Origin of the sequence: Sphingopyxis sp. 2PD (assembly GCF_005503695.1) — a bacterium.
Lineage (GTDB): Bacteria > Pseudomonadota > Alphaproteobacteria > Sphingomonadales > Sphingomonadaceae > Sphingopyxis.
The window spans coordinates 1-55,441 of the sequence record NZ_SCMU01000009.1 but is presented as its reverse complement, the minus strand read 5'-3'; the positions used below and the strand labels follow the sequence as shown (position 1 = coordinate 55,441).

General features: G+C 65.6%; 57 protein-coding genes (1 of these 57 cut by a window edge). 31 read left to right on the top strand and 26 right to left on the bottom strand.

The window, feature by feature from the left end; genetic code table 11:
• From FFS18_RS09075 to FFS18_RS09060, 4 genes are all read left to right on the top strand, one after another.
• A protein-coding gene (locus FFS18_RS09075) for a MiaB/RimO family radical SAM methylthiotransferase (protein WP_137870534.1) crosses the window boundary here: on the top strand, positions 1-1,318 show its 3' portion. Its footprint begins 20 nt before the window's first position; the window shows 1,318 of its 1,338 coding nt (coding positions 21-1,338); the start codon falls outside the window, past its left edge; its stop codon occupies positions 1,316-1,318.
• Positions 1,315-2,241 carry a signal recognition particle-docking protein FtsY gene (gene ftsY / locus FFS18_RS09070; protein WP_137870533.1) on the top strand — a complete coding sequence of 309 codons (927 nt, stop codon included), beginning with the start codon at positions 1,315-1,317 and terminating at the stop codon, positions 2,239-2,241. Before FFS18_RS09075 ends, ftsY begins: the two co-directional genes overlap by 4 nt.
• Entirely contained in the window at positions 2,238-2,918 is a 681-nt protein-coding gene (locus FFS18_RS09065) for an inner membrane-spanning protein YciB (protein WP_137870532.1), read from the top strand. The genes ftsY and FFS18_RS09065 overlap by 4 nt, the downstream gene beginning before the upstream one ends.
• 294 nt (positions 2,919-3,212) lie before the next feature.
• Positions 3,213-3,785 (top strand): urate hydroxylase PuuD, encoded by a 573-nt coding sequence (locus FFS18_RS09060; RefSeq protein WP_137870531.1) that lies wholly within the window; start codon positions 3,213-3,215, stop codon positions 3,783-3,785.
• A 159-nt stretch (positions 3,786-3,944) separates the two neighbouring features.
• On the opposite strand, the gene FFS18_RS09055 is transcribed toward FFS18_RS09060, so the two are convergent.
• From FFS18_RS09055 to FFS18_RS09035, 5 genes are all read right to left on the bottom strand, one after another.
• Entirely contained in the window at positions 3,945-4,499 is a 555-nt protein-coding gene (locus FFS18_RS09055; protein WP_137870530.1) for a gamma carbonic anhydrase family protein, read from the bottom strand.
• Positions 4,496-6,763, bottom strand: coding sequence for a fused MFS/spermidine synthase (locus FFS18_RS09050; protein ID WP_137870529.1), 2,268 nt, complete (start codon positions 6,761-6,763; stop codon positions 4,496-4,498). Before FFS18_RS09050 ends, FFS18_RS09055 begins: the two co-directional genes overlap by 4 nt.
• Positions 6,760-7,302, bottom strand: coding sequence for a GNAT family N-acetyltransferase (locus tag FFS18_RS09045; RefSeq protein WP_137870528.1), 543 nt, complete (start codon positions 7,300-7,302; stop codon positions 6,760-6,762). The genes FFS18_RS09050 and FFS18_RS09045 overlap by 4 nt, the downstream gene beginning before the upstream one ends.
• Positions 7,299-8,297 (bottom strand): porphobilinogen synthase, encoded by a 999-nt coding sequence (hemB, locus tag FFS18_RS09040; RefSeq protein ID WP_137870527.1) that lies wholly within the window; start codon positions 8,295-8,297, stop codon positions 7,299-7,301. Before hemB ends, FFS18_RS09045 begins: the two co-directional genes overlap by 4 nt.
• A gap of 240 nt (positions 8,298-8,537) precedes the next feature.
• A complete protein-coding gene (locus FFS18_RS09035; RefSeq protein ID WP_249340350.1) occupies positions 8,538-10,052 on the bottom strand; it encodes a M23 family metallopeptidase in 1,515 nt (504 codons plus the stop codon).
• Between the two features lie 298 nt (positions 10,053-10,350).
• On the opposite strand from FFS18_RS09035, the gene FFS18_RS09030 reads away from it, so the two are divergent.
• From FFS18_RS09030 to FFS18_RS09005, 6 genes are all read left to right on the top strand, one after another.
• Positions 10,351-13,143 (top strand): helicase-related protein, encoded by a 2,793-nt coding sequence (locus FFS18_RS09030; protein WP_137870525.1) that lies wholly within the window; start codon positions 10,351-10,353, stop codon positions 13,141-13,143.
• Positions 13,140-13,487 carry an RNA-binding S4 domain-containing protein gene (locus tag FFS18_RS09025; RefSeq protein ID WP_120217303.1) on the top strand — a complete coding sequence of 116 codons (348 nt, stop codon included), beginning with the start codon at positions 13,140-13,142 and terminating at the stop codon, positions 13,485-13,487. Before FFS18_RS09030 ends, FFS18_RS09025 begins: the two co-directional genes overlap by 4 nt.
• A 113-nt stretch (positions 13,488-13,600) precedes the next feature.
• Positions 13,601-13,939 carry a ferredoxin FdxA gene (gene fdxA / locus FFS18_RS09020; protein WP_120217304.1) on the top strand — a complete coding sequence of 113 codons (339 nt, stop codon included), beginning with the start codon at positions 13,601-13,603 and terminating at the stop codon, positions 13,937-13,939.
• A 437-nt stretch (positions 13,940-14,376) separates the two neighbouring features.
• On the top strand, positions 14,377-15,027 hold the full coding sequence (locus tag FFS18_RS09015) for an ATP-dependent Clp protease proteolytic subunit (protein WP_120217305.1): 651 nt from the start codon (positions 14,377-14,379) through the stop codon (positions 15,025-15,027).
• A 260-nt stretch (positions 15,028-15,287) separates the two neighbouring features.
• A complete protein-coding gene (gene clpX, locus FFS18_RS09010; RefSeq protein WP_120217306.1) occupies positions 15,288-16,559 on the top strand; it encodes an ATP-dependent Clp protease ATP-binding subunit ClpX in 1,272 nt (423 codons plus the stop codon).
• A gap of 302 nt (positions 16,560-16,861) precedes the next feature.
• Positions 16,862-19,513: a TonB-dependent receptor gene (locus tag FFS18_RS09005; RefSeq protein ID WP_137870524.1), complete on the top strand. Its 2,652-nt coding sequence runs from the start codon at positions 16,862-16,864 to the stop codon at positions 19,511-19,513.
• A 102-nt stretch (positions 19,514-19,615) separates the two neighbouring features.
• On the opposite strand, the gene FFS18_RS09000 is transcribed toward FFS18_RS09005, so the two are convergent.
• The 10 genes from FFS18_RS09000 to FFS18_RS17435 form a co-directional block, all read right to left on the bottom strand.
• On the bottom strand, positions 19,616-20,026 hold the full coding sequence (locus FFS18_RS09000; protein ID WP_120217308.1) for a SufE family protein: 411 nt from the start codon (positions 20,024-20,026) through the stop codon (positions 19,616-19,618).
• Positions 20,027-20,164: 138 nt separating this feature from the next.
• Positions 20,165-20,422 carry a hypothetical protein gene (locus tag FFS18_RS08995; RefSeq protein ID WP_443029445.1) on the bottom strand — a complete coding sequence of 86 codons (258 nt, stop codon included), beginning with the start codon at positions 20,420-20,422 and terminating at the stop codon, positions 20,165-20,167.
• Positions 20,423-20,449: 27 nt separating this feature from the next.
• Positions 20,450-20,716: a hypothetical protein gene (locus FFS18_RS08990; protein ID WP_137870523.1), complete on the bottom strand. Its 267-nt coding sequence runs from the start codon at positions 20,714-20,716 to the stop codon at positions 20,450-20,452.
• A gap of 47 nt (positions 20,717-20,763) precedes the next feature.
• Positions 20,764-21,012, bottom strand: coding sequence for a hypothetical protein (locus FFS18_RS08985; protein WP_137754210.1), 249 nt, complete (start codon positions 21,010-21,012; stop codon positions 20,764-20,766).
• 11 nt (positions 21,013-21,023) lie between these two features.
• Positions 21,024-21,341 (bottom strand): hypothetical protein, encoded by a 318-nt coding sequence (locus FFS18_RS08980; protein WP_120217312.1) that lies wholly within the window; start codon positions 21,339-21,341, stop codon positions 21,024-21,026.
• A 13-nt stretch (positions 21,342-21,354) separates the two neighbouring features.
• A complete protein-coding gene (locus FFS18_RS08975; protein WP_120217313.1) occupies positions 21,355-21,654 on the bottom strand; it encodes a hypothetical protein in 300 nt (99 codons plus the stop codon).
• 33 nt (positions 21,655-21,687) lie between these two features.
• Positions 21,688-22,068, bottom strand: coding sequence for an envelope stress response membrane protein PspC (pspC, locus tag FFS18_RS08970; protein WP_120217314.1), 381 nt, complete (start codon positions 22,066-22,068; stop codon positions 21,688-21,690).
• A 1-nt stretch (position 22,069) separates the two neighbouring features.
• Positions 22,070-22,345, bottom strand: a complete 276-nt coding sequence (gene pspB, locus FFS18_RS08965; RefSeq protein WP_137870522.1) for an envelope stress response membrane protein PspB — start codon at positions 22,343-22,345, stop codon at positions 22,070-22,072.
• A 12-nt stretch (positions 22,346-22,357) separates the two neighbouring features.
• Complete coding sequence (gene pspA, locus FFS18_RS08960; RefSeq protein ID WP_120217316.1) at positions 22,358-23,023, bottom strand: phage shock protein PspA; 666 nt, start codon at positions 23,021-23,023, stop codon at positions 22,358-22,360.
• A gap of 103 nt (positions 23,024-23,126) precedes the next feature.
• Positions 23,127-23,297, bottom strand: coding sequence for a hypothetical protein (locus tag FFS18_RS17435; RefSeq protein WP_171005267.1), 171 nt, complete (start codon positions 23,295-23,297; stop codon positions 23,127-23,129).
• 177 nt (positions 23,298-23,474) lie between these two features.
• On the opposite strand from FFS18_RS17435, the gene pspF reads away from it, so the two are divergent.
• Positions 23,475-24,515, top strand: coding sequence for a phage shock protein operon transcriptional activator (pspF, locus tag FFS18_RS08955; RefSeq protein ID WP_137870521.1), 1,041 nt, complete (start codon positions 23,475-23,477; stop codon positions 24,513-24,515).
• Positions 24,516-24,518: 3 nt separating this feature from the next.
• Here the strand turns inward: pspF and FFS18_RS17835 are convergent, their stop codons facing one another.
• Entirely contained in the window at positions 24,519-25,085 is a 567-nt protein-coding gene (locus tag FFS18_RS17835; protein ID WP_137870520.1) for a MarR family winged helix-turn-helix transcriptional regulator, read from the bottom strand.
• 238 nt (positions 25,086-25,323) lie between these two features.
• Here FFS18_RS17835 and FFS18_RS08945 point away from each other — a divergent pair, with 238 nt between their 5' ends.
• Both FFS18_RS08945 and FFS18_RS08940 read left to right on the top strand, forming a co-directional pair.
• Positions 25,324-26,238 carry an XdhC family protein gene (locus tag FFS18_RS08945; RefSeq protein WP_137870519.1) on the top strand — a complete coding sequence of 305 codons (915 nt, stop codon included), beginning with the start codon at positions 25,324-25,326 and terminating at the stop codon, positions 26,236-26,238.
• Positions 26,235-26,882, top strand: a complete 648-nt coding sequence (locus FFS18_RS08940) for a nucleotidyltransferase family protein (protein WP_120217320.1) — start codon at positions 26,235-26,237, stop codon at positions 26,880-26,882. The genes FFS18_RS08945 and FFS18_RS08940 overlap by 4 nt, the downstream gene beginning before the upstream one ends.
• Here FFS18_RS08940 and FFS18_RS08935 read toward each other — a convergent pair.
• The gene (locus FFS18_RS08935) at positions 26,857-27,378 is read right to left on the bottom strand and encodes a hypothetical protein (protein ID WP_137870518.1); all 522 of its coding nucleotides are present in this window, start codon (positions 27,376-27,378) and stop codon (positions 26,857-26,859) included. The genes FFS18_RS08940 and FFS18_RS08935 overlap by 26 nt on opposite strands.
• A 229-nt stretch (positions 27,379-27,607) precedes the next feature.
• Here FFS18_RS08935 and rplU point away from each other — a divergent pair, with 229 nt between their 5' ends.
• The 3 genes from rplU to FFS18_RS08920 all read left to right on the top strand — a co-directional run bounded on the left by rplU (position 27,608) and on the right by FFS18_RS08920 (position 29,269).
• Positions 27,608-28,102 carry a 50S ribosomal protein L21 gene (gene rplU, locus FFS18_RS08930; protein WP_137870517.1) on the top strand — a complete coding sequence of 165 codons (495 nt, stop codon included), beginning with the start codon at positions 27,608-27,610 and terminating at the stop codon, positions 28,100-28,102.
• Between the two features lie 49 nt (positions 28,103-28,151).
• Positions 28,152-28,421, top strand: a complete 270-nt coding sequence (rpmA, locus tag FFS18_RS08925; protein ID WP_037513604.1) for a 50S ribosomal protein L27 — start codon at positions 28,152-28,154, stop codon at positions 28,419-28,421.
• Between the two features lie 251 nt (positions 28,422-28,672).
• The gene (locus FFS18_RS08920; RefSeq protein ID WP_137870516.1) at positions 28,673-29,269 is read left to right on the top strand and encodes a GNAT family N-acetyltransferase; all 597 of its coding nucleotides are present in this window, start codon (positions 28,673-28,675) and stop codon (positions 29,267-29,269) included.
• 89 nt (positions 29,270-29,358) lie between these two features.
• On the opposite strand, the gene FFS18_RS08915 is transcribed toward FFS18_RS08920, so the two are convergent.
• Positions 29,359-29,961, bottom strand: coding sequence for a DUF937 domain-containing protein (locus FFS18_RS08915; RefSeq protein WP_137870515.1), 603 nt, complete (start codon positions 29,959-29,961; stop codon positions 29,359-29,361).
• Between the two features lie 176 nt (positions 29,962-30,137).
• Here FFS18_RS08915 and FFS18_RS08910 point away from each other — a divergent pair, with 176 nt between their 5' ends.
• From FFS18_RS08910 to FFS18_RS08900, 3 genes are all read left to right on the top strand, one after another.
• On the top strand, positions 30,138-30,539 hold the full coding sequence (locus FFS18_RS08910; RefSeq protein ID WP_120217325.1) for a DUF3597 domain-containing protein: 402 nt from the start codon (positions 30,138-30,140) through the stop codon (positions 30,537-30,539).
• Between the two features lie 207 nt (positions 30,540-30,746).
• Entirely contained in the window at positions 30,747-32,621 is a 1,875-nt protein-coding gene (locus tag FFS18_RS08905) for a DUF885 domain-containing protein (protein WP_137870514.1), read from the top strand.
• Positions 32,621-33,559, top strand: coding sequence for a DUF2268 domain-containing putative Zn-dependent protease (locus tag FFS18_RS08900; RefSeq protein WP_137870513.1), 939 nt, complete (start codon positions 32,621-32,623; stop codon positions 33,557-33,559). Before FFS18_RS08905 ends, FFS18_RS08900 begins: the two co-directional genes overlap by 1 nt.
• Before the next feature lie 117 nt (positions 33,560-33,676).
• Here FFS18_RS08900 and FFS18_RS08895 read toward each other — a convergent pair whose 3' ends face one another.
• Together FFS18_RS08895 and FFS18_RS08890 are read right to left on the bottom strand one after the other, a co-directional pair.
• The gene (locus FFS18_RS08895; protein ID WP_137870512.1) at positions 33,677-34,126 is read right to left on the bottom strand and encodes a hypothetical protein; all 450 of its coding nucleotides are present in this window, start codon (positions 34,124-34,126) and stop codon (positions 33,677-33,679) included.
• A gap of 48 nt (positions 34,127-34,174) precedes the next feature.
• Positions 34,175-35,776, bottom strand: coding sequence for a phosphoenolpyruvate carboxykinase (locus tag FFS18_RS08890; protein WP_137870511.1), 1,602 nt, complete (start codon positions 35,774-35,776; stop codon positions 34,175-34,177).
• 245 nt (positions 35,777-36,021) lie between these two features.
• Here FFS18_RS08890 and FFS18_RS08885 point away from each other — a divergent pair, with 245 nt between their 5' ends.
• The 8 genes from FFS18_RS08885 (at position 36,022) to FFS18_RS08850 (ending at position 42,213) form a co-directional block, all read left to right on the top strand.
• Positions 36,022-36,732: a response regulator transcription factor gene (locus FFS18_RS08885; RefSeq protein ID WP_137870510.1), complete on the top strand. Its 711-nt coding sequence runs from the start codon at positions 36,022-36,024 to the stop codon at positions 36,730-36,732.
• Complete coding sequence (locus FFS18_RS08880) at positions 36,725-38,329, top strand: sensor histidine kinase (protein ID WP_137870509.1); 1,605 nt, start codon at positions 36,725-36,727, stop codon at positions 38,327-38,329. Before FFS18_RS08885 ends, FFS18_RS08880 begins: the two co-directional genes overlap by 8 nt.
• Before the next feature lie 81 nt (positions 38,330-38,410).
• Positions 38,411-38,857 carry an HPr kinase/phosphorylase gene (locus tag FFS18_RS08875; protein ID WP_120217330.1) on the top strand — a complete coding sequence of 149 codons (447 nt, stop codon included), beginning with the start codon at positions 38,411-38,413 and terminating at the stop codon, positions 38,855-38,857.
• Positions 38,854-39,792: an RNase adapter RapZ gene (gene rapZ, locus FFS18_RS08870; protein ID WP_137870508.1), complete on the top strand. Its 939-nt coding sequence runs from the start codon at positions 38,854-38,856 to the stop codon at positions 39,790-39,792. The genes FFS18_RS08875 and rapZ overlap by 4 nt, the downstream gene beginning before the upstream one ends.
• A 38-nt stretch (positions 39,793-39,830) precedes the next feature.
• Entirely contained in the window at positions 39,831-40,235 is a 405-nt protein-coding gene (locus FFS18_RS08865; protein WP_120218326.1) for a PTS sugar transporter subunit IIA, read from the top strand.
• Positions 40,232-40,510 carry an HPr family phosphocarrier protein gene (locus FFS18_RS08860; RefSeq protein WP_120217332.1) on the top strand — a complete coding sequence of 93 codons (279 nt, stop codon included), beginning with the start codon at positions 40,232-40,234 and terminating at the stop codon, positions 40,508-40,510. The genes FFS18_RS08865 and FFS18_RS08860 overlap by 4 nt, the downstream gene beginning before the upstream one ends.
• Before the next feature lie 4 nt (positions 40,511-40,514).
• Positions 40,515-41,327: a TrmH family RNA methyltransferase gene (locus tag FFS18_RS08855; protein WP_137870507.1), complete on the top strand. Its 813-nt coding sequence runs from the start codon at positions 40,515-40,517 to the stop codon at positions 41,325-41,327.
• A 178-nt stretch (positions 41,328-41,505) separates the two neighbouring features.
• Positions 41,506-42,213, top strand: a complete 708-nt coding sequence (locus tag FFS18_RS08850; protein WP_137870506.1) for an META domain-containing protein — start codon at positions 41,506-41,508, stop codon at positions 42,211-42,213.
• Between the two features lie 154 nt (positions 42,214-42,367).
• Here FFS18_RS08850 and FFS18_RS08845 read toward each other — a convergent pair whose 3' ends face one another.
• The 5 genes from FFS18_RS08845 to FFS18_RS08825 form a co-directional block, all read right to left on the bottom strand.
• Complete coding sequence (locus tag FFS18_RS08845; RefSeq protein WP_137870505.1) at positions 42,368-43,723, bottom strand: DNA recombination protein RmuC; 1,356 nt, start codon at positions 43,721-43,723, stop codon at positions 42,368-42,370.
• Between the two features lie 52 nt (positions 43,724-43,775).
• Positions 43,776-44,219 carry a PH domain-containing protein gene (locus FFS18_RS08840; RefSeq protein WP_137870504.1) on the bottom strand — a complete coding sequence of 148 codons (444 nt, stop codon included), beginning with the start codon at positions 44,217-44,219 and terminating at the stop codon, positions 43,776-43,778.
• Positions 44,220-44,234: 15 nt separating this feature from the next.
• Complete coding sequence (locus tag FFS18_RS08835) at positions 44,235-44,807, bottom strand: hypothetical protein (RefSeq protein ID WP_137870503.1); 573 nt, start codon at positions 44,805-44,807, stop codon at positions 44,235-44,237.
• A complete protein-coding gene (locus FFS18_RS08830) occupies positions 44,804-45,280 on the bottom strand; it encodes a vgr related protein (protein WP_137870502.1) in 477 nt (158 codons plus the stop codon). The genes FFS18_RS08835 and FFS18_RS08830 overlap by 4 nt, the downstream gene beginning before the upstream one ends.
• 109 nt (positions 45,281-45,389) lie before the next feature.
• Positions 45,390-45,914 carry a copper chaperone PCu(A)C gene (locus FFS18_RS08825; RefSeq protein ID WP_120217339.1) on the bottom strand — a complete coding sequence of 175 codons (525 nt, stop codon included), beginning with the start codon at positions 45,912-45,914 and terminating at the stop codon, positions 45,390-45,392.
• A 153-nt stretch (positions 45,915-46,067) separates the two neighbouring features.
• Here FFS18_RS08825 and dnaK point away from each other — a divergent pair, with 153 nt between their 5' ends.
• Positions 46,068-47,975 carry a molecular chaperone DnaK gene (gene dnaK, locus FFS18_RS08820; RefSeq protein ID WP_137870501.1) on the top strand — a complete coding sequence of 636 codons (1,908 nt, stop codon included), beginning with the start codon at positions 46,068-46,070 and terminating at the stop codon, positions 47,973-47,975.
• Between the two features lie 152 nt (positions 47,976-48,127).
• Positions 48,128-49,246, top strand: coding sequence for a molecular chaperone DnaJ (dnaJ, locus tag FFS18_RS08815; protein WP_120217341.1), 1,119 nt, complete (start codon positions 48,128-48,130; stop codon positions 49,244-49,246).
• A 101-nt stretch (positions 49,247-49,347) separates the two neighbouring features.
• On the opposite strand, the gene FFS18_RS08810 is transcribed toward dnaJ, so the two are convergent.
• On the bottom strand, positions 49,348-51,651 hold the full coding sequence (locus FFS18_RS08810; RefSeq protein WP_137870500.1) for a patatin-like protein: 2,304 nt from the start codon (positions 51,649-51,651) through the stop codon (positions 49,348-49,350).
• A 301-nt stretch (positions 51,652-51,952) separates the two neighbouring features.
• Here FFS18_RS08810 and FFS18_RS08805 point away from each other — a divergent pair, with 301 nt between their 5' ends.
• Both FFS18_RS08805 and FFS18_RS08800 read left to right on the top strand, forming a co-directional pair.
• Entirely contained in the window at positions 51,953-54,142 is a 2,190-nt protein-coding gene (locus FFS18_RS08805; RefSeq protein ID WP_137870499.1) for a TonB-dependent receptor, read from the top strand.
• A gap of 2 nt (positions 54,143-54,144) precedes the next feature.
• Positions 54,145-55,233, top strand: coding sequence for a PepSY-associated TM helix domain-containing protein (locus FFS18_RS08800; protein ID WP_137870584.1), 1,089 nt, complete (start codon positions 54,145-54,147; stop codon positions 55,231-55,233).
• Positions 55,234-55,441: the final 208 nt, after the last annotated feature.

The window sequence follows — 55,441 nt, the reverse complement described above, 5'->3', positions numbered from 1 at the left end:
CCGCCACGAGGTCGTCAATTTCGGTTGTCGGCTGAATATTGCCGAGGGCGAGGCGATCCGGGCAGCGGTCGGTGCCGCTGGTGCAACCGACACGATCGTCTTCAACAGCTGTGCGGTGACCGACGAAGCGGTGCGGCAAGCGCGGCAGGCGGTGCGCCGCGCGCTGCGCGAGCGACCGGGCGCCGAGGTGGTGGTGACCGGGTGCGCGGCGGAGCTGGAGGCTGCGCGCTTTGCGGACATGGGCGCGCGGGTGGTGCGGAATGACGCCAAGGGTTTGGCGGAGAGCTATCTTCCCAATTCTCCCCCGTTCCCCCGCGAAGGCGGGGGTCCATCTTCTGCCATCGCGTCAGCAAACGAAGGGCGACGGCAAGACGAGAGCGTAGGTGATGGGCCCCTGCCTTCGCAGGGGCGCAGTTTGCCTTATGCCCCCGCCCTGTCCGGCGCCGACCACGCGCGCGCGTTCCTAGGCGTGCAGACCGGCTGTTCACACAGCTGCACCTTTTGCGCGACGGTGCTGGCGCGCGGGACCGCGCGGTCGGCGACCGTCGATGCGGTTCTGGATTCGGCCCGCACCGCGCTGGACCGCGGTCAGCGCGAGATCATCCTCACCGGGGTCGATCTGGCGAGCTATGGCGACGACAGCGGCACGACATTGGCCGCGCTGGTCGAAGCATTGTTGACGCTGCCGATCGAGCGGCTGCGTCTTTCGTCGCTCGATCCCGATCGCATCGACGATGCGCTGTTCGCGCTGCTGACGCAGGAAAAGCGCGTGATGCCGCACGTCCATCTGTCGCTGCAGGCGGGCGACGATATGGTGCTGACGCGCATGAAGCGCCGCCATCGCCGTGCCGACGCGGTGCGCCTGACCGAACGGCTGAAGGCCGCACGCGCCCAGATCGTCATCGGCGCGGACCTGATTGCGGGATTCCCGACTGAGGATGATGCGATGTTCGCCAATTCGCTGGCGCTGATCGACGATTGCGACATCGTCTTTGGCCATATTTTTCCCTACAGCCCGCGCGCCGGGACGCCCGCCGCGCGGATGCCGCAGGTCGGCCGCGCCATCGCGCGCGAACGCGCGGCGACGCTGCGCGAGGCCAATGCGCAGCGGCGGCACGGCTGGCTCGACGCGCAGATTGGCCGCGCCGCATCGATGCTCGTCGAGCGCGACGGACTGAGCGGTCACGCCGAAAATTTCGCCGCGCTGACGCTGACCGCGCCCGCCGCGCCCGGCACGATCCTTGACGTGCGCCTGGCGGCGCGCGACGGCGACCGCATGGTCGCAACCCCTATCGAGAAAAAGGACATCGCCGCATGATCGGCCAAAGCTGGAGCGAAAGGCTGCTCGGCGGCTTTCGCCGAACTTCCGAACGGCTCGGAGAAAATCTCGCCGGGCTGACCGGCAAGGCACGGCTCGACGAGGAGGACCTCGACCGGATCGAGGAGGCGTTGATCACCGCCGACCTCGGCCCCGCGATGGCCGCGCGCATCCGCGACCGTCTTGCCGAGCGGCGCGACGTCGCGGCGAACGGCACCGAGGACCTCCGCCAGATCGTCGCCGAGGAAATTGCCGCGGTGCTGCGCCCCGTCGCCGAACCGCTCGACATCGACGCCTTCCCCCGCCCGCAGGTCATTTTGGTGATCGGGGTCAACGGATCGGGCAAGACGACGACGATCGCCAAGCTCGCGCACCTGTTCCAGGAACAGGATTATGGCGTGATGCTGGTCGCGGGCGACACCTTCCGCGCCGCCGCGATCGGGCAATTGAAGGTGTGGGCCGAACGGCTGGGCGTGCCGATCATGGCGGGGCCGGAGGGCGGCGACAGCGCCGGCATCGTGTTCGACGCGGTGAAGCAGGCGACCGCGACGGGCATCGACGTGCTGATCGTCGACACCGCCGGGCGATTGCAGAACAAGCGCGAACTGATGGACGAGCTCGCCAAGATCAAGCGCGTGCTCGGCCGCCTCAATCCCGCCGCGCCGCACGATGTCGTGCTCGTGCTCGACGCGACGACGGGGCAGAATGCGCTGTCGCAGATCGACGTGTTCCGCGAAGTGGCCGGGGTCACCGGGCTGGTGATGACCAAGCTCGACGGCACCGCGCGCGGCGGCGTGCTGGTGTCGGCGGCCGAACGCCACGGGCTTCCGATCCACGCGATCGGCATCGGTGAAACCATCGACGATCTTCGCCCGTTCGATGCCGACGAGATCGCCGCCATTATTGCAGGAAATATTCGATGACCGCCTCCCCGATCGACGTGCCGCCGACCGGCCCGGAAGCCATTCCCGCCACCCCGCCCGCCAAGCATGGCTGGCTCAATTTCGTGATCGACTTCGGGCCGCTCCTCGTTTTTTTCCTGACCTTCAAATTCACGTCCGACGGTGACGGCGCGTTTGCTGCGACCGCGGCGGCGATCAAGGGCACCGTGGCCTTCATGGTCGCGATCGTCATCGCGATGGCGGTGTCGAAGTGGAAGCTCGGCAAGATTTCGCCCATGCTCTGGCTGTCGGGGGTGCTAGTGATCGGCTTTGGCGCGCTGACCATCTGGTTTCACGACGAGCGCTTTATCGTGATGAAGCCCACGATCATCTATGGCGCCTTTGCCGTGCTGCTGCTCGGCGGGTGGTGGTTCAAGAAACCGATGCTGAGATATCTGCTCCAGTCGGCGCTGGAGGGGGTGACCGAAAAGGGCTGGCTGCTGCTGTCGCGCAACTGGGGCCTGTTCTTTGCCGCGCTCGGTATCGCCAATCATGTCATGTATGTCCTGATCCAGCGCGGCGAATTCAGCTTCGACACCTGGCTGACGGTCAAGGTGTGGGGGATTACGGCATTGTCGTTCCTGTTCACGCTGACGCAGGTACCGGTGATGCTGAAGAACGGGCTGTCGGTGCCTGAGGAAGCAACCGTCGAGAAATAGCTCGGCTAGCTCGGCTTTAGGCAAAAACGGACTTCAAGACCTCGTCATGCTGAACTTGTTTCAGCATCCATGGCGTGAGCTGGAATTTGGGGCGGCGTCGAAGGAAGTGGCAGGCCATTGGACCCTGAAACAAGTTCAGGGTGACGAGTAATAATTTGGGCCTACGTTCATCACCCCCGTCCCTCCCGGCGCCCACGCCCTTTTCACCACGCTTGAGCAAGACTCCCGACGCTGGCATAGAACCCGCAGGGCACGGGGTCGCGCCGCGCCGCACACAAAGCGAGGGGGAACATAATGGACAAGTTTTTCGGTAATCTGCACGCCGTACTCGGCGCCGGGCTGGTGCTGGCCATCGTGCTGATGCTGGGCCTCAACGGCCAGAATTTCGAGGACGGCATGGCCGCTGCCAATGCGGTGATGCGCTGGCTGCACACTTTCTTTGGCGTGCTGTGGATCGGGCTGCTTTACTATTTCAACTTCGTCCAGATCCCGACGATGCCGAAAATCCCGGCCGAACTGAAACCCGCGGTTGGCAAGCATATCGCGCCCGCCGCGCTGTTCTGGTTCCGCTGGGCGGCGCTGGTCACCGTGCTGCTGGGCATTGCCATCGCCGGTCACGCCCAGTATCTGGCGCCCGCGCTGGGACTGCAGGATCCGTACAAGCTGATCGGTGTCGGCATGTGGCTGGGTCTGATCATGGCGTTCAACGTGTGGTTCGTGATCTGGCCGAACCAGAAGAAGGCGCTGGGCATCGTCGAGGCGGATGATGCGACCAAGGCGAAGGCCGCCAAGACCGCGATGATCTTTTCGCGCACCAACACCTTGCTGTCGATCCCGATGCTCTATGCGATGGTGAACTTCAGCTAAGCTGGCAGTGACGGCTTAAAGGGGGCGCTCCGAGAGATCGGGGCGCCCTTTTCTTATTCCGTTCTTGTCGAGCGAAGTCGAGACACCCCAAGGCCGCCTACGACCGCCACGTGTCTCGACTTCGCTCGACACGAACGGGTTTATAGACGGGCATCGGAATCAGCCCTCAACCGCTGCCTTGTGCAGGCGCCCGTTCATCACATAATGCGCCACGCCCATCTGCATCCCCGCGGCTTGCGCGTCGTCGATCTCGCGCACCCGGCGCGCGGGCGATCCCGCCCAGAGCTCGCGATCGGGGATTTCCTTATTCTCGGTGAGCAGCGCCCCCGCTGCCAGCATCGCATCGCTGCCGATCCGGCAGCCGTTCATCACCGTCGCCTTGAGGCCAACGAACGCCCGGTCGGCGAGCGTGCAGCCATGGACCATCGCGAGATGGCCGATCAGCACATCCTCGCCGATGATCGTCGGAAAGCCTTCGGGGCGATGCGGCATCGGGCCGTCGCAATGGACGATGCTGCCGTCCTGGATGTTCGAGCGGGCGCCGATCACGATGCGGCTGACATCGGCGCGCAGCACGCAATTATACCAGATGCTGACGTCCGCGCCGATCGTCACGTCGCCGATGATGCGGCAACCCGGCGCGATGAAGGCGCTGGGGTGGATCGCCGGCGTCTTGCCGTTGACGCTGATGATACTGACGTCGCGATAGGTCATTCGTCACGCTTTCCGATCAAGCTGCCCCACATGAGCACGGGCAGAGTTGAGGCATAATCGTCGGTCCAGCGCTGGAAGCCAGGACGCGCCGCCAGCGGCACCCAGGCGCCGTCTTCGCGCGCGGCGTCGCGCGGGCGAAGGCGGCCGGTCAGTTGCTGCATCCGCGGCGCTGTCGCGGTCAACGCAACCCAGTTCGACCCGGTCAGGTCGTCGATACCATATTCGGGCGGCCCCGGATCGAGCCGAATGGCGCTCGACCAGCCGCGCGCCCGCGCCTCCTCCGCCAGCACGGGTTCGAGCCCGAAGAAGCGGTTCGAGATGTGGATGAGCAAAATGCCATCGGGTTTCAGCGCGCGCTGGTAGATGCCAATCGCTTCTTTCGTCAGCAGGTGCAGCGGGATCGCGTCGGACGAAAAGGCGTCGATGACCAGAATGTCGAAACGCCCCGCGGGTTGTTCGGCGATCTTCAGCCGCGCGTCGCCAATGACGATCGGACTGTCGCCCGCACAATCGGACAGGAAGGTGAATTTGGCAGGATCGCGGGCGATATCGACCATCACCGGATCGATTTCGAAAATCGTCCATTGCTGGCCGGGCTTGCGATAACAGGCGAGCGTCCCCGCGCCCAGCCCGACGATCCCGACCGACGCCCCCGGTCCGGCAAGCGCTTCGGCCTTGGTGAGCGTCAACCCGACCCCCGACTTCGGCCCATAATAGGTCGTCGGCTCGCGCCGATGCGCGGGATCGGTGCGCTGGAGCCCATGCAGCGTCGTGCCATGCGCCAGACGCCGCTGCTGCTGCGCCGGATAATCGGTGACGGTGTAAACGCCGAAATAGCTGCGCACGCGCGCGCCGGTGAAGCTTTCCTGCACCGTGTCCCAGCCACCGACCCCGATCATCAACAGCGCCAGCGTCGCCACGAACGCCCAGCGCCACCCGATCACCAAGAGCCCGATGACAAAAATGACAATCCCCCAGGCAGCGGTCGCCCCTTCGAGCACGCCGCCCCACTCGCTCACCATATGCCAGCTTGCGAACGCCGCGATCGCGACCAGCACCGCAACCGCGATCGTGGCGCGGCTGGCGGACAGGCGCAGCCATTTGTCCCACGGCAGCAGCGCGGGCAGCGGCAACAGCGCCGCCGCCGCCAGCACGAGCAGCGGATGTTCATAAACCCAATCGAACAGCAGCGGCGCGAACAGCGCCGCGAACAGCCCGCCGACGACGCCGCCTGCCGACATGATCAGATAGAATAAGGTCAGGTGCTGAAGCGCCGGGCGCAAATGATAAAGATAGCCGTGCAGCGCCGTCGCGACGACGAACAGCATCGCGAGACTGGCCATCGCAACCATCATCGACCCGCCGCCCGAACTCAGCAGCGCCAGCCCGCCAACCGCGAGCAGCACCGCGGGCGCGATGAAGGTGATCACCTCGGTCAGCCGGTCCATCGTCGAAAAGGCGATGACGAAGCTGAGCAGGTACAGCCCGAGCGGCAGCACCCACAGCAACGGCATCGCGACGATGTCGGTGGTGAGGTGCGTCGTCGTCGACAGCATCAGCCCCGACGGCACCGCCGCAATCAACAGCCAGTGGAGCTGCCGCCGCCAAGTCGGTCGCGGCTCGTCGGTGGCGGCGGCATCGACGGCCGGATCGGCGGATCGGCCATGCCAGCGCGCGGCGGCACAGGCCGCGACCAGCAGCACGAGCAACGCATAGCCCGCGGTCCAGCCCCAGCTTTGCGCGGCGAGCGGCAGGCTGGGTTCGACCAGCGCCGGATAGCTGATCAGCCCGGCGAAGCTGCCGAGGTTCGACGCGGCGTAGAGATAATAGGGGTCGCCCGCGCGAGCATCGGCGGCGAACCAGCGCTGCATCAGCGGCGCCTGCGCCGAAACGACGAAGAAAACGGGGCCGATCGACGCGAGCAGCAGCAGCGGCACCCACAAGGCTTCTTGCCCGGCACCGGGCGGAGCGATTTGCGCGATGCCGATCGGGAGCCACAGCGCGGCGACCAGAAACAGCGCGACATGGATGATCGCCTGCCGCCGCACGTCGAAACGGCCAAGCCAATGCGCATAGGCATAGCCGCCAAGCAGCAGCGCCTGATAGACCAGCATCGCGCTGTTCCACACCGCCGGGGCGCCGCCCAATTTGGGCAGCACCATGCGGGCGACCATCGGCTGGACCTGAAACAGCAGGAAGCTGCCGACCAGGATGGTCAGCACGAACAGCCAGCGGCGCGGAGACAGGGAATCGGACAGGGTCATGTAGTCTCCGGTACAGGGCGCGGCATCGAATAGGCGACATGCGGGCAGAGCGGGTCGGTCGCCGCCAGCTTCGGATGATCGAAATCAAGGTCGGGATGATGGCGCATGCCAAGCCGCTCCATGACGGCGCGGCTACGATCGTTACGGCGCGCGGTGATCGCCCAGACGTCCGGATCGGGGAGATTTGCGAAAGTCCAGCGGGCGGCGCCCCATGCCGCTTCGGTCGCATATCCTGCGCCCCAGCAATCGCGCGCCAGTCGCCAGCCGATCTCGGCGCGTCCCGCTACCGGACCAACGGTGCCGCGGATGACCCCGCACCAGCCGATGAGCCGCGCGTCAGCCTGTCGCTCCAGCGCCCAGAAACAATGGCCATATTCGGCCTCGAGTCCCTGCATCCGCGCGACAAGCGCCTCGGTCGCATCCATGTCCAGCGGCGGGCCGAGCGTCGCCATGACATCGGGGTCGCTGCAGATCGCCTGAAACGGCGCGACATCGTCGTCGCGCCACGATCGCATCCGCAGCCGCTCGGTTTCGATCATGCGCCGAGCAGCCGCGCGGCGTGGAGCGCATGATAGGTCAGCACCCCCGACGCCCCGGCGCGGCGGAACGCAAGCAGGGTTTCGAGCACCAGCGCGTCGCGGTCGCCTGCGCCTGCCGCCGCCGCTGCCTCGATCATCGCATATTCGCCCGACACCTGATACGCATAGACCGGCACCGCAAAATGATCCTTCACCGCGCGGACGATGTCGAGATACGGCAGCCCGGGCTTGACCATCACGCTGTCGGCGCCTTCGGCCAGATCCTGCGCGACTTCGCGCAGCGCTTCTTCGGCGTTGGCGGGGTCCATCTGATAGGTTTTCTTGTTGCCCTTGAGCAACCCGTGCGAGCCCACCGCGTCGCGGAACGGGCCGTAGAAGGCCGACGCATATTTGGCCGCATAGCTCATGATCTGGACATGGCCGAAGCCTTCGGCCTCCAGCGCCGCACGGATCGCGGCGATGCGGCCGTCCATCATGTCGCTGGGCGCGATGATGTCGGCGCCGGCGCGCGCCTGGTTCAGCGCCTGTCCGACCAGCACCTCGACGGTTTCGTCGTTGAGGACATAGCCGCTGTCGCCCAACAGCCCGTCCTGTCCGTGGCTGGTGTAGGGATCGAGCGCGACGTCGGTCAGCACGCCGATGTCGTCGCCGAGCGCCTGCTTGATCGCGGCGGTGGCACGGCACATGAGGTTATCGGGATTGAGCGCCTCGGCGCCGTTCTCGCTCCGCCGGTCGGGCTGGGTGTACGGAAAGAGCGCAAGGCACGGGATGCCCGCCGCCACCGCGTCGCGGGCGCGATCGACGATGCGGTCGATCGACCAGCGCGAGACACCGGGCAGGCTGGCGATAGGTTCTTCCGTACCCGACCCGTCGCAGACGAACAGCGGCCAGATCAGGTTCGACGGCGCCAGCGTCGTTTCGCGCACCATCGCGCGGCTCCAGCCGGTGCGGCGGGTACGGCGGAGGCGGAGGTCGGGATAGGCAGCGTGGGTCATGCGGCGTGCATAGCGGCGTGCGGGCGCGGGGCAAATGGATATTGGGATGGCTTGGTCCCTTCCCCCTTGATGGGGGAAGGATACGCAGCCTTGGCGCGAAGCGGCTAGGCGAAGTTGGATGGGGGTGATGGTGCGTCCTTGCACCGTTATCGCAGGCCGAGAGCCCACCCCCACCGCTACACTAAGCCAGCAAGCTGGCAAGTTTCGCTGCCCCCCCCCATCAAGGGGGAGGAAAATGGGCTAAATTCCACCCTCGGCCCGTTTCGACGCGACATCGGCGAGGCTGCCGAGCTTCGGCCCCTCCACCTGTTTCGCCGCGATCGGGGTCAGCGCCGCGCCGGGGGCGACGGCGGTGAGTTGACGGATGCGGGCGCGGAAATCGGCGAGCGCCTTGCCCTCGAGCAAAGCCCGGGTGACGAAGGTTACCGACGACGGGTTCACGGCGCGGCCGTTGCGATAGAGTTCGTAATGGAGATGCGGGCCGGTCGACAGGCCGGTCGAGCCGATATAGCCGATCACCTGGCCGCGATTGACGCGCTGGCCGGGACGCACCGCGATGCGGCTCATATGGCCATAGCCGGTGCCGAGGCCGTTGCCATGGTTCAGTTTGACGAAATTGCCGTAGCCGCCGTGACGACCGGCAATCGTGACCACACCGTCGGTAACCGCATAGATTGGCGCGCCATAACCGCCGCCGAAATCGATGCCGCTGTGCATGCGGCGATAACCCAAAATCGGGTGGCGGCGCATGCCGAAGGTCGAGGTGATGCGGCCGTTGGTCGGGCGCGCCATGCCGCCGCGCTGTTCGCCGACCCCCGACGCCTCATACCATTGGGTGCGACCGTCGACCGTCCATTCGAGCATCGACAGCTTGGGTTTGCCGCCGCGGATCAGGCCCGCATAGAGCAGCTTGCCGGTTTCGCTCTCGCCGGTTTCGGCGCGGCGGTAATCGACGATGATGTCGAACTCGTCGCTGGCGCGAATGTCGCTGCCGACCGAAATCTGGCGCCCGATGACGCGCAGATAGGACTGGATCGCTGTCGCCGGCGCCCCGGCGGCGCGCGCCGAGCGATAGAGGCTGTCACCAACCCGGCCGCGGATGCGGAGCGGGGTGGTGTCGACCGCGATCGGGATGCGGCGCATCACCAGTCGGTCGCCCTCGCGCTCCATTTCGATGCGCAGGTCGAAGCGGACGCGCATCGCCAGCGCATCGACCGGGCGCGGCATCGTGCGCGCGGCGCGGCGGCCGAGGATGAGGTCGATGCGCGTACCCGGTGCGATGTCGGCGAGCGGCACCGCGGTCGATACCTGATTCGCCAGCGCCTGCGCCTCGCCGCTGCCGACGCCCGAGCGTTCGAGAACCCGCGCAAAACTGTCGCCGCTGCCAAGCGTCGCGGTGAGTTCGATCTGCGGCCGTTCGGGGGTCTGGGTCAGCGGGCGCACCGCATCGGTCGCCGCCATATGGCGCCCGGTGTCGCCACCAAGCGCCAGCGGCACGATCATTTGCGCGCGCGCTTCGTTGAAATCGGCCGTGCCAAGCGCCGGAGCGCCGCCGATACTAAGCGGCTGAATTCCGGGGAAGGTAGCGATCGCGGTACCGCACAGCAGGGTTAATGTCGCGAGCCCGCGCCACCATTCGGCCGAACCGATATTATCGCCAAGATCGGGAACCAGATCGAGCTGTGCCAGCCGGTCGCGCCAGCCGAGCGCGTCCGAATCGGCGTCGGCGCGCCGCAGCGGGATCGCTTGCGACATCGTGAGGGCGGCGGCATTGCCGGACATCCCCGCGATGGGTTCGTGACGCTGGAACAAACTGCAACCCCCGCTCGGCGGGCCTCCCATAACCCGGCCGCCGAATGATATTCGGCCGCCTGTCTGTAAAGAAAGGTCGTTAAAGTCAATTTAATGGCGGTTGCGCAGCGGCGGGTTGCGGTCAGTCGTGGCGGGGGTGGGATATTATGCAACAGGCGCGGAAAAATCGGTCGCCCGCCGACCATTCGACGATCGGCGGTTGCGCCGTGCCTGCCGCCATGCCAGCTTGGTCCCCAAGAAAATGACGTCATCCTCTTCCCAGCCGGTCAAGGCTGTCCTTGGCCCCACCAACACCGGCAAAACCCATTTGGCGGTCGAGCGCCTGACCGCCCATTCGAGCGGCATGATCGGCTTTCCGCTCCGCTTGCTGGCGCGCGAGGTGTACGACCGGGTTGTCGCGATCAAAGGCGAGCGCCAAGTCGCGCTGGTCACCGGCGAAGAACGGATCATTCCGCCCGATGCGCGCTATCTGCTCGGCACGATGGAGGCGCTGCCGATCGAACGCGATGTCGCCTTCGTCGGCATCGACGAGGCGCAGCTCGGCGCCGATCCCGAACGCGGCCATGTCTTCACCGACCGCCTGCTGCGCGCGCGCGGCCGCGAGGAGACGATGATCCTGGGGTCGGCGAGCATCCGCGGGCTCGTGAAAAACCTGGTTCCCGAGGCCGAGATCATCACTCGCCCGCGCTTTTCGACCTTGAGCTATGCGGGGACGTCGAAGCTGTCGCGGCTGCCCAAACGATCGGCGATCGTCGCTTTCTCGGCCGAGGAGGTTTATGCGATCGCCGAGATGCTGCGCCGCTTTTCGGGCGGCGCCGCGGTGGTGATGGGCGCGCTCAGCCCCAAGACGCGCAATGCCCAGGTCGCGATGTTCGAGGCGGGCGAGGTCGATTATCTCGTCGCGACCGACGCGATCGGCATGGGGCTGAACCTCGACGTCCAGCATGTCGCGTTCGCCAGTTTGCAGAAATTCGACGGGCGGCGCCTCCGCCGCCTGACGATCGCCGAAATGGCGCAGATCGCGGGCCGCGCCGGACGCCACCAGCAGGACGGCAGCTTTGGCACCGTCGGCCAGCCGCAGGGCGGCTTCACGCCCGAGGAAATCGCCGCGATCGAGGGGCATCATTTCCCGCCGCTACCGAGTCTCTTCTGGCGCAATCCGACCCCCGGCTTCGGCTCGCTCGACCAGCTGCTCGCCGACCTCGCACAGCCGCCGACCGGGCCCGCGCTGCGCCCCGCCCCCGAAGCGGTCGACATTGCGGTGCTCAAGCATCTGGCGGGCGACATGGAGGTGCGCGCGCGCGGCGGCGATTTCGACGCGGTTCAGCGCCTGTGGGACATTTGCGGCCTGCCCGATTTTGAACAATTGGGCGCCGAGCACCACAGCCGGACGGTGTTCAAGCTATGGCAATGGCGCACGAGCGGCGACGGGATGATCGATCCCGACTGGTTCGCGCGGCGGCTGGCCAAGCTCAACGATGTCGAGGGCGACATCGACCAGCTCGCAAGCCGCATCGCCGCGGTCCGCACCTTGTGCTTCATCGCGCAGCGCGGCGACTGGATCGCGGGCGCCGCGGGGTGGACCGAACAAACGCAGGCGCTCGAATCGCGCTTGTCCGACGCGTTGCACGCGGCGTTGGCGCAGCGCTTCGTCGACCGGCGGCTGGCGCTGCTGCTGCGCGACGCGGGGCAACGCAACGCCGCGCTGCCGGTCGCGGTCGGCCCCGACGGCACCGTCGCGGTCGACGGCGAGGCGATCGGCACGCTCAAGGGCTTTCAGTTCAAGGTCGACCCGGTGGCGAAGGCCAGCGATCACCGGATGCTGCTCGCTGCCGCCGAAAAGCATCTGCGCGCCGAACTGGCGCGCCGCGCCTCGGCGCTGGCCGAGGGCGATGACAGCGCGCTGTCGCTGATCGCCGAACCCGGCGCGCCGCCGCGGCTTGCCTGGCACGGCCATCCGGTAGCGACGCTGGCCAAGGGGCCGACGCTGGTGCAGCCGTCGGTGCTGGTCGATCCGTCGCTGCGGCGGTTGGAACCCGTCCAGGTGCAGGCCATCACCGAACGGCTCCACCGCTTCATCGCCGCGCAACTGGCGCGCCACGCCGGTCCGCTCGCCGCGATGGGCGAAGCGGCGGGCGATCTGTTCACCCCGCCGCGGGTCCGTGCGCTCCTCGCCGCGCTGACCGACAACAGCGGCATGATCGGCCGTGCCGCGGTCGAGGACCAGCTGAACGCGCTTGCCGCCGACGAACGCCCGCAGCTTCGCAAGCTGGGCTTCACGATCGGTTCGCTCGACATTTTTCACCCCACGCTGCTGAAGCCCGAGGCGGTGCGCTGGCGCGCGGCGCTGATCGCGGCGCAGCAGGGATCGCCGGTGCCCGCACTGCCGCCGCACGGCGCGGTGCTGCAAAAGACCGGCACCCATGCCGGGCTGGTGATCGCGGGCTTTCGCCGCTGCGCCACCGGCTGGCTGCGGATCGACATGGCCGAAAAGCTGGCGCGACAGGCACATGCTGCGCGGATGCAGGCATCGGCGCCGCCAACCGCGCCGATCGCGGGTAGCGACGACCACCACCACGACGATCAGGACGCGGCCGACGAAACCGAAGGCGTCGCCGCGGCGCCGCCCCCGGGCTTTGTGATCGACCCCGCGCTCGCCACCTCGCTCGGGCTCGACGAAGAAACGCGGCGCGGGCTGCTCGGCAGTTTCGGCTTTCGCAGCGTCGGCGAACCCGCGCTGCAACGCTGGCGCTGGTCGGGGCTGCGCAAGCCCGACAAGCGGCCGCGCCGCAAACAGCGGCGCAAGGGCGCCGACGCGCCGCGCAAGGGGGCCGCGAACAGCGACGTTCGGCGCCCGCCCGTCCAGCAGGGCAAGGGCAAGCGCCGGGCGCCCGAACAGCCGCGGACCGACAAGCCCCGCGCCGATCCACCGCGCCCGCCGCGTCCCGATCGCCCGGCGCGGCGTGGCGCGTCGCCGAACAGTCCGTTCGCGGGCCTTGCCGCCTTGCTCGCCGAAAGCCGCAAGGACGGATGAGCGCGGCGGGCAGTATCCGGCTGGACAAGCTGCTGTGGTTCCTGCGTTTCGCCCGTTCGCGCAGCCTGGCGCAGGCGATCGTCGCGGCAGGACATATCCGGCTGGACGGTCGGCGGGTCACCCGCCCGTCCTGCGCGGTGCATGTCGGACAGACGCTGGTGCTGCCGGTCGGCGAGCGGATCGAGGTGGTGCGCCTGCTCGCCCTGCCCGTCCGCCGCGGCCCCGCCGCCGAGGCGCGGGCCTGTTATCGCAATCTCGACGCGGGACCGCCAGCCGCCAGCCCAGCTATCAGCGGCGATGGAAAAGCTGTGCATCCAAATCCGGCGCCCGACCCTATCGAGTGAGAGTGATTCGCAACTGTGCGCTAGGCGTTGACGCACCGCCGCCGCACGGCATAGAGGCGAGCCAAGAGAGAGCCTGACGGCCCGTCTGCCGTCATCTGAGGGAGCCTGAAACCATGACCTATGTCGTCACCGATGCCTGTATCCGGTGCAAATATATGGACTGTGTCGAGGTGTGCCCCGTCGATTGTTTCTATGAGGGCGAGAATATGCTCGTCATCAACCCCAATGAATGCATCGATTGCGGCGTCTGCGAACCCGAATGCCCCGCCGAAGCGATCCTGCCCGACACCGAAAGCGGCCTCGAGAAATGGCTGGAGGTCAACACCAAGTTCAGCGCCGAATGGCCGAACATCACGGTGAAGAAGGAAACCCCCGCCGACGCCGACGAGTTCAAGGGCGTCGAGGGCAAGTTCGAAACGCATTTCTCGCCCGAACCGGGCAGCGGCGACTAATCGCCAAATCTTCGATTCGATCGGGGCGGGACTTTCCCGCCCCTTTTTCGTCGGTGCTACAGGCGCGAGCACGGCATGTCGCGCTACGGCGGCTTTCGACCGATTGCGGACGTACGTCATTTCTTCTCTCCCCTTGTGGGAGAGATACGAAGGCTTGGCAGCTTTGCTGCCTAGCCGCAGTTGAGAGGGGGTTTGCGCGTGCTGGCGTCCGCCCCCTCACCAAGCTTCGCTAGCTCCTGACGGAGCAAGCTGCGCTATCCTCTCCCACAAGGGGAGAGGAGCTTGTGACCGCTCCCCACCCCAAAGCCGCCATGGCCGATCACCGCCGCCATGATTTGCCCTCTTGAAACCCTCGGCCTTGCCGCCGATGTAGGGCGCCGGAGGGATAGCCTGCCGGTCCTCGGCCGGGCAGCCCGATAATCAAGGACTAAAATCGCATGATCGACCCGCTCGCCGCTCTTGTCCCCGTCGTCGTCGAACAGACGAGCCGTGGCGAACGCAGCTTTGACATTTTTTCCCGCCTGCTGCGCGAACGGATCATCTTCGTCACCGGCGAGGTCGAGGATAATATGGCGTCGCTGATCACCGCGCAGCTGCTGTTCCTCGAATCGGAAAATCCGAAGAAGGACATCTACATGTACATCAACTCGCCGGGCGGCGTCGTCACGGCGGGCATGGCGATCCACGACACGATGCAGTACATCCGCCCGCGCGTCGGCACGGTGTGCATCGGTCAGGCGGCATCGATGGGCAGCTTCCTGCTCGCCGCGGGCGAACCCGGCATGCGCGTCGCGCTGACCAACGCGCGGGTGATGGTCCACCAGCCGTCGGGCGGCGCGCGCGGCATGGCATCGGACATTGAAATCCAGGCCAAGGAAATCCTGCGCATCCGCAAGCGGATGAACGATTTGTATGTGAAATATACCGGCCGGCCGCTGAAAGAGATCGAAAAGGCGATGGACCGCGACACCTTCCTCGAAGCCGAAGAGGCAAAAGCATTCGGGCTGGTCGATCATGTCTATGACCGCCGCCCCGGCGCGCTGGAAGGCGACGCGGCAAAGGATCTGAGCGAAGGCCCGACGCCCTGATTCGGCGCGGGTGCGGACATGCCCCGCTCGCCATCCGGGCACCCCGGCTGACGATCACGGGGGAAAGCCGGGAAGGCGCGGGCCGGTACCGCGTGGTAGCCAAAGACAAGGGCTTAACCGCATTTGTTGACGCCCGTTTTGCGCCTTGGCGCTAGGCGGGACAGGGCCGCAATGTCACCCAATTGCCATATTGTAATTGGGTGACCGCGGACTAGGATAAGGACGGCACCGCCATTTCGGCGCCTGCCAGAGGAAGAATTATGACGAAATTGAGCGGCTCGGACAGCAAGAGCACTCTCTACTGCTCCTTCTGCGGCAAGTCGCAGCATGAAGTCCGCAAGCTGATTGCCGGTCCCACCGTGTTCATCTGCGACGAATGCGTCGAACTGTGCAACGACATCATCCGCGAAGAGATCAAGGGCGGGGTTGCCGCGCGCAAGGACGGCGCGGTGCCGACGCCGCTGGAAATCTGCCAGCATCTCGACGCCTATGTGATCGGCCAGAACAAGGCCAAGCGCGTGCTGTCGGTCGCGGTCCACAATCATTACAAGCGCCTCGCCAACTCGGGCCGCGGCGACGAGGTCGAACTCGCCAAGTCGAACATCCTGCTCGTCGGCCCGACCGGCAGCGGCAAGACCTTGCTGGCGCAGACGCTCGCGCGCTTCCTCGATGTTCCCTTCACCATGGCCGACGCGACGACGCTCACCGAAGCCGGCTATGTCGGCGAAGATGTCGAGAACATCATCCTCAAGCTGCTGCAGGCCAGCGACTATAATGTCGAAAAGGCGCAGCGCGGCATCGTTTATATCGACGAAATCGACAAGATCAGCCGCAAGGCCGAAAATCCGTCGATCACCCGCGACGTGTCGGGCGAAGGCGTGCAGCAGGCGCTGCTCAAGCTGATGGAAGGCACGACCGCGTCGGTGCCGCCGCAGGGCGGGCGCAAGCATCCGCAGCAGGAATTCCTGCAGGTCGACACGACGAACATCCTGTTCATCGCCGGCGGGGCGTTCAGCGGGCTGGAAAAGATTATCGGCGACCGCCTGCAGGGCAAGTCGATCGGCTTCGGCGCGCATGTCGCGGGTCCGGACGAGCGCCGCATGGGCGAAGTGCTGAAGAATATCGAGCCCGAGGATCTGCTGAAGTTCGGTCTGATCCCCGAATTCGTCGGGCGCCTGCCGGTGATCGCGACGCTCGAGGATCTCGACATTGACGCGCTGGTCAAGATTCTGGGCGAGCCCAAGAACGCGCTGGTGAAACAGTATCGCAAGCTGTTCGATCTGGAAGAGGTCGTGCTGACCTTTACCGACGATGCGCTGATTGCGGTCGCCAAGAAAGCGATCGAACGCAAGACCGGCGCGCGCGGCCTCCGCTCGATCGTCGAGGCGATCCTGCTCGACACGATGTTCGACCTGCCCGACCTGACCGATGTGGTCGAGATCGTCGTCGACAAGGATGTCGTCGAGGGTCGCAAGGATCCGGTGCGCGTCTATGCCGACAAGGCCAAGGAAGCGGCGGGCGACGCCGCCTGAGTCGCGGCGGGTCCGTCGTTTGCCCTGAAATCAGGCGACTCGGCGGCCCCGCGCGCGAAAAATTGTTGCATTGCAGCAACAGTTGCCGAGAAAAACGCATTAGCGCCTGTGGATAAATCGCGGATCGCAACGGAAATTCGCGGTTTTTCGATCTTTCGCCGCGGCTTTCGCCGCGCGCCGCTTGCACTGTCACAATTGCTGTCACAATCGTGCCACATGCGGGCTTCAGGGGCGCTCGCAGGACTTGCGCGCCCCATTTCGCGCGCCTGCCGAACGACACCACACCAAGGGGACATCCTGACATGAAATTCCGTCACACGCTTGCCGCCAGCTGCGCGCTGATCCCGGTCGCGCTGCTTTCCACGCCGGCCTTTGCCCAGTCGACCGGTTCGGTCGACTTCGACGAGGAAATCGTCGTTACGGGCGTTTCGGCAACCGATGTTGTTGGCATTTCGTCACCTGACACCTCGAAGGCGAAGGCCGTTCTGGGTCAGGAAGTCATCGAACGCCAGAACCCGGGGCAGACGATTCTCGACACCATCAACCTGCTGCCTGGCGTCAACTTCACCAACAACGACGCCTATGGCTCGGCCGGCGGCCAGCTGACGATCCGCGGCTTTTCCGCCGACCGCATCAGCCTGACCTTTGACGGTGTGCCGCTGAACGATTCGGGCAACTACGCCATTTATTCGAACCAACAGCTCGACCCCGAACTGATTGAGCAGGTCAACGTCAACCTCGGTTCGACCGACGTCGACAGCCCGACCGCCGCCGCGACGGGTTCGACCGTCAACTATCGCACCCTGACCCCGACCGAAGAATTTGGCGTGAAGGTTTCGGGTTCGGCCGGCGAATATGAATTCATGCGCATCTTCGGCCTGATCAACACCGGCGAATTCACGCCTTGGGGTACGCGCGCATTCCTGTCGGCCTCGACCGCGTCGAACAACAACCCGTTCAACAACTATGGCCGCCTGCGCAAAAAGCAGTTCAATGGTCGCATCTGGCAGCCGCTCGGCGACAACGGCGATTTCATCTCGGTCGCTGGCCATTACAACGTCAACCGCAACAACTTCTTCGGCTCGGTGCCGCTGCGCCTCGACGCGAACCGCGTCGTCGGTTCGGGTTCGGGCAACCGCTTCCCGATCGACAAGGACGAGCGCGAATATGACATCGCCGCGCCCTGCACCACCACCGCCACGATTCGCCCGGGCGTCGCCGACACGCAGTCGAGCTGTGGGACCGAGTTTGACCGTCGCTACAACCCGTCGAACACGGGCAACATTCGCGGCGCTTCGAAGTTCACGCTGACCGAAGGCCTCGTCCTGACCGTTGACCCCAGCTATCAGTATGTGAAGGCCAATGGCGGCGGCACCGTGACCGCCAACGAAGGCTTCCGCGACATCAATCCGGCCGGCGGTACCGGTACCTGCGGCACGGTGGGTGGCGCGATTACGGCGCAGATTAACTGCTCGACGGGTTACTTGGGTGGCCAGCCCTATTTCGGTCGGGACCTCAACGGCGACGGCGACATTCTCGATCGCGTATCGATGCTGGCTCCGAGCCAGACGCAGACGCACCGTTATGGCGTGATCGCCAACCTGCGCTGGGACATCAATGATTTCCACACCGTCCGCGTCGGTTTCACCTATGATCGCGCGCGTCACCGCCAGACCGGCGAAGTCGGCCTGTTGCAGTTCAACGGCGAACCCTTCAGCGTCTTCCCCGTCACCGACAATCCGCAGACCGACGCTACCGGCGTCATCCTGCAGAAGCGCGATCGCCTGTCCTATGCGATCCTGACCCAGGTTTCGGGTGAATATCGTGGCGAGTGGGCCGACGGCCGCATCATCACCACGGTCGGCATTCGCGCCCCGTTCTTCAAGCGCGACCTGAACAACAATTGCTTCACATCGAGCGACACGGGCTTCCTGGAATGTTTCGGCAGCGCGACCGATCCGCGCAACGCGACCTATGCGACGCTGAACCCGACGATCCAGGGGCCGCAGCAGCGCGTGCTGAAGTATGACGACATCCTTCCCAACGTCGGCCTGATGTTCAAGCCGAACAGCCAGATGTCGGTGTTCGCCAACTATTCGAAGGGTCTGCAGGTTCCGGGTACCGACGCGCTGTACAACGCGTTCTTCTTTGCCCCGAACACCCCGTCGGCACGCCCCTCGCCCGAAACGAGCGACAACTTCGACCTCGGTTTCCGCTATCGCACCAGCAAGGTGCAGGCGCAGATTTCGGGCTGGTTCACCAAGTACAACGATCGTCTGGCATCGGCGTTCGACCCGGAAACCGATCGCAACCTGTACCGCAACCTTGGGCGCGTCGACAAATATGGCATCGACGGTAGCGTCGCATATCAGCCGATCCCCGAACTGGCGCTGTATGTGTTCGGTTCGTGGATGAAGTCTGAAATCAAGGACAACGTCCAGTCGGGTGAATGCACCGCGGCACAGGTCACGGGCAACATTGCCGGTTGTACCGCCGTCGGCCAGCCGATCTTCGTGGCAACCGCAGGCAAGCGCGAATCGGGCGCTCCCAAGTACAGCTTCGGCGGTACCGTCCGCGGAACGCTGGGTCCCGTCGAACTGGGTATCACCGGCAAGCGCACCGGTGGCCGGTTCATCTACGATACCAATCTGCCGGTATATGGCGGCACGCTGGCCGCTCCGGTCGAAGTGTATCCGAACAAGACCAACGCTTACTGGCTCGTCAACTTGGACGCGCGCCTCAGCCTGGAATGGGCGGGTCTCAACGACAAGACCTTCCTCCAGCTGAACGTCTACAACCTGTTCGACTCGCTGTACGTTGGCAACTACACCCCCGGTCTGAACCAGGGTGGCGTGCTGGGCCCGAACGCATTCACGGGCAACCCGGCTTCGGTACCTAACGCCCAAATCGGCGCGCCGCGCACGATCAGCGCAACGCTGACGGTCGGCTTCTAAGCCGTACCGACCGGCCAAGAAAACAGGGCGCGGGAGGCAACTCCCGCGCCCTTTTTCATGCTCATGTTGAAATGCGCGCCGCGGCGGTGGCGGCGGTGGCCGTCAGTCGGCGGCGATGCGACGGGCGGTGTCCTGGACGAGCGCGATCATGTTGGGGACGCCCTGGGTGCGGTTCGACGACAGCTGGCGCGTGAGGTCGAAGGGGGCGAGCGCGGCGGCGATGTCCATGTCCGCGACCTCGACCGCGGGTTTGTCCTGTACCGCGGCGAGGACCAGCGCGACGATGCCCTTGGTGATCGCGGCGTTGCTGTCGGCAAGGAAATGCAGGCGGCCGTCGGCCTGCGGCACCGGATAGACCCAGACGCTGGCGCTGCATCCGCGCACCAGCGTCGCGTCAGTCTTGAGCGCGTCGGGCATCGGCTCCAGCTCGCGGCCAAGCTCGATCAGCAGGCGATAACGATCGTCGCCGTCGAGAAAGTCATATTCGTCGTGGATGTCGGTCAGGCTGCGCATGGGGCGGCACTGGCAGATTTGGGAGGGAGTGGGAAGAGCGAGAAGCTTTCCTCCCTTTCGTCGCCCCCACGAAAGGGGGGCGTTGTCGGCCTCACGCTATCTCGCCAGCGGCCCCCGCCTTCGCGGGGGCGACGGACATTATAGATCCACCCCCGCGGCGATCGCTTCCAGCTTGCGCAGCCGTTCTTTCAGGTCAGCGATCTCGATCCGCGACCCGGCGTGGGGGACCGCCGCGTCGTGGGCGACGGTGACATGCCCGGCGGCGAGTTCTTCGCGCTTGAGCTGGATCCAGTCGCGCCAGCCGCGCAGCGCGGCCAGGCTCATGATCGTCAGGGCAGTCAGGGCGACGGCGCTGACCATCAGGTTGGATGCAAGATCAGACGTAATGGTGGCCATGATGCGGCTCCTTCTTCGTCGCGGTCGTCAGGAGAGCGACCGGTCGCGCAGCTTCTCGATTTCCTGATCGAGCGTCACGGCGCGGTTGTTGTCGGTGGCGATGCGTTCGAGCACCTGGATACGGTCCTTGAGCGCGCGGATTTCGGCTTGCAGCGCCTTGGTCTCGCCATTGTCGACAGGGGCGGCGAAAAACTCGTTGCCCTTGTGGTCGCGGCGGACGCCATATTTGGCGCGGACGACGCTGCCGATGGTAACGATCAGGACGATGCCGATAACCATTTCAAACGGGTTCATGGGGGGATCCTTCCGTATTTTCTTATCGTTGCTTCAATTCGGTTGCTTCAGTTCAGCGGAGCGTCGCGCAGCTTTTCGATCTCGTCGGCGACGTCAATTCCCTTGTCGGTAACGATCCGTTCGAGAACGCGCACACGCTGTTCCAGCCGTTCGGTCGCCGCCGCATATTGCGCGGCCTTTTCGGCGGTCATTTCGGACTGTTTCTCGATCATCTTTTGCTGATGCTTCGACCAGATGGCAAAACCGCCAAGCAGGAAGGGAGCGAGGGGGATCAGGATCCAGATGGCGTCGCCCATGACCGCTCTCCTCAGTTGGCCGGGCGCCGCAGCGCCTCGATCTCCGCCGCCACCCGGTGCCCTTCGTCGGTGACGATGCGTTCGACGACGGCGAGGCGATCCTTCACCGAACCCAGTTCGGCGCGCAGCTGGGCATTTTCCTGGCTGATCAGCTTGACGCGTTCCATCGCCTCGTCGCTGGTCTTGGGATAGACCGCCTTGCCCCAGCTGTTTTCGAGCGGATAACCGTTCTTGACGCGCAGCCAGGTGGTGAAGATCCAGCCCCCGATCGCGGCGAGGCCAAGGATGGCGGCGCCGGGTGCGATGGTATTCAGGACATCGAGATTCATTGGACTATTCCCCTCAGCGCAGGCGGTCGATCTGGTCGGCGAGCTGCGCCGCCTGACCATGATTTTCGGTGGCGATGCGTTCGAGCACCGAAATCCGCTCTTCCAGGCGGCTGACCTGCCCTGCCAGCTTGGCATTGTCATCGGTCAGCAGTGCGATTTTTCGATCAGCGTCGGGGTCGGTTCGATGAACCGTGCCACCCCATTCATTTTCAACCGGATAGCCGTGCTTGGCGCGGATCCAGGTGGTGAACATCCAGCCGCCGATCGACAATGCGATAATGGCGAGGACGAAACCGGTACCACCGAAATTCATCTGTCTTCTCCCTGTTGCATCCAGCCCGTTCGCTCAGCGTAGCGCGTCGATCTCGTCGGCGAGGCGGCGGTTGTGGCTGGTATAATATTGCTCGATGTCGGCGAGGCGGCGGTCGATGTCGCGGAAGCGCGACTTGATGTCGCGGGTCGACGCGGTCGGGTTGCTGCGCACCCCCTGCCAGAATTTCGCTTCTTCGCTCGAGCCATAGAGCGCGAAGGGTTTGGGCGTCCCCATCCAGGCAATCATCCAGTAAGCGATCAGCGTCCAGGGAAAGCCCCCCATCAGCGTCAGCAGCACCGCGCCAACGCGGACCCAGAGGACGTCGACACCGCTGTAATCGGCGATCCCGGCGCAAACGCCGCTCCATTTGGCGTTCTGCTTGTCGAGGTAGAATTTCGTGCGGCTGGCAGACATCTCAGTTCCTCCGGCTGGTATTTTCGAGTTGCGCCAGCTCTTCATCGCTACGCACCGCAGGGCGGAAGTCGGGATGGTCGGCGCTGATGATGCGTTCGACAGTGTGCAGCCGGCTTTCGAGGCGGCGCGCGGTGTCGTACAATTCGTCGAGCAGTTGCTCGTCCTCTCCGGTCAGCGTCTTGGCCTGCTTCCACTTGGTGATGTAGTGGAGGATCAGCCAGGGCAGACCAAGGAAGAGCGTGCCGATGACGATCGGGACGACGATGACTTCTTCCATCGGTCTGGCTCCTTATTGCTTGCTGGCCTGCGCGGCCTTCAGCGCGGCAAGTTCGTCGGCGACCTTGTCGGCGGCCTGCAGTTCGGCGATTTCCTCGTCGAGCGACTTTTTATAGCCGAGGTTCAGCGCATCGGCACGGCCTTCGGCTTCGTCGACGCGGCGTTCGAGGATTTCGAAGCGCGAGAAGGCATCTTCGACGCGGTCGCCGTTGGTCATTTCGCGCAGCTTATACTTGTTTTCGGCGCTTTCGAGGCGGTTGACGACGCTCGACTGGCGCGCGCGCGCTTCCGAAAGCTTTTTCTGCAGCTTGGCGATATCGGCCTCATAGCCCTTGAGCGCGTCGTCGAGCGTGGCGATCTCGGCCTTCAGCTTTTCGGCCATGTCGCCAGCCTTCTGCTTTTCGACCAGCGCGGCGGTGGCCAGGTCTTCGCGGTCCTTCGACAGCGCGAGTTCGGCCTTTTCCTTCCAGCTGTCCTGCAGGCTTTCGAGCTTGGCGATGTGGCGGCGCATTTCCTTCTGGTCGGCGATCGTGCGGGCAGCCGACGCGCGGACTTCGACAAGCGTTTCGTTCATCTCGAAGATGATCTGGCGGATCATCTTTTCGGGATCTTCGGCCCGGTCGAGCAGGTCGGTGACGTTGGCGGCGATGATGTCGCGGGTGCGTGAAAAAATACCCATCTGAAAAACTCCTGTCGAAATCTGGAGACCTTGGTCTGTTCTAAACAAAAAGGCTGGTGCCGGGGCGGGGCAAGGGGGGAGAGTGCCCCGGCACCAGTGCCGGTCAGGCCAAAGCGCTGACCGCCGGGGACATGACAGCGGCAACCAGCGGGCCGACGTGAACGCCGGTGGCACTGGCCGCAACCTGCGGCTGGTCGATCGCTCCGACGAGGATGGCCAGCGCTCCGGCCGTGCTCAGCACGAAAGTGGCGGCTTGGGCAAACATCGACTTCATGATCTAACCTTCCTGTGGTTGTCGCTGCACCGGAACATTTGTCCCGGTTCGGTTTCCACAATGCAGACACCGTGCCAATTGCACAAAGCCTCGCAAAACCGCGCAAATTGACTCGCAAATTGCCTTTCCCATCGATTTGGCTTGCCATCGAGCGGGAAAATTTGCCAATGATTGGGAATGGAGCGCGAAACCCAGTTTATCGGCCAGTCCGCGGCCTTTCAGGACGCGGTCGAACGCGCCAGCCTGGCCGCCTCGCTCGACCGGCCGGTACTGGTGATCGGCGAGCGCGGGACGGGCAAGGAACTGATCGCCGAGCGCCTGCACCGTCTGTCGACGCGCTGGGACCGCCCCTATGTGATCATGAACTGCGCCGCGATGCCCGAGACGCTGATCGAGTCCGAACTGTTCGGGCACGAGGCGGGTGCCTTCACCGGCGCGACGCGCACCCGCGCGGGGCGGTTCGAAGAAGCCGACGGCGGCACATTGTTCCTCGACGAGCTGGCGACGATGTCGATGGGAGCGCAGGAGCGGCTGCTGCGCGCGGTCGAATATGGCGAGGTGACGCGCGTCGGATCGTCGCGCCCGATCCGCGTCGACGTCCGCATCGTCGCGGCAACCAACGAACATCTGCCCGCGCTGGTCGACGAAAACCGCTTCCGCGCCGACCTGCTTGACCGGCTGTCGTTCGAGGTCATCACCCTGCCCCCGCTGCGTGCGCGCGAGGGCGATATCGAGGTGCTCGCCACCTATTTCGGGCAGCGCATGGCGACCGTCCTTGGCTGGGAAGAATGGCCGGGGTTCGGGCCGCGCGCGCTCGCGGCGATGGAGGGGCATGATTGGCCGGGCAATGTCCGCGAGCTGCGCAATGTCATCGAGCGCGCCATCTATCGCTGGGCCGACCCCGAAAAGCCCGTCGATGCGCTGAACTTCGACCCCTTCGCCAGCCCCTGGCAGCCGGTGGGGCGCAAAGCAGCGGCGAAGGCCGAGGGCGGCAGTGCATCCCCGGCCCCCGCCTCCGCCGCTCCCGCCCCCACATCAACCGCCACGCCGAGCGGCCCGGTCAGCGACCTGCGCGCCGCGGTCGACGCCTATGAACGCCAGATCCTGTCCGACACAATGGCCCGTTGCCGCTTCAACCAGAAGGTCGCGGCGGAAGCGCTGGGGCTGAGCTACGACCAGATCCGCCATGCGCTGAAAAAGCATGGGCTGAACCAATAACGCCTATCGCTTCTGCGCAGGAACGGCGTCGGCGATAATTGGTGCGCGGACGACACCGTTGAATTCATCGACGAACTTGCCGAGCAATGACAGGAACGTCTCGGCCTCGTCCGGCGTGAACGCCGACAGGGCGATTTTTTGCGCGCGGATGGCGGGTTCGCGCAGCCGTTCCAGATGCCGCTCGCCTTTGGCGGTCAGGACAAGGATTTTGCGGCGGCGGTCTTTGGGATCGTCAACGCGCACGATGAATCCATCATCGGCCAACTTCTTGACGACAAGTCCGGTGGTCGAACGGTCCAACCCTACTTTTTTCGACAGGCTGATCTGATCGAGGCGCTCGTAATGGCGCAGGATCACGAGCACGCCATATTGGGTGGTCGTCGCCCCGATACCCGCGCTTTCGGACAGGAATAACGAAACGCTGATCTGATGCGCGCGGCGGAGCAGGAAACCCGGGCGCTTGTAAAGAGCATCGATACCATTCGTGCCTTCAGCTTTCCTGTCCCGATCACTCGTCAAACCCGGCCCTCCGTTTCTCGCCCGAAAATGGCCCCGACAACACGGCTCCATCCTGCACACAATACCGTCGGTAAGGGCGATCGGTCGTCGTCGATTCTAACCAGAGTCCGTCCGCGCGCAACTGCTGAAAAGCGCCCGGGTGCGGCGCTGAAGCGAGGCAAACCCGGTTCAAACGGATGGGTTTGCACCGCGCTGCCGATACAATAGGCAGTACCACGGTGTTTATGACGCGACCGCGACTGGATCGGCGCTGTTGATCCATGGGGCAGCGAAGGGCAGGCCGCTAAACATGAAGAGTGCGAATCGCCATTCCAGCGCGCAAGGGGCGGCCGACGCCGCATCACGCGCGTTCGCCGCGCGCAGCTTCTCCGACAATGCCGCGCTTCATGCCATCGCCGAAGGCGGCGGTGCGCTGTGTACGATCGTCGGTATCGAGGGCAGCTTTTCGCGCCAGCTCGGCGCACAGCTGGCGATTCGCCGCGACGGCACAGTGGTCGGATCGCTCGCCGACGGCTGTTTGGAAGCGCAACTGGTTGCGGAGGTCGCGCGGATCGACGGGCCGGTCGTGCGGCTCTATGGCCGCGGCTCCGAACAGATCGATTTTCGCCTGCCGTGCGGTAGCGCCATCCATATCCTGATCGACCCGGCGCCGGACCGGGAGGCGATCGCCCGGGTGGCGCACGACCTGTCCGAACGACGACCAGCCACGCTCGCCCTGCCGCTACCCGATAGATGCGATCGCGGGCTGCTGCGGCACCGGCATTTCTTTCCCGACCTCACCATCATCGCCTTGGGAAACGGCCCCGAAAGCGAAGCGCTGGCGCATCTCGCCGATGCCGCCGGGGTGAATATCCGCAGCTATGGCCCCGATAGCGCGGAGCTCGCGCTGGGCCGCGCCCCCGACCTTCCCGCCCCCGATGCGTGGACCGCGGTGATCCTGTTGTTCCACGACCATGAATGGGAGCGCGAGCTACTGCGCTGGGCGCTGGGCAGCGATGCCTTTTACATCGGCGCGCAGGGCGGCGCGGTCGCGCGGCAACGGCGGCTGGAGGTGCTGGCGGATGACGGCGTCTCGCACGCAGACCGCGCGCGCATCACCAGCCCGGTCGGAATTTTCCCGCAGGCGCGGCAACCCGCCGCGCTGGCGCTGTCCGCCCTGTCGGACATCATCTTTCGTTATGCCGCGCTGGAGCCCGACCAATGACCGTCGGCATCTATGTGCTCGCGGCCGGGCAAAGCACGCGATTTGGTGCGCCCAAGCTGGATGCGATGTGTGCAGCGCGCCCGCTCGGCGCCTGGATCATCGCCGCGATCGAAGCCGCAGGCCTCGCCCCCGGCACGATCATCGTGCCGCCATCGACCCCGCGCTTTGCGCTCGAGGCAGAGCGCAGCGGCTGGACACTCGCGATCAACGCCAAGGCCGAACGCGGACTGTCGACGTCGCTGGCGCGCGCGATCGGCCACGCCGAGGACGCGGCGCATGAGGCCGCCGCGATTTTCCTGGCCGACATGCCGCTGATCACCGCAGCCCATGTTCGCACCATTGCCGCGGCAGGGCAGCCCGACCGGCCAATGGCGACGCTGTACCCCGGCGGCGCCCTCGGCGTTCCCGCCCGCCTGCCGCGCGCGCTGTTCGCGGCGCTGACGCGCGGCGCCGCAGATGTCGGCGCTGCGGCATTGCTCGCCGCGCAGCCGACGCTGCGCGCGATCACCGGCGACGCGGACCTGCAAGATGTCGATAGCCCGGAGGATCTGGCGCGGGCTGAGGCGATGCTGATCGAGCGTCGGTCGCACCGGGAACGCGCGCGCACCGATAGCGGGCTTACTGCCCGGGCAGCTCGCGGCTGAGCGCCTCCAGCACCGCATCCTGCGCCGCAGCCAAGTCGGCGAGCCGATCGCGCAGCGCATAGATTTCGGGCAAGCCGTCGATCGCTTCGTCGACGCTGCGCTCGAGATAAAGCCGGTCGATGTCGGCGAGCGCGGCGGTGAGCGGCGCGCGCGTGGCGGTGAGGCGCGAAATCGCCTGTTGCGCGACGACCCAGCGCTCGCTGGCAACCGGTGCACCCGCCGCGGCGGATACCAGCGGCGCAGTCACATTGCGCTCGGCGGCAAAGGCCTGCTGCGCAGCGGCTGCATCCGATTGCCAGCGCGCCAGCCGTCCGTCGAGGTCGGCGGGAAGCGGCCCCGGCGGCGCCACGACGACGGCGGGCGGCGCCACGTCGAAGCGCCCCTCGACCGCGCGTTTGGCAAGCGAGGGCGCGCCCGCATTCTGTGCCGCCGCACAGGCCGAAAGCGACAGGGACATGGCGAGCGCCAGCGACAGGGCAAGAAGGGTGCGCGTCATCGCCGCCTCTGATATGGGTGCGGGCGCAACGCGGCAAGCACCGAATCGGCGGCGCATCCCGCCATTCGTCAACCGACCCGCTTTTTGCACGAAAAGCACGGAATTTGGCGGTTGACAGCTTGGGCCTGGATCGCTAGTGGCGCTGACTTTCCCGCATGCCGGAAAAATCGCCTGCCTTGGTGGGTGATTGGTGCGCGGGTGATTTAGTTTTTTGATTGGATGGAAGACCATGTTCGCAATCGTGCGCACGGGCGGAAAGCAGTATCGCGTTGCCGCCGGAGACAAGATCGCCGTTGAAAAGATCGACGGCGAAGCTGGCGACACCGTGTCGCTGGGCGACGTCCTGCTGGCCGGCGACGGCGGCGAAGTGAAGGATGCGAAGGGTCTGACCGTTTCGGCCGAGATCATCGCCCAGACGCGCGGCGAAAAGGTCATCGTGTTCAAGAAGCGCCGTCGGCACAACTACCGCCGCCGCAACGGTCACCGTCAGTCGCTGACGCTGCTGCGCATCCTGGCCGTCGGCGAAGCCAAGAAGGCTGCGCCGAAGAAGGAAGCTGCGCCGAAGGCCAAGGCCGCTCCGGCAACCGAAGCCAAGGCTGCGGCGCCCGCCAAGGAAGCTGCACCGAAGAAGGCTGCCGCTCCCAAGAAGGACGCTGCACCCAAGGCCGAGACCGCCGAAAAGAAGCCCGCTGCCAAGAAGGCAGCCCCCAAGAAGGACGCCTGAGCGCGGCGACGCGGCTCGGCCCCTCCAAACGAATTAAGGAGCATCAGTCATGGCACATAAGAAAGCAGGCGGTTCATCGCGCAACGGTCGCGACTCAGCCGGCCGTCGCCTTGGCGTGAAGAAGTTCGGCGGTCAGGAAGTGATCGGCGGCAACATTATCGTGCGCCAGCGCGGCACCAAGGTTTACCCGGGTGTCAACGTCGGCATGGGCAAGGACCACACGCTGTTCGCAACCGCCGACGGCCAGGTCCGATTCCACGATGGCAAGCTTGGCCGCAAATATGTGTCGGTCGACGCCATGGCGGAAGCCGCCGAATAAAGGACGATCCGCACGGGTCGCCCACCAAGGGATGACCCGGAACGGTCCTTTCCGCTGAAGGCGGAAACAAAGTTCGAAAAGAGGGAGACGGGTCACCCCCGGCCTCCCTTTTTTCTTGCCCATTGTCCGCGACTTGGCGGCCCCTTATCGGGAATGGGCACGAAAATCGGGCCATCCATCTCCCTCCACATCGACTGTCGTCAAAGCGTCACCATCGGGCGCCAAGGCGGCGGCAATTGGGAGTGAAAAGAATGTTCGCGCGTACCGAAAGACTGTTGCTGCGGCCCGGCTGGCAGGAAGACGCCCCGGCACTGGCCCGGGCGATCGGCGAAGAAGCCGTGGTCCGCAACCTCGCGACCGCGCCCTGGCCCTATGGCGAAAGCGAGGCGCGCGAGTTTCTGAGCAAGCCGATCGACCCCGTCCAGCCGCGGTTCCTGATTTTCGCCCGCACCGGCGGCGCCCCGCGCCTTGTCGGCGGCTGCGGCATTTCCCCCGACCCCGACGGCAGGCTCGAAATGGGCTATTGGATCGCGCGCCCCTATTGGGGACTCGGCTTTGCCACCGAAGCCGGGCGCCAGCTGATGGGCATCGCGCGCGCGATGCATTTGCCCAAGCTGACCGCGGGCCATTTCCTCGACAATCCGGCATCGGGCGCGGTGCTGCGCAAGTTAGGCTTTCGCCCGACCGGTAAGGTCGCGCAGCGTTACAGCCTCGCGCGCGGCGGCGATGCAGCCTGCGCGCTGTTCGAAGAAGGCGACGGCGATGTCGATGGCCTTGTCACCCCGATGCGAAGCCGCATCGGGGTGGACGAAGATTTCCGTGAGGAACTGCGGTTGATGGCGGCTTGAAAACCGCCGCCCCCGCGAAGGCGGGGGCCGCTAGCGGCGTTGCGCCAGGTGGCTGTCGGCCCCCGCCTTCGCGAGGGCGACGCTACCCCTTACCCGCGCATCTTGTTCACCATGCCCATGATGTCGTCGAGCGGATTACCGTCGCCGTCCATGTCGAGCATCTTGCCGAGCCCGCCCAAACCGCCACCAAGGCCGCCAGCCGACGGCGCGGTGCCGCCACCCAGCGCGCCGCCCAACACATTGCCGAGCATCCCGCCGAGACCGCCGGAAAGCCCGCCGCTTTCGCCCGACTGACCGCCCTGCTTCGCCATATAGCCCGCGACCATCATCGCCAGGATCGGCAGCATCCTTTTGAGCAGCCCCGAATCGAGTCCGGTCTGCGCCGCCGCTTGTCCGGCGACGGTGCGGCTGACGTCCTTCGATCCGAAGATCTGCCCGAGCACCTCGTTGCCCGGCGCCACCGGGGTCGGCTGCGACCCCAGCACCGAATCGAGCAATCCGCCGCCGCCGAGTTGCCCCAGCAGGCCGCCCAGCCCCTCGATCCCGCCCGATTGCGCCTGTTTCTTGAACCCGCCCAAAATCGCGGGGAGCAGCGCCTCGGCGCCCTGCTTCGCCATGGCCGGCGGAATGCCCAGATCTTTCGCCATCGATTCGATGCCGCCAGCCTGCGCCAAAATGTCGGTCAGGTTCATGTCTTTATCCTCCCACTCCGGCGCCGGTCGGATCGCGCCCACGGGCACGACTATACCAGCGCGCGGGCGAAGGACGAGTCGTTCATTTGGCTGTCATTTTCAAATGCATAGTCCTAGCCTGTGGCCATCCGACTCGCCCGTTCCGGGCTGGGCCGCGTCAAAGTGGGAGTGAAATCATGGGCATTTTCAGCAGCATCAAGGACGCGATTTTCGGCAAGAAGGCGGTTGCCGCCGAGCCCGCAGCACCGGCCGCGCCGAGCCCCATCGGCAGTGCGCTCGACGCCGCGACCAGCGCGATGGCGGCCGCCGCCGCAGCGCCGCCCGCCGAGGTCGATGTCGACGCGATCCTGACCGCCGAGGCGGCGGGCAAGGACCTCAACTGGCGCACCTCGATCGTCGACCTGATGAAATTGCTCGGCATCGATTCGAGCCTTGCCAACCGCAAGGAGCTCGCGACCGAGCTGGGTTATACTGGCGCCCTCGACGGCAGTGCCGAAATGAACATCTGGCTGCACAAGGCGGTGATGCGCGAACTCGCCGCGAACGGCGGCAAGGTGCCCGCCGATCTGACCGACTGACCTTGAATCCTCCCTGTCGCGCAGCGATGGGGAGGTGGCAGCCCGTAAGGCTGACGGAGGGGCCGCGACGCCGCGGCCCCTCCACCATCCTTCGGATGGTCCCCCTCCCCATGGCTTCGCCACAGGGAGGATATGGTTCCCATTGACCCGCGCCGCCCTCCGCCTAGACAGGTTTCAACAGAAACAAGATCGTAAGGGAGCCGTCGCGTGCATCACAGCCTGTCCACCCCATTCACCCGCCGCCAGACGCTGACGACGCTCGGCACCGGGGCGGCGAGCCTGGCATTGGCGGCGTGCAGCCGCGACCCCGGCGGCGTCGCGACCCTGCCACCGCTGCCTGCCGCCACCGCTCAGGCTGGAGCCGAGGCGTTGCTGTCCTCGATCGCCGACAACCTCCTCGCGCTGTCCCCCGAAGGCGCCACTTCGCTGGGCATCGACACCGGCGCGCGCGCGGCCGAACGCGGCAAGCTGTCCGACCGATCGGCGGCGGGCCAGCAGGCGGTCGCCAATACACTGAAGGCCGATGTCGCGCGCGTTCGCGCGTTCGACAAGACCGGCCTCGACCACAAGACGCGCACCAGCCTCGCGGTGGTCGAAAGCGCCTATGGCGTGGCGCTCGACGGTTTTGCCCTGCCCTATGGCGATGTTGCGGTCGGCGGGTGGCGAAACACGCCCTATGTCGTGATCCAGAATGTCGGCGCCTATCTGGACATTCCGAAATTCCTCGACAGCGACCATCCGGTCAAGAATGCCGCCGATGCCGAAGCCTATCTGGCGCGCCTCAATGCCTATCCCGGGGTACTCGACGGCGAGACCGAACGGCTCAAGGCGGCGGGCGGCCAAGGGATGATCGCCCCCGCCTTTCTGATCGACAAGGCGGTCAAGCAGATGGAGGCGAGCTTGGTCGATGCCCGCGAGGGCGGCAGCCTGGTCGAGAGCCTCGCCAAGCGGACGCGCGAGGGTAACATTGCCGGCAATTGGGGTCCGCGCGCCGAGACGATCACGCGCGGCGCCGTCGTCCCAGCGCTCGAACGCCAGCTCGCCGAACTGAAGGCGCAGCGAAGCAAGGCGACGATGGACGCCGGGATGTGGGCGCGGCCGGGCGGCGACGAATGGTACGCGTGGGGGCTGCGCGCCAGCACCACGACGCGGATGACCCCCGACGAGGTGCATCAGATGGGCCGCGACGAGCTGGCCGAACTGCACGGCCGGATGGACCCGATCCTGAAGAAGCTCGGCTATACGCAAGGCTCGGTCGGCGACCGGATGAACGCGCTGGCCAAGGATCCGCGTTTCAAATTTCCCGACAACGACGCCGGACGCGCCGAAATCCATGCGTATATCCAGACCTGGCTCGGCAAGATCCGCGCCGAGCTGCCGCGCGCCTTCCGCACCTTGATGAAGGGCAATGTCGAGGTGAAGCGCCTGCCGCTCGCCGAAGAACCCGGCGCGCCCGCCGCTTATGGCGGCGCCGGGTCGATCGACGGCAGCATTCCGGGCAAATTCTGGATCAACCTGCGCACCACCGAATTGCACAGCAAATATTCGCTGCCCGACCTCACGATGCACGAGGCGATCCCCGGGCATGTGTGGCAGGGCGAATATGCCAACCAGATGCCGCTGATCCGCACGATGCTGGCGTTCAACGCCTATTCGGAAGGGTGGGCGCTCTATGCCGAGCAGCTGGCCGACGAGTTGGGGCTGTATGACGATTTCGAGGTGGGGCGGCTCGGCTATCTCCAGTCGCTGGCGTTCCGCGCGTGCCGCTTGGTGGTCGACACCGGGTTGCATGCGAAGCGCTGGACGCGCGAACAGGGGGTCGAGTTTTTCGTCAAGGAAAACGGCTCGAACCCGCTCGAGGTCGCGAGCGAGGTTGATCGCTATTGCAGCTGGGCCGGACAGGCGTGCGGTTACAAGGTCGGGCACAGCGAGATCGTGCGGCAACGCGGGCTGGCGCAGGCGGCGCTCGGGCCGAAATACGACCTGCGCGATTTCAACAATGTCGTGGTCGAGGGCGGCAACGTCCCGCTCGATGTGCTGGCGCTGAATGTCGCGGAATATGTGGCGGAGAACAAGGGCTGATGCGTCGGCGCATCGCCTGGTCAACATTCGGTGCGGCGCTGCTGGCCAGCAGCGCCGGCCATGCCGCCGACGCCCCTGCCCCACAGGAAACTGCGCGCGTCGCGATCGTGACGTCCGACGTCGATCGCTTTTACGCCTTGTACGACGACCCGGCGATCGCCGCCCAGCCCGATGTGCTAGCGACGCGCTATCTAGCCGACGCGTCGCCGGGGTTAGTCGAATTCATGGCGATGCGCCGGATCACGCCCGAACGCGTGGCGAAGGCGCTGCGCGACAAGCCCGATCTGTATCGCGACGCGCGCACCTGCGCGGCGACGCTCGGCAATGTTCGGGGGCGGTTGGCAGCGTCGGCCGATCGGTTGGCGGCGCTCTATCCGCCAGCAATTTTTCCGCCGATCACCATCGCGATGAGCCGCGGGACGCCAGTCGCGGCGGCGAATGCCAAGGGGCTCTACGTCTCGCTCGAAGCGTTGTGCGCCGCGAAGTTTTTCGAAGCCGATGACGAAGATCGCTTTGTCCATGTCATCGCGCATGAATATGTCCATGCCCAGCAACCGCTTGCGCAGGTCGAAAGCGATAGCGACACCGTGCTCCACGCCTCGCTCGTCGAAGGCGCCGCCGAATTTGTTGCCGAACAGATCAGCGGTTCGGTTGCGTATACGCATCTGCTCCGCTGGACGGCGGGGCGCGAGGCTATGGTCGAGCGGGACTTTCTGGCCGAAATGGACGGCCAGGCTAAGGGCTCTCGCTGGGTTTACAACCAGCTCGGAACCCCGGACTGGCCGGGCGATCTGGGCTATTGGGTCGGCTATCGAATCGTCAAAAGCTATTACAACCGCGCGCCCGACAAGGCGGCTGCGCTCAAGGCGATCATCGAGATGCGCGATCCTGCCGCCTTCCAGGCAGAAAGCGGCTGGACGCCGGGAATGACGCTTTAGCGATCTCCGTCATTTCAAAGACCTGCGTTCCCGCGAAGGCGGGAACCCATCACCGACCGGTACAAAATGGCGCGGTCAGGAGATGGGCTCCCGCCTTCGCGGGAGCACGCCGCTACCTTAGTCCGGAAACGGCGCAAGGTCGGGCTCGACAAACCCCCGCCGCGCTTCCACCGAAAACAGTCGCTCGCGGCTGTAGAAGCGCAGCGGCCAGTCGCGGCGGCCGACGTCGGAGAGCAGCATCGCGTTGACGCGCGCCGCCAGTTCGGTCGCTTCCGTTTCCGACAGAAACCACCGCACCCCGGCGACATAAGCGCGCGTGATGCTGTCGTGATAGCCCTGCGTGTCGTCGTTCACGCCGCCGACGCTCGCATTATAGCGACTGATGATTCCCGCGATCTCGGCATCGACGTCGATGTCGGGGCGCTCGCTGAGCAGCCAGAGGCATGCGCCCAGATGCGCCTCGTGCGTCCATGCCGCACGAGGCAGGGTGCACGCGAGCAATCCCTCGCCGATCGTGCGAATGTCGGAATCGCGCTCAAACAGGCGCGGCGAATATTCGGTAGTCATTGGTCCGGTCCTTCCGGGTGAATGAGCACCCGGAAGTTTCCGGGTCAATTATGCTGCGACGGCGGCCTGCGGCGCCGCGTTGCGGACGCCTTCGTCGACATGGTCGGCAAATTGCGCGAAATTGTCGATGAATTGGCCGACCAGCGTTTGCGCGGTACGGTCATAGGCGGCCTTGTCGGCCCATGCCTCACGCGGATCGAGCAGCGCGCTGTCAACGCCCGGAACCGCGACCGGCACCATGAAGCCGAAGTTCGGGTCCTTGCGGAATTCGGCGTCGTTGAGGCTGCCGTCGAGCGCCGCGTTGAGCAAGGCGCGCGTGGCCTTGATCGGCATGCGCTTGATGCCGTCCATCGTCGCCATGCCGCCGGTCCAGCCGGTGTTGACGAGCCAGCACTGGACGCCGCCCTTGGCGATGCGTTCCTTCAGCAGATTGCCGTACACCGAGGGATGGCGGGGCATGAAGGGCGCGCCGAAACAGGTCGAGAAGGTCGCCTCGGGCTCGGTCACGCCGATTTCGGTTCCCGCCACGCGCGCAGTGTAGCCCGACAGGAAGTGATACATCGCCTGATCGGGGGTCAGCTTGGCGATCGGGGGCAGCACGCCATAAGCATCGGCGGTGAGCATGATGATATTCTGCGGCACCGGCCCCATATTCTGTTCCGACGTGTTCGGAATGAAGTCGATCGGGTACGAACCGCGGCTATTTTCGGCGAGGCTCGCATCGTCGAAATCGAGTTCGCGGGTCACCGGGTCCATCACGACATTTTCGAGCACGGTGCCGAAGCGCTTGGTCGTCGCGAAAATCTCGGGCTCGGCCTCGGGCGACAGGCGGATCATCTTGGCATAGCAGCCGCCCTCGAAATTGAAGACCGCGGTGTCCGACCAGCCATGCTCGTCGTCGCCGATCAGCGTGCGCGACGCGTCGGCCGACAAGGTGGTCTTGCCGGTACCGCTGAGGCCGAAGAACACCGCAGTGTCGCCGTTCGGGCCCATGTTCGCCGAACAATGCATCGGCATCACGCCCTTCACGGGGAGCAGATAATTGAGGATGCCGAACACCGACTTCTTCATCTCGCCGGCATATTGCGTGCCGCCGATCAGGATCAGCTTTTCGGTGAAGTTGACCGCAATGACCGTTTCGGTGCGCGAGCCATGCTTCGCCGGATCGGCGCGGAAGCTCGGCAGGTCGATGATCGTATATTCAGCGGCAAATGCTGCCAGTTCTGCCGCGGTCGGGCGGCAGAGCAAGGTGCGGATGAACTGGCTGTGCCAGGCGAATTCGGTGATGACCTGGACGCCGACGCGATGTTCGGGCTGCGAACCGCCGAACAGCTGCTGGCGATAGAGTCGCGGGCGTTCGGCGAGGTGCGCGAAAAAATCGGCCTTCAACGCCGCGAAATGATCGGGGGTCATCGCCACGTTGGTCTTGCCCCACCAGATGGTGTCGCGCGTCTCGTCGTCCTGGACGATGAACTTGTCCTTGGCGCTGCGGCCGGTGTGCTTGCCGGTCGCGACGACGAGCGGGCCATCCTTCGCGAGCAGGCCTTCGCCATGCCGGACGGCATCCTCGATCAGCGCCGAGGTACCCCAGTTTTCGGCCACTTCGGCCTGGGTTTCGACGGTGTCGCTGCCGATCACAACCTTGGTCATTTCACTCGCCTTTCCTTCGCCCGCGGCCCCTTCGCATAGGTATGCAAAACATGCCATGCGAAAGCGTTTGGGCCCGCATGAACATGGGGTGCCGACGGGTCGTCGATTCCGAAATTCCGGTCGCGTTAGCGAGGATGGGCCGGGAGGTCAAAAGATTAAAGAGTGAATCGGTGCCGAACCGTGCGCGGTTGTCGCTCGGCGATGGATCGGCTAGTCCGTCGGCGGTCCCGCCCAACGGAAAGAGCATGACGGCAACCATCGCGCTGGTCGACGACGACCGCAACATCCTGCAATCCCTGTCGATCGCGCTGCAGGCCGAGGGGTTTGTGACGCGCGTCTATTCGGACGGCGAGGCGGCGCTAAAACCGCTGATCGACAATCCGCCCGATCTTGCGGTGTTCGACATCAAGATGCCGCGCATGGACGGGCTGGAACTGCTGCGGCGGCTGCGCGAGAAAAGCCAGCTACCCGTCATTTTCCTGACCAGCAAGGACGACGAGATCGACGAAGCGCTGGGACTGGCGATGGGCGCTGACGATTATATCGCCAAGCCCTTTTCCCAGCGGCTGGTGATCGCGCGCATCCGCGCCATTTTGCGCCGCGTGGCGCTCAACCAGAATGCCGCCGCCGAGGACGACGAGCCCGTCGCCGAGCCGATCACCCGTGGACGGCTGAGCATGGATCCGGCGCGCCACAAGGTCGCGTGGGACGGCAAGGATGTCACGCTGACCGTCACCGAATTCCTGATCCTGGAAACGCTGGCCAGCCGCCCCGGCATCGTGCGCAGCCGCAATCAGCTGATGGACGCCGCCTATCAGGACGATGTCTATATCGACGATCGCACGATCGACAGCCACATCAAGCGCCTGCGCCGCAAGTTCCGCGAGGTCGATCCTGAATTCGACGGCATCGCGACGCTCTATGGCGCGGGATACCGCTTTGCCGACGATGGCTGAGCCGCTGAAGCCCGACGCGAGCATCGCCGAGCAGGAGGAATCGCCGCTCGTCTGGTCGGCGCGCTGGTCGCTGACGACGCGCATCCTGGCGGTCAACATCCTCGCGGTCGCGTTGCTGGCGGGGGGATTCTATTATCTCGATACCTATCGCAGCCGCCTCGTCGATACGCGGATCGAGGTGATGAAGGATCAGCTCGCGATGCTCGACCGCGCGCTCGAAGCGGCGCGGCCCGACCAGCGCGCGACGCTGATCGACGAATTTGCCACCGCGACCGAATCGCGACTGCGCTTTTACGGCGCCGACGGGCGGCGGATTTCGGACAGCTTCGAAACCGGCCCCGCCACCTACACCTTGCGCGACCCCAATTTGCAGGCGTGGCAGCGCGACGCCGCGCGCGCGATGGACCGCGGCATCGACTGGATCGTCGGCGCCCCCTCCTATCCCGATTTTCGCGAACCCGCGGTCGACAACGCCGCGGCCTGGCCCGAAGTCGTCGAGGCGCAGCGCGGCGGGCTGGCGGCAAGCCGTTTCCGCTACGCCCCCGAACGTACTCCCCTGCTGAGCGCCGCCAGCGTCGTCGATCTGGAAGCGCCGCAGACGGTGCTGATGACGCTGAACGCGCGCGACATCACCCGCACCGTGCGCGCCGAACGCTTCCGGCTGGCGATCGTCGTTGCGGTCGTGCTGATGACGTCGGTGCTGTTGTCGCTGTTCCTTGCGCGCACCATCGTCCGCCCGCTGCGGCGGCTGGCGCGCGCCGCGGTGCGCGTCCGGCTGGGACGCGCGCGCGAGGTCGTCGTGCCGCGCCTACCCAGCCGCCGCGACGAGATCGGCACGCTGGCGCGCGCACTCAGCGACATGACGCAGGCGCTGCGCCAGCGCATCGACGCCGGCGAACATTTCGCCGCCGACGTGACCCACGAGCTGAAAAACCCGATCGCGTCGGTGCGCTCGGCGATCGAGGGGCTGGGCCGCGTCAAGGACGATGCGCAGCGCGCGCAGCTGCTCGCGATCGCCGACGAGGATGTCCGGCGGCTCGACCGGCTGGTCAGCGACATCAGCGAGGCGAGCCGCGTCGATGCGCAATTGTCGCGCACATTGTTCGAGCCGATCGACGTCGGCATGATGATCGAATCGATGCTCGCCGCGCGCACGGCGCGGATCGATGCCGATACGCCGCACCCGCGCCTAGCCTTCGCCCGCCCCCGCAAGGGGACGACGCTGGTGATGGGCGACGGCCACCGGCTCGAACGCGCGATCGACAATGTCATCGACAATGCGATCAGTTTCTCGCCCCCCACCGGGCTGGTGTGCATCGCGGCGACGCGGCTGGGCGACGAGGTGCATATCCGCGTCGACGACGACGGCCCGGGCATCGATCCCGACCAGCGTGAGGCCATTTTCCGCCGTTTCCATAGCGAACGCCCCGCCGGCGAGGCCTTTGGCCGCCACAGCGGGCTGGGGCTGGCGATCGCGCGCACGATCATAGAGGGGCATAGCGGCACGATCAACGCCAAGGACCGCGACGATGGTAAGCCCGGCGGCAGCCTGCTGATGACCCTGCCCGCGAGCGAGGGGGGAGCGGCCGCAGGCTGAATATCCTCCCCATGGCTGCGCCACAGGGAGGATCGGTTTGCCGCCTTGCGGCCCCGCTTCGTCGCCGGTAAGCCTTCACCGATGCTGCCCAGCCGGACCCGACCCGATATCGTCAATATCCATGCGAGCTGTGTCGCCGCGGGCAGCCGCGGCATTTTACTGCTCGGCCTGTCGGGACAGGGCAAGTCGGACCTGGCGCTGCGGCTGATCGATCGCGGTGCGCGGCTGGTCGCCGACGACCGCTGCGACATCTGGTTCGAGCGCGATCGCCTGTGGTGTCGCCCGCCCGCGGAACTGGCCGGCAAGCTGGAAGTGCGCGGGCTGGGCATCGTCGAAAAGGCGTGGGTCGCACCGGTCCCGCTGGCGATGGCGGTGCGGCTCGCCGATCGGTACGAGCGTATGCCGCCCGAGCGCGCGGTCGAACGGATCGCCGGGCACGACCTGCCCTCGCTCACCCTATCGGCGTTTGAAGCATCGGCGCCGATCAAGGTCCTGTTGGCGCTCGACCGGCTGGCGAGCGGGGCATGAAGGACACCCCCGAACCGCGGCTGCTCCTGGTCACCGGCCTGTCGGGCGCGGGCAAATCGACGGTGCTCAAGGTGCTCGAGGATCTGGGCTGGGAGGTGGTCGACAATCTGCCGCTGGCGCTGCTCGAAACCTTGATCGACGCGCCGGTCAAGCGCAGCGAGGCGGGGCGCCCGCTGGCGGTCGGCATCGACAGCCGCAGCCGGGGGTTCCGCCCGGCGCTGCTCGTCCAGCGGATCAAGGCGCTGCGCGAGGTCGGCGGACGCGACGTCCAGACCTTGTTCCTCGACTGCGCGGGCGCCGAGCTCGAACGGCGTTTTTCGGAAACGCGCCGCCGCCACCCGATGGCCGAGGATCGCCCCGCCGCCGACGGCATCGCGCGCGAGCGCGAGATGATGGAGCCGCTGCGCCGCTGGGCGGAGCATGTCATCGACACCACCAATTACAGCAGCAACGACCTGCAACAGGAGGTCCGTCAGCGCTTTGGCGACGCCAGCGATAACGAGCCGGTGCTCAACATCCTGAGCTTCGGATTCGCGCGCGGGCTGCCGCGCAACGCCGACCTGGTGTTCGACATGCGCTATCTGCGCAACCCGCATTGGGACGCGAAATTGAAGCCCGGCACCGGCCTCGACCCCGACGTTGCCGCCTATGTGATCGCCGACCCCGCCTATGAAGACAGCCTGGCGCAGATCGAAAAACTGATCCTGACCTTGCTGCCGCGCTACCGCGCCGAAGGGAAAAGCTATGTCACCATCGCTTTCGGCTGTACCGGGGGCCGCCACCGGTCGGTCCACGTCGCCGCGCGTGTTGCCCAAACGCTACGCGCGTCCGGATATGAGCCAGTGCTGACCCACCGCAACCTTGACTCTGCCCCGCAAGATGGGCTTGAGGGCAAGCCCCCGCCTCCGGCCACCGCCGTCGGCGGAAGAACATAAGGGTCTCGCATTTCATGCCCACCGATAAAGCCTTGCCGCTGCTGGGAATGGTCCTTGTCACCCACGGCCGTCTGGCCGAGGAAATGGTTCGCGCGATGGAGCATGTCGTCGGGCCGCAACGCGCGGTCGCGACCGTGTGCATCGGTCCCAACGACAATATGGAGATGCGCCGCCGCGAAATCGCCGACGCGATTCGTGACGTCGACGAAGGCCGCGGCGTCGTCATGCTGACCGACCTGTTCGGCGGCACCCCGTCGAACCTCGCGATCAGCCTGCTCGAATCGGGGCGCACCGAAGTGATCGCCGGGGTCAATTTGCCGATGCTGATCCGTCTGGAAAGCGCGCGCAAGTCGATGGAACTGCGCGCCGCGGTGATCGCCGCCAAGGAAGCCGGACAGAAATATATTTCGGTCGCCTCTGAAATGCTGGGGGTCGGCCTGTGACCGCGGTGTCCGAAACCGTCGAAATCACCAACCAGCGCGGGCTCCACGCGCGCGCCAGCGCCAAATTCGTCACCTTCGTCAGCCGCCTCCCCGAAACCGTGTCGGTCGAGGTCGAAAAGGGCGGATCGCGCGTCAACGGAACGTCGATCATGGGGTTGATGATGCTGGGCGCCGCGAAGGGCGACTCGATCACCATCCACACCAGCGGCGATGGCGCCGACGCCGCGCTGCTGAAACTGGTCGGGCTGGTCAAGGACAGCTTCGGCGAGGATTGACCGGATGACCGGTCGCCGCACCACCATCGAAAGCCTGTCCAACCCGCTGATCAAGCGGATGCGGCTCTTGCGCGAGAAACGTCATCGCCGCGCCGAGGCGCTGTTTCTGGCCGAAGGGCTGCGGATCGCGACCGAAGCGCGCGAGGCGGGGGTGCTGCCGCTGTGGCTGTTTCTGGGGCCCGAGGGCGACGCGCACCCGCTGGCCGCGGCGCTGATCGCCGCAACGCTGGCCGCCGGCGGGGAGGTGATCGACACCACCCCTGCGATCCTGTCCAAACTGTCGGGCAAGGATAATCCGCAGACCGTCGTCGGCATCTATGCCGAACCCAAAACGACTCTCGCCGACATTGACCGTAACGCCGCGCCGATCTGGCTCGTCGCCGAGCGGCTCCGCGACCCGGGCAATCTCGGCACGATGCTGCGCACCGGCGATGCGGTGGGCGCAGGCGGCCTGATCCTGCTGGACGAATCAACCGATCCCTATGCGGTCGAGGCCGTACGCGCGAGCATGGGGGCCATCTTTACGCAAAAGCTGGTGCAGGCGCGCTGGGACGAATTCCTGCCCTGGCTACGCGGCGGGCCGGGGCAGCTGGTCGCAACCTGGCTGGGCGACGACACGCAGGATTATCAGGCGGTGCGCTATGCCGCGCCGACCTTCATCCTGACCGGCAATGAATCGCAGGGGATGCCGTCCGCCTATGCCGACGCCGCCGATGTCCGCGTCAAAATGCCGATGCTGGGCAAGGCCGACAGCCTGAACGCTGCGGTCGCGACCGCCGTGATGGCGTATGAGGTGCTGAACCAGCGGCGGAAATAGTAGCGTTCAGCAGAGCGCAATTCGCTTTCGCTTAGAGGGCCGATCCATAGTAGCTTCGTCACCCTGAACTTGTTTCAGGGTCCATGGCCGGACTCTCGCGCTTCGACGCCGCGCCGGACGAGAACCCGGGCCGTGGATGCTGAAACAAGTTCAGCATGACGAGATGAGGAGACGGTTTATGATGCGATACGTTCACCTGCTCGCCCTTCCCGCGCTCGCTGCATGCGTCCCCGCCACCGATGCACCGCCGCAGAGCCCCGGCGAGGCGCCAGCCGCTTATATGGCGCTCGGTACCGAGCCCGGCTGGACGCTCGAGATCACCCCGGCGCGGCTCAACTATGACGGCGACTATGGCGCGACGAAGATCATGGTGCCGAACCCCGGCGCCAAACCGTCGCTGAACGGGCGCACCTATGTCAGCGATCGGCTGTCGGTGGTGATCAAGACCGCCCCGTGCAGCGACGGGATGAGCGACCGCCGCTACGCCGACACGGTGCGCCTGGTCGCCGACGGCAAGACGCTGAACGGTTGCGGCGGAGCGATCTTGCCGCCCGAGACGCTGGCGGGATCGAACTGGACCTTTGTGTCGATCGGCGGCGTCGCGGTGGCGGCGGACCGCCCGACCTCGCTGCAGTTCGACGGCACGCGGCTGAGCGGCAGCGCGGGATGCAACCGCTTTTCGGGCGGCTATAGCGCGGTCGACGGCACGCTGACCGCCGGGCCGCTGATGGCGACCAAAATGGCTTGCCCCGGCGCCGGAATGACGCAGGAATCGGCGTTCTTCAAACTGATGGCGGCGCCGGTCAGCCTGACCTTCGGCGAAGACGGGACGCTGATCTTGACGGGGAGCGCGGGGCAGACGGCGGTGTTGAAGCGGGTGATCTAGCCCTGCCCGCTATTCCGTTCGTGTCGAGCCCTTCGACTGCCTTGGCAGGCGCTCAGGATAAACTTCATCCCGCGGATGAAGTCGAGACACGCTGGGCTGGTGCTCGACTTCACGTGTCTCGACTTCGCTCGACACGAACGGGTTTATGGGGTCGCTACTCCCCTGCGTCGTTGACCGCCGCGGGCGCTGCAGCCAGCTTGGCGAGCGGGCGCGCTGCCTGTTCGACGACCGGCAGCACCGCAATCTCCTTGTCGCCTGTTTCGATGTCGAGCGCCTCGAACCGCTTCGCCTGCGTCAGCACCTGCGATTCGAAGCTGCCGACAAAGGCGTTGTATGCTCCCGTTGCCTGGTCGAGATTGCGTCCCACCTTGGCGATATGCGCGCCCATCACCGACATGCGCGCATAGAGCTCCTTGCCCAGCGCCGCGATCTCGCGCGCCTGGTTGGCGAGCTTTTCCTGCCGCCACACCGCCGCGACGGTGCGCGCGATCGCGATCAGGTTGGTCGGGGTCGCAAGCAGGACCTTGCGCTCGAACGCATAGTCCCACAGCCCCGCGTCCTGATCGAGCGCCGCGGCGAGGAAATGTTCGCCGGGGACGAACATCACGACAAAATCGGGCGTGTCGTCGAACTGGTTCCAATAGGCCTTGGCGCCAAGCGTGTTGACATGCGCCTTCATCGCGGCAGCATGCGCGGCGAGATGCAATGCCTTCTCGCCCTCCTCGACCGCGCCGAACGCGTCCTGATAGGCGTTGAGCGACACCTTGGCATCGATCACCAGGCTCTGCCCGCCCGGCACCTTAACCACGACATCGGGGCGCAGCCGTCCGCCCTCCCCGTCGGCCACGCTGACCTCGGTCTGGAAATCGGCATGTTCGGACAGGCCACAGCTTTCGAGGACGTTCTTGAGCTGCTGTTCGCCCCAGCGCCCGCGCGCCTTGGGCGCATTGCGCAGCGCGTTGACCAGCTTCGCCGCCTCGCTCGACACGCGCTCGGTCCCCTCGCGCATCGCCGCGATCTGGCCGTGGAGCAGACCAAAGGCGTCGCGCCGCTCGGCCTCGACCTTGCCGACCGCTTCCTCATATTTCTGGAGCCGCTCGTGGACGGGCGACAGCAGCGCTTTCAGATTCTGCCCCGCAGTCGCCTCGCTTTCCTTGAAGCGTGCCTCGGCACGCTCAAGAAACGCCTTCTGCGCGCCGTCGAGCATCACCTGCCCGACCTCGCGGAACTGCGTCGTGAGCGCTGCCTGCGCGTCCTTGAGCTGTGCGATCTGCGCATCATGGGCCTCTTTGCGCGCCTTTTGCTCGCTGAGCAGCGAGGCCAGCTGGATGTCGGCGGCCTTGCGCGCCTCGGCCTCGGCGGCGAGGTCGGTCACCGCAACCTTGAACCGCTCCGCCAGCCCGTCGCGCTCGGCCTTGAGCGCCCCCGCCTGACGGCCAGCAAACATCCAGCCGATCAGACCGCCGATGGCGAGGGCAACAAGGGCGACGAGAAGCGACATTCCATCCATGGGCGGAACATAGGACGAACGCCGCCCGTCTGGCTAGCCGCAAATTTCCGGCTCAGAGCAAATCGCTCGAAACATCGAGTTCGCGCACCCGCCGCTTCTGGCGCGCCGCATCGACCAGCCGCCGCATCTCTTCGCGCCGTTCGTCCGCGCGCTCGATATGCGGCATGACTAGCGCGCCGTCGCGCGTCGTCTCGTCGCTCGAATCGATGCCGATCGTGCCGATCCCGGCCCATTGGTTGATCAAGGTGAAATCCATCCGCACGTCCTTGACGCGGTAGAGCTCGATCTCGTCGATGCTTTTGACAAAAATGCCCTTGCGCAGGATCAGCCGGTCTTCGGTCAGCTCATAGGTGACGTCGAGAAAACGGACCCACTGGATCAGCACGATGACCAATCCCACCCCGACCAGGCAGAGCAGGAGCGTCAGCCAGCCAAGCAGCGTGCCGCGCAGCCAGCCCCAGGTCGAGGAGCGGAAGCGGTCGAGAACTTCGGGCATGGGCGTCTCCTTCGGTCAGAGCAGATAGATGACGACATAGCGCGCGATCAGCGCCGCGAGAATGGCGATGCTCCAGCGGCGGTCCTTCACCCACATCGCGGCGACCATCAACGCGACGAGGACGATCGTCATGGCCCACGCGATCGGGCGCGACAGGGTCGCGGCAAGGCCCGGCTGCGACAGGTAAAAGCCAAGCTGGGCGCCGAGCAGCACCAGCAGCAGGCCGAGGATGATCCGCCGCACGCGAAAATAATGGACGTCGAGGTTGGCGAAGCCTTCGGGATGCGACGGGAACACCAGCCGCGCCGCGAGGAAATAGACGGCGGCAAAGGCTGCGACCGCCATCAGCACCGTGTTCGACACCGTCAGGCTGCCGCGCGCGGTCCACGCCGCGCTCCAGAAGGACAGAAGGTCGAGCATCACGAAGATCGCGAGCAGCGGGGTCAGCCAGCCGATCGCAAACGCCTCGCGCTCGGCCTCAGCCGCAAAGCGGACCTCGAGCGCGCGGCCTAGCCCGCCAAGCAGCTCGACCATCGAAAGGCCAAGGAGCAGGCTGTAGAGCGCGAAAATAAACTCGAAATCGCTCATGCCGCACCCCATGCCTCGGGCAGGATCGCGCGATAGGTCTCGACCCCCGGCGCGCCGCCGACGACCACGCCCTGCATCAGCAGCCAATAATGGCGGACGATCTCCGCCTGTTGTTCCAGTCCGTAGCGTTCGAGCAGCCAGCCGGGCTTGAGGGTGTAGCTGTACGTCGCGAACGGGTGACGCATCAGCACCAGATACCAGCGCCCGCGCGTCTGCGCCTGCCACACATGCACCATTTCGTGGATGAACAGCCCTTTGAGACGCTGCGAGGTAGCACTGAAATCATCGCAATAGAGCTCGCCATGCGGGTTGAAATGCAGGCTGCCCATCGGCGCCATGACGACGCCGCGCGGCTGGAAGAAGATCCATTTGTGATGGCAGATGCGGACGTCGGCGTAACGGATCGCGTCGCCGAACACGGTGCGGGCGAGTGCAATTTCGCCAGCTGTCAGCGGACGCGACGGACGCGGCATCACCCTGCCGTCATTGCGAACGAAGCGAAGCAATCCAGGGGCGGTTTACGCCGCTCTGGATGGCCGCGTCGCGGCGCTCCTCGCAATGACGGGGTGCGGGAAGCCACGCTTATTTCTTCGCGTCCGCCGCCTTGTCCTCGCCATGCCCCATCGCATCATGGTCCATCGCTGCTTCGCCCCCGGCCGCGCCCTCGGCGGGCTTGATCACCATGTCGAAGAGGATGCGTTCATTGTTATTGTTGGTGAACACGAACGCCATCGGCAGCTTGCCCGCGCGCACCGCGGCGCCATTGATGCCCCAGATCATCAGATGCTTGCCGCCCTGCTTGAACACCAGCTCGCCCTTGGCCGGGACGTCCGCGCGCGCCAGCGGTTTCATCGTCATCATGCCGTTTTCGCGCACGCTTTCGTGCATTTCGACGCGCTGGGCGAGGTCAGCGGTGACCGCGACCAGCTGGACCGGCTGCGGACCGCCTTCGATGCGGAAATAACCCACCGCGGGGCGATCGTCGGTGGCACCCATCACGATATGACCGCTTACGACATTGAGCGGCTGCCCCTTGCCCAGATTTTCGCCGCAGCCGGTCAGGGTGAGCGCCGTGGCGGCGATGGCGGCAATTGCGAAAGCTTTCATTTTGCGAGGACTCCGTGACGGTGCGTGAATTCGCATCCCCGATAAGCCTTCAAAGCCCTTGTGCCAAGGAGAAGCGCACCTATATCGCGCCCAGAACCCCATGTCCGGCGTGCCTTTTCAGGGCGCCGCAGAAGCAACAAGGACGAGTAACAAATGGCCAAAGTGATCGGGATCGACCTCGGCACCACGAACAGCTGCGTCGCGGTGATGGAAGGCGGCAAGCCCAAGGTTATCGAAAATGTCGAAGGCACGCGCACGACCCCGTCGATCGTCGCCTTTGCCAAGGATGGCGAGCGCCTGATCGGCCAGCCGGCGAAGCGCCAGGCGGTCACCAACCCCGAAAACACCATCTTTGCGGTGAAGCGCCTGATCGGCCGCCGCTTCGACGATCCGATGACCAAGAAGGACATGGAACTCGTCCCCTACACCATTACCAAGGGCTCGAACGGCGACGCGTGGGTCAAGGCGGGCGGCGAGGATTATTCGCCGTCGCAGATCAGCGCCTTCATCCTGCAGAAGATGAAGGAAACCGCCGAAGCCTATCTAGGCGAAAAGGTCGAGCAGGCGGTGATCACCGTTCCCGCTTACTTCAACGACGCCCAGCGCCAGGCGACCAAGGACGCCGGCAAGATCGCCGGCCTCGAAGTGCTGCGCATCATCAACGAGCCGACCGCGGCCGCGCTCGCCTATGGCCTCGACAAGACCGAGAACAAGACGATCGCGGTCTATGACCTTGGCGGCGGCACCTTCGACATCTCGATCCTCGAGGTTGGCGACGGCGTGTTCGAGGTGAAGTCGACCAACGGCGACACCTTCCTCGGCGGCGAGGATTTCGACTCGAAGATCGTCGAATATCTCGCCGACGGCTTCAAGAAGGACGAAGGCATTGACCTTCGCGGCGACAAGCTCGCGCTCCAGCGGCTGAAGGAAGCCGCCGAAAAGGCGAAGATCGAACTGTCGTCGGCCGCGACGACCGAGGTCAACCTGCCCTTCATCACCGCCGACGCCAACGGGCCGAAGCACCTCGTCAAGACGATCACCCGCGCCGACCTCGAAAAGCTGGTCGAGGAGTTGGTCAAGCGCACGCTCGAACCCTGCAAGAAGGCGATCAAGGACGCCGGCGTCAGCGCCAAGGACATCGACGAAGTCGTGCTGGTCGGCGGCATGACCCGCATGCCGCGCGTCCGCGAAGTCGTGAAGGATTTCTTTGGCAAGGAACCGCACACCGGCGTGAACCCCGACGAAGTCGTCGCGATCGGCGCCGCGATCCAGGCGGGCGTGCTGCAGGGCGACGTCAAGGACGTGCTGCTGCTCGACGTCACCCCGCTGTCGCTGGGCATCGAAACGCTGGGCGGCATCATGACCAAGATGATCGACCGCAACACGACGATCCCGACCAAGAAGTCGCAGGTCTATTCGACGGCTGACGACAATCAGTCGGCGGTGACGATCCGCGTGTTCCAGGGCGAGCGCGAAATGGCGCAGGACAACAAGATGCTGGGTCAGTTCGACCTCGTTGGCATTCCGCCCGCCCCGCGCGGCGTGCCGCAGATCGAGGTGACGTTCGACATCGACGCCAATGGCATCGTGTCGGTCCACGCCAAGGACAAGGGCACCGGCAAGGAACAGCAGATCAAGATCCAGGCCTCGGGCGGGCTCAGCGACGCCGACATCGACCAGATGGTCAAGGACGCCGAGCAGTTCGCCGAAGAGGATAAGGTACGCCGCGAAGCGGCCGAGGCGAAGAATAACGCCGAAAGCCTGGTCCACTCGACCGAACGCCAGATCGCCGAACATGGCGACAAGGTCGACGCGGGCCTGAAGTCCGAGATCGAAGCTGCGATCGCCGAAACCAAGGCCGCGATCGAAGGCGGTGACAGCGCAGCGATGACCGAAAAGAGCCAGGCGCTGGCGCAGGTCGCGATGAAGCTGGGCCAGGCGATCTACGAAAAGGAACAGCAGGCGGCCGCAGCCCCCGGCGGCGGCGAGGCTGGCGAGACGAAGGCCGACGAAGATGTCGTCGACGCCGAATTCTCCGAAGTCGAAGACGACAAGAAGTAAGCGCTAGGGCATGCCCTTCGAGACGCCATTTCGGCAAGCTCAATGGCTCCGCAGGTCGAACGGTGTATCTTTAGCCGTTCGCCCTGCGGAAGGACTGAGCAAAGTCGAAGGCCAGTCTCGAAGGGCTGTACCCGCAGGGGCATGAGCCGACCATGAGTCTCGACATCGATTATTACGAACTGCTCGAATGCGATCGCACCGCCGACGAGGCGACGCTGAAATCGAGCTACCGCAAGCTGGCGATGAAATTTCACCCCGACAAGAATCCGGGGTGCAAGGACAGCGAGGCGCGCTTCAAGGCGATCAGCGAGGCCTATGACTGCCTGCGCGATCCGCAAAAACGGGCCGCCTATGACCGGTTCGGCAAGACCGGCGGTCCCAACGGTTTCGGCGGCGGCAACGCCGATTTCGGCGACATTGGCGATATTTTCGAATCGATCTTTGGCTCGGCATTCGGTGGCGGGCGCCAGCAACGCGGCCCGGCGCGCGGCGCCGACCTGCGCTATGACATGGAAATCCGACTGGAGGATGCCTTCACCGGGATCAGCCGCGAAATTCAGGTCGACGTCGCGGCGCGCTGCGACAGCTGCGACGGATCGGGCGCCAAGCCCGGCACGACGACCAACCGCTGCGGCACCTGCGGCGGCCATGGCAAGGTCCGCGCGCAGCAGGGTTTCTTCATGGTTGAGCGCACCTGTCCCGCCTGTCAGGGCGCGGGCGAGGTGATCGCCGACCCCTGTAACAGCTGCCATGGCGAGGGCCGGGTCGACCGCCGCAAGACGCTGACCGTCAACATCCCCGCCGGGGTCGACGAAGGCACGCGCATCCGCCTGTCGGGTGAGGGCGAGAGCGGCGCGCGCGGCGCAGCACCCGGCGACCTTTACATCTTCCTCCACATGGCGCGGCACAAGCTGTTCGAGCGCGAAGGCACGACCTTGTTCACCCGCGCCCCGATCAGCTTCACCACGGCGGCGCTGGGCGGCGAGATCAGCATTCCCGGGCTCGACGGCACCAAGCACGACATCCACATCCCCGCGGGCATCCAGTCGGGCAAGCAGTTGCGCCAGCGCGGCGCGGGCATGCCCGTGCTCAACGGCCGTGGCCACGGCGATCTGGTGGTGCAGGTCGATGTCGAAACCCCGACCAAGCTGACCGCGCGGCAAAAGGAATTGCTCGCCGAGTTTCGCGAGACCGAAACCGGCGACGAATGTCCGGCGAGCCAAGGCTTTTTCGGGCGAATCAAGGATATGTGGGACGATCTGACGGATTAGGATGTCCGTCGCCCCCGCGAAGGCGGGGACCGCAATCGCTTTACGCAGCGACAAAGGAAAAGGCTAACAGCGGCCCCCGCCTTCGCGGGGGCGACGGTTGCCTATCCAATCTCTTCGCGCAATTCCGCAATCAGCGCCGCGACCTTGGGCAACCGCGCCTCTTCCTCATCCAATATCGCATGGAACGCCCGGCGCTTCAGCGCCTTCAGTTCCTCCGCCGACAGCCCTTTCTCGCCGCCGACGCTGCTCGCGACGATGTCGATCAGCCGGTCGGCGCCGTGCAGCCGCCCCCATAGATAATCATTCTCGCGGTACGCGCGACTGAAGAAGGCGCCGAAGCTGTTGAATTCGATCCCTTTCAGCATCGCCGCCGCACCGCCGGTGCGGATCGCGGTCGCGTCGGACGGCGAGATGCGGTCGATCTTGATCGGGTCATATTCGTCGAAGCCCTCGCCCTGGAGCAGCGGCAAGGTCGCGATGTCGTAAAAGGGATAGCCAAGATAGGCGAGCAGCAGCGTGCGCCGGTCGTCTTTCGGCATCGCCGCCAGCCCCGCCGCAATCAGCCCGTCGGCCTGCGCGTCGATCGCGGTCAGGTCGCGCCGCGCCGCGACCGCGTCGATCCAGTCGCCCGGCCCGGCATCGGCCGGCAGGTCGAGCCCCGCCAGCCAGGCATCGCCCTGACGGTCGAGATAAAGGCCGAGCGCGGTAAAGATTGCGGCGCGCATATCCTCGCACACCGGGTCGCGACCATCGCGCGTCGCCTCGACCGCGGTGTCGAGTTCACGCGCCAGAAAGCGCAGGCGGCGGATGCGGAAGCCCAGATCATGGGTGCGAAAAAAGGCGATCGCGTCGCCGCTCGCTCCCGCTCCCTTTTTGCCCGAAATCCGGTCGAGCCCGCGCGCTCGCGCCTCGTCCCATAGTGCCATGCGCCGCTTCGCCTGATGCACCGCACCCTCGGGCGGGAGCAGCCGGTCGATCAGGCTCGCCAGCTCCTCGATCACCGCCGACAATTTCAGATGACCGTAAGGCGCATAAGCGAACCCCGCGCGCGCCGCGGCCTGGTCCTGCGCCTTCGCCCGCCATTTTTCAAGCCGCGCCACCGTCGGCGTGTCGAGGAAAAAGGTGCTGCCGAACAGCGCCGCGACCTGTTCCTCGACCTCGACCTTCATCGCGTCGACGATATGCTGCATCCGCCGGATGCGGCGCGACATGCCCTCGATCGCCTCGACATTTTCGCGGATCGGCTGTTCGCGCGGAATTTCGGACAGCGCGCCGAGGATCGTCGGCAGAAAGCCGGGGAGCCGCGCCTCCTCGGTTACCGCGGGTCTGCCGAAACTGATCGAACGATAATCGGGCTTGGGGTCGATATAGACGAAACGCCGGTCGATCTCGCGCCGCGCCGGGCGCTGCTTCAGCGCCGCGATTGCGGGGCGGAAGGGCGCATTGGCGAGTACCGATCCGTCGATCAGCACCCGATCGGCGGGGTCGCCGTCGCCGGTCGCGGGCAATTGGGTGCGGATGAAATCGTCGCGGTTCGGCCAGTCGATTTCGCGTTTGGCGAGTACCCGGTCGAGCTCGCGCAGCGTGAAGGGCGGGAAGGCGCCGGGAAAACTGGCGGTCGCGCGCGCGGCGGCGGTGAGCCCCGGCACATCGTCGAGCCGCGCGCCGGTGCGATCGTCCTCGCGAAAATGAAGCATCAGGCGATGCTCATCCTCGCTCACCCGCGCCGGGCTGTTGAGCGCCAGCGGCACGCTATGCCCGGCAAAGTCGGTGACCGATACGAACAGGTCGACCGGCTGGCCGTTCGGCACCAGCACCGGCCCGCGCGGCCCCTGTTCCATCGCATCGAAGGCGTCGAGCAGCAGGTTGGAAAACGTCTCGCCGCCGAACGGCGGTTCGAACCAGCGCGCGCGGACAAAGCGCGACAGCTTGGCGCGCACTTCATCCTGCGCGGCCGCGCCGACCGTGCGGTCGATCGCATTGCCGCGCCTTTTCATCATCCAGCCGGCGATCGGCACCGCCCAGAATTTGGTCGCCGCCGACAGCGGCCGCGCGTCGGGATCGATCAGCTTGTCGACGTCGGCGCTGCCCAGCCACAGGTCGGTGAGCGGGTCGAGCGATTGCCCCGTCGCAAGCGCGCGCGCGAGGAAAATGCCGTTGATCCCGCCCGCGCTGGCGCCCGCGACAATATCGGCAAGCACGCGCAGGCGGACGTTGCTGCGCGCCGCAAGCTCGGCGAGCAGATCGGCATAGACCGCGCCTGACCCCGATGATGCGGTGCCGTCATGAAACGCCCGCGACGCCGCGGCGAGGCGCCACACTTCCTTGGTGATACCGTGCATATAGACGGCAAGGCTGATGCCGCCGTAGCAAATCAGGGCGAAGCGCAGTTCCTTTTCCCGCATGGGTTGGGGTGTAGCGCGGTTTTGCAAATGTGGGGAGAGTTCCTTCTCCCTTGATGGGAGAAGGATACGCAGCCTTATCGCGAAGCGATTAGGCGAAGTTGGATGAGGGTGCTGGTGCGTCAATGCACCTTCGTTTCAGGCCGAGAACGCACCCCCACCGCTGCGACTAGGCAGCAAGCTGCCAAGTCTCGCGCCTCCCCCATCAAGGGGGAGGGAATCGCGATCTCCACCTCTGACAGTCGCCTTTATCCTTGCATCTGCAAATCCTTCGCATTAGCGGCGCTCCGAACAGGAGTTAAGAATGATTCGCAAATTGCTCGTCGCTGCATTGGCTTCCACCGCGCTGACTGCCCCGGCGCTGGCGGAGGAGGCCGCCGACGCCGCCACCAGCGACGACACGATTATCGTCACCGCCGCCCGCACCATCCTGCCGCCGAGCGCGCTGCCGCTGACCATCGACGTGATCGACAAGGAAGCGCTCGACCAGCAGATCGCGATGTCGGGATCGGTCACCGACGCGGTCGCCAACCTGACCCCCAGCTTTTCGCCGACGCGCCAGAAACTCTCGGGCGCCGGCGAGACGCTGCGCGGCCGTTCGCCGCTCTATGCGATCAACGGCATCCCGCAATCGACCCCGCTCCGCGACGGCAGCCGCGACGGCTTTACCATCGACGGCTTCTTCGTCGATCGCGTCGAGCTGATCTATGGCTCGAACGCCTTGCAGGGGATCGGCGGCACCGGCGGTATCGTCAACCAGGTCACCGTCGGCGCGCCGACCGAGGAAGGCATCAGCGGCCGCACCCTGCTGCAAGGGACCGCCGACAATGATTTTTCCAAGGCCGGAATGGGCGGCAAGCTCGCGGGCCTGATCCAGTACAAGGCGGGCGCGTTCGACGCCACCGTCGGCGCCGCCTATGAAATCCGCGGCGTGTTCTCGGACGCCAGGGGCCGCCCGATCGGGCTCAACCTGACGCAGGGCGAAACGCAGGACTCGAAGGCGCTCTCGCTGTTCGGGCGCTTTGGCTATGAACTGTCGCCCAGCGCGCGGATCGACCTGATCGCCAGCCGCTTTGAATTGAAGGGCGACGGCGATTATGTCGCGACCCCCGGCAACCGCGCGCTCGGCCTGCCCACCAGCGCGGTGCGCGGCAACCCGCCGGGCAAGTCGGCGCAGAACCGCACCGAAAGCATTGCCCTGAGCCTGACCGACACCGATCTGGGCGGCGGCAATCTCGTCAGCCAGATTTTCTTCAACCGCAGCCGCGACACCTTCGGCGGCGAAGTCGCGACGCAGGCGACCTTTCAGGACGTCCGCATCGCGCCGATCGGCACCTTGTTCGACCAGTCGCAGAACCGCAGCCGCAAGTTCGGCGGCAAGCTGAGCTATGAGCGCGGCATTCCCGGATTCGAAGATCTGACGCTGACGCTGGGTTTCGACGCGCTGTGGGACACCACCGAACAGCGGCTGATCGCGACGGGGCGCACCTGGGTTCCGCCGACCGATTTCCGCAGCCTCGCGCCCTTTGCGCAGGCGAACCTCAAATTGTTCGACGGGCTGATCCGCGTCGCGGGCGGCGCTCGATATGAAAATGTGAAGATCAAGATCGACGATTACACGACGCTGGCGACGACGACGACGCCGCGCGGCGGGGTGTCGGTCGCGGGCGGGTCGCCGATCTTTGACGACATACTGATCAACGGCGGCATCATCATCGAACCGATCGACGGCATCCGCGCCTATGCGAGCTATGCCGAGGGCTTCACGGTTCCCGATGTCGGCCGCATCACCCGGTCGATCGGCACCGCCGGGGTCGACATCGACAATTTTCTCGACATCTCGCCGGTCGTTTCGAACAACCGCGAGATCGGGTTCGAGGTCAAGCGCGGCCCGCTCGACGCCAGCGCCTCCTATTTCTGGTCGTCGAGCGACAAGGGGCAGTTACTGATTGCGCGGCCCGACCGCATTTTCGACGTCCAGCGGCTGCGCGTCGAAATCCAGGGGCTCGAACTCAACCTCGGGGTCCAGACCCCGATCGACGGGCTGAAGCTCAATGTCGGCTATGCGCATCTGATCGGCCGGTTCGACAGCGGCGCGGTGCCCGACGGCATCGTCGACAGCGATCTCGACGGGTCGAACATCTCGCCCGACCGCCTGAACCTCGCGGCCAGCTATGCCAGCGGCCCGTTCTCGGCGCGTATCCAGACGCAGGTCTATTTCAAGCGCCGCTTCGACAGCAAGGCGCGCGCGGCCGACGATGCCAACCCGCTGCGCCCGCTGAAGCTTAGCGACAATGATTTCGGCGGCTACACGCTGACCGACGCCAATGTCCGGTACCTGACCGGCATCGGCGGGATCAGCCTGTCGGTGCAGAATCTCTTCAACAAGCAATATATCGACTATTCGAGCGACACGCGGCTGCCGACCGACCAGCTGTCTTATTTCGCCGGCCGCGGACGGACCTTCACGCTGGGCTGGGATTACCGGTTCTGATGATGAAGCTGCTCGACACGCTGCACCGCTGGACCGGGGGGCTGATCGGCCTCGTCCTCGCGCTGCTCGGCCTGTCGGGGGCGATCCTGGTCCATAAGGAAGAGTGGATCGGCCTGCCGCACGCGCGCGACGCGCAGGTCACCGACCTCGCGACGGTCGCGGCGACGACCGAGAAACTGATGGCGATGCCCGGCGATCCGCAGGGAATCATCTATGCCAGCCAGCGCCTCGGCCTGCACCAGCTGCGCTTCGACGAGGGCGCCGGACTCTATGCCAGCCAGTCGGGCGAGGTCGTGGCGCGCTGGGCCAGCCAGTGGGAGCGCCCCGAAATCTGGCTGTTCGATTTCCACCACCATCTGTTCACTGGCGACGCGGGCGAATGGGTGATCGGGATCGCGGGGCTTGCCGGATTGTTCTTCGTCATCTCGGGGGTGATCCTGTGGTGGCGTACCCGCAAGACGTTCAAGCTGCGGCTGTGGCCGAAACGGATGACCCGCCCGGCGATCGTCACGCAGCACCGCGATCTGGGCGTCGTCGTCGCGCCATTGCTGCTGCTGTCGGTGGTCACCGGGACGATGATGATCTTTCGCCCCTTTGCGATGGGCGTGGTCGCGCCGTTCGGCCCGGTCGCAGAAACCGCGGCGGCGCTGGAGCCGCCGAAGTACAAGGGCGGGCCGCTCGCCGCCGATCCCGACTGGAGCGCGATGCTGACCACCGCACGCGCGCTCTTTCCGGATGGCGAGTTCCGTATTCTCAGCCTGCCCCGCAAACCCGGCGACCCGATCAGCCTGCGCATGAAGCAGCCCGGTGAGTGGCTGCCCAACGGGCGCTCGACCCTGTGGTTCGATGCCGAAACGGGCAAATTGCTCGGGTCGCGCGACGCACTGGCGATGCCCGCCGGGGCGCAGGCGTTCAACATGGCCTATCCGCTCCACGCGGCAAAGGTCGGCGGGCTGCCCTATCGCCTGCTGATGACCCTGTCGGGGCTGGTGCTGGCGTTGCTGGGCAGCCTGACGCTATGGACCTTCTGGTTCCGGCGACCGAAGCCCGCGAATCGGGTGGTGAAGACGGCGGCGCTGGCTTCGGCATAACGACAAACAAGCGTCTGCTTTGGGGTGGTTTTAAGCCATTCCCCTCCCTTCCAGGGAGGGGTGAGGGGTGGGTGCGAGCGAAGCGAGCCGAGGCGGAATGCCGCCTTCGGCGGCTACCCACCCCCAGCCCCTCCCTAAAAGGGAGGGGAGAAGACATGTCCGCTATCGGTCGCTACCGGACGATCACGCCGCCCTTCATCACATGGTC

Bases quoted from the DNA above. Each gene is read 5' to 3' on its own strand.
- FFS18_RS08895 (WP_137870512.1), bottom strand. From the start codon at position 34,126: ATGACTACCGAATATTCGCCGCGCCTGTTTGAGCGCGATTCCGACATT.
- FFS18_RS08850 (WP_137870506.1), top strand. From the start codon at position 41,506: ATGATGCGATACGTTCACCTGCTCGCCCTTCCCGCGCTCGCTGCATGC.
- ftsY (WP_137870533.1), top strand. From the start codon at position 1,315: ATGATCGGCCAAAGCTGGAGCGAAAGGCTGCTCGGCGGCTTTCGCCGA.
- FFS18_RS08890 (WP_137870511.1), bottom strand. From the start codon at position 35,776: ATGACCAAGGTTGTGATCGGCAGCGACACCGTCGAAACCCAGGCCGAA.
- hemB (WP_137870527.1), bottom strand. From the start codon at position 8,297: ATGACCCACGCTGCCTATCCCGACCTCCGCCTCCGCCGTACCCGCCGC.
- pspC (WP_120217314.1), bottom strand. From the start codon at position 22,068: ATGTCTGCCAGCCGCACGAAATTCTACCTCGACAAGCAGAACGCCAAA.
- pspF (WP_137870521.1), top strand. From the start codon at position 23,475: ATGGAGCGCGAAACCCAGTTTATCGGCCAGTCCGCGGCCTTTCAGGAC.
- FFS18_RS08940 (WP_120217320.1), top strand. From the start codon at position 26,235: ATGACCGTCGGCATCTATGTGCTCGCGGCCGGGCAAAGCACGCGATTT.
- FFS18_RS08810 (WP_137870500.1), bottom strand. From the start codon at position 51,651: ATGCGGGAAAAGGAACTGCGCTTCGCCCTGATTTGCTACGGCGGCATC.
- FFS18_RS08825 (WP_120217339.1), bottom strand. From the start codon at position 45,914: ATGAAAGCTTTCGCAATTGCCGCCATCGCCGCCACGGCGCTCACCCTG.
- FFS18_RS08975 (WP_120217313.1), bottom strand. From the start codon at position 21,654: ATGAATTTCGGTGGTACCGGTTTCGTCCTCGCCATTATCGCATTGTCG.
- FFS18_RS09005 (WP_137870524.1), top strand. From the start codon at position 16,862: ATGAAATTCCGTCACACGCTTGCCGCCAGCTGCGCGCTGATCCCGGTC.
- FFS18_RS08875 (WP_120217330.1), top strand. From the start codon at position 38,411: ATGCTGCCCAGCCGGACCCGACCCGATATCGTCAATATCCATGCGAGC.
- FFS18_RS08990 (WP_137870523.1), bottom strand. From the start codon at position 20,716: ATGAACCCGTTTGAAATGGTTATCGGCATCGTCCTGATCGTTACCATC.
- FFS18_RS08800 (WP_137870584.1), top strand. From the start codon at position 54,145: ATGAAGCTGCTCGACACGCTGCACCGCTGGACCGGGGGGCTGATCGGC.
- fdxA (WP_120217304.1), top strand. From the start codon at position 13,601: ATGACCTATGTCGTCACCGATGCCTGTATCCGGTGCAAATATATGGAC.
- FFS18_RS08900 (WP_137870513.1), top strand. From the start codon at position 32,621: ATGCGTCGGCGCATCGCCTGGTCAACATTCGGTGCGGCGCTGCTGGCC.
- FFS18_RS17435 (WP_171005267.1), bottom strand. From the start codon at position 23,297: ATGAAGTCGATGTTTGCCCAAGCCGCCACTTTCGTGCTGAGCACGGCC.
- FFS18_RS17835 (WP_137870520.1), bottom strand. From the start codon at position 25,085: ATGGAGCCGTGTTGTCGGGGCCATTTTCGGGCGAGAAACGGAGGGCCG.
- FFS18_RS09060 (WP_137870531.1), top strand. From the start codon at position 3,213: ATGGACAAGTTTTTCGGTAATCTGCACGCCGTACTCGGCGCCGGGCTG.
- FFS18_RS09035 (WP_249340350.1), bottom strand. From the start codon at position 10,052: ATGTCGCAAGCGATCCCGCTGCGGCGCGCCGACGCCGATTCGGACGCG.
- FFS18_RS08835 (WP_137870503.1), bottom strand. From the start codon at position 44,807: ATGAGCGATTTCGAGTTTATTTTCGCGCTCTACAGCCTGCTCCTTGGC.
- FFS18_RS08945 (WP_137870519.1), top strand. From the start codon at position 25,324: ATGAAGAGTGCGAATCGCCATTCCAGCGCGCAAGGGGCGGCCGACGCC.
- rapZ (WP_137870508.1), top strand. From the start codon at position 38,854: ATGAAGGACACCCCCGAACCGCGGCTGCTCCTGGTCACCGGCCTGTCG.
- FFS18_RS08855 (WP_137870507.1), top strand. From the start codon at position 40,515: ATGACCGGTCGCCGCACCACCATCGAAAGCCTGTCCAACCCGCTGATC.
- pspB (WP_137870522.1), bottom strand. From the start codon at position 22,345: ATGGAAGAAGTCATCGTCGTCCCGATCGTCATCGGCACGCTCTTCCTT.
- FFS18_RS09055 (WP_137870530.1), bottom strand. From the start codon at position 4,499: ATGACCTATCGCGACGTCAGTATCATCAGCGTCAACGGCAAGACGCCG.
- dnaJ (WP_120217341.1), top strand. From the start codon at position 48,128: ATGAGTCTCGACATCGATTATTACGAACTGCTCGAATGCGATCGCACC.
- FFS18_RS08845 (WP_137870505.1), bottom strand. From the start codon at position 43,723: ATGGATGGAATGTCGCTTCTCGTCGCCCTTGTTGCCCTCGCCATCGGC.
- FFS18_RS08805 (WP_137870499.1), top strand. From the start codon at position 51,953: ATGATTCGCAAATTGCTCGTCGCTGCATTGGCTTCCACCGCGCTGACT.
- dnaK (WP_137870501.1), top strand. From the start codon at position 46,068: ATGGCCAAAGTGATCGGGATCGACCTCGGCACCACGAACAGCTGCGTC.
- FFS18_RS09050 (WP_137870529.1), bottom strand. From the start codon at position 6,763: ATGACCCTGTCCGATTCCCTGTCTCCGCGCCGCTGGCTGTTCGTGCTG.
- FFS18_RS08910 (WP_120217325.1), top strand. From the start codon at position 30,138: ATGGGCATTTTCAGCAGCATCAAGGACGCGATTTTCGGCAAGAAGGCG.
- FFS18_RS08920 (WP_137870516.1), top strand. From the start codon at position 28,673: ATGTTCGCGCGTACCGAAAGACTGTTGCTGCGGCCCGGCTGGCAGGAA.
- FFS18_RS09000 (WP_120217308.1), bottom strand. From the start codon at position 20,026: ATGCGCAGCCTGACCGACATCCACGACGAATATGACTTTCTCGACGGC.
- FFS18_RS08985 (WP_137754210.1), bottom strand. From the start codon at position 21,012: ATGGGCGACGCCATCTGGATCCTGATCCCCCTCGCTCCCTTCCTGCTT.
- FFS18_RS08995 (WP_443029445.1), bottom strand. From the start codon at position 20,422: ATGGCCACCATTACGTCTGATCTTGCATCCAACCTGATGGTCAGCGCC.
- pspA (WP_120217316.1), bottom strand. From the start codon at position 23,023: ATGGGTATTTTTTCACGCACCCGCGACATCATCGCCGCCAACGTCACC.
- FFS18_RS08880 (WP_137870509.1), top strand. From the start codon at position 36,725: ATGGCTGAGCCGCTGAAGCCCGACGCGAGCATCGCCGAGCAGGAGGAA.
- FFS18_RS08830 (WP_137870502.1), bottom strand. From the start codon at position 45,280: ATGCCGCGTCCGTCGCGTCCGCTGACAGCTGGCGAAATTGCACTCGCC.
- FFS18_RS08915 (WP_137870515.1), bottom strand. From the start codon at position 29,961: ATGAACCTGACCGACATTTTGGCGCAGGCTGGCGGCATCGAATCGATG.
- FFS18_RS08840 (WP_137870504.1), bottom strand. From the start codon at position 44,219: ATGCCCGAAGTTCTCGACCGCTTCCGCTCCTCGACCTGGGGCTGGCTG.
- FFS18_RS09045 (WP_137870528.1), bottom strand. From the start codon at position 7,302: ATGATCGAAACCGAGCGGCTGCGGATGCGATCGTGGCGCGACGACGAT.
- FFS18_RS09030 (WP_137870525.1), top strand. From the start codon at position 10,351: ATGACGTCATCCTCTTCCCAGCCGGTCAAGGCTGTCCTTGGCCCCACC.
- rpmA (WP_037513604.1), top strand. From the start codon at position 28,152: ATGGCACATAAGAAAGCAGGCGGTTCATCGCGCAACGGTCGCGACTCA.
- FFS18_RS09065 (WP_137870532.1), top strand. From the start codon at position 2,238: ATGACCGCCTCCCCGATCGACGTGCCGCCGACCGGCCCGGAAGCCATT.
- FFS18_RS08980 (WP_120217312.1), bottom strand. From the start codon at position 21,341: ATGAATCTCGATGTCCTGAATACCATCGCACCCGGCGCCGCCATCCTT.
- clpX (WP_120217306.1), top strand. From the start codon at position 15,288: ATGACGAAATTGAGCGGCTCGGACAGCAAGAGCACTCTCTACTGCTCC.
- rplU (WP_137870517.1), top strand. From the start codon at position 27,608: ATGTTCGCAATCGTGCGCACGGGCGGAAAGCAGTATCGCGTTGCCGCC.
- FFS18_RS09025 (WP_120217303.1), top strand. From the start codon at position 13,140: ATGAGCGCGGCGGGCAGTATCCGGCTGGACAAGCTGCTGTGGTTCCTG.
- FFS18_RS09015 (WP_120217305.1), top strand. From the start codon at position 14,377: ATGATCGACCCGCTCGCCGCTCTTGTCCCCGTCGTCGTCGAACAGACG.
- FFS18_RS08935 (WP_137870518.1), bottom strand. From the start codon at position 27,378: ATGACGCGCACCCTTCTTGCCCTGTCGCTGGCGCTCGCCATGTCCCTG.
- FFS18_RS08885 (WP_137870510.1), top strand. From the start codon at position 36,022: ATGACGGCAACCATCGCGCTGGTCGACGACGACCGCAACATCCTGCAA.